Source organism: Chloroflexota bacterium (assembly GCA_026708035.1).
Lineage (GTDB): Bacteria > Chloroflexota > UBA11872 > UBA11872 > UBA11872 > JAJECS01.
This window is the reverse complement of the sequence record JAPOVQ010000003.1, coordinates 1-57,671: the sequence shown is the minus strand read 5'-3', so window position 1 is coordinate 57,671 and position 57,671 is coordinate 1. Positions and strand designations below refer to the sequence as shown.

Genomic DNA, 57,671 nt, shown 5'->3' with positions numbered 1-57,671 from the left:
CGACGTGCTGGTGGTGACCACCTGGCCCGACGCGGCCACCGAAACGACGGACGGCCCGGTGCAGGTGCGGCGATTGCAGTCGAGCTATCCGGAGCGCTTCCGGAACACGGTGGCCATGATGAATCCGGTGGTCCTGGGCGGCGTACGCCGCGCGCTGGCGGACTTCGGGCCCGACGTGGTGCACGCGCACAACGTGCACCAGCACCTGTCGTTCGCGTCGCTGGAGGCGGCGGCCGCCACGGGCGCTCCGGTGGCCTACACCGCGCACGACTTCCTGCTGTTTTGCTGCATCAAGTTCATCTGCAGTGGGGGCGAGGTGGACTTTCGCCAGCGGTGGTTCAACTGCGCCAAGTGCCAGCGCTTCCGCTGGAACCCGGCGCGCAACACGGCCATCCAGCGACAGATGTCGGCGCACGTGTCTCACATCTTCGTCATCAGCCGCGCCTTGCAGACCGCGCTGCGAGCCAACGGCTACGGCGGGGCCGAGGTGATGCACAACGGCGTCGACGCCGAGTGGTGGGCGCAGGGCGACGGCACGCGGTTTCGGGCGAAGCTTGGCCTGGACGACGCGCCCTTCGCGCTGCTGGCCGCTCGCGTGAGCCGCGAAAAAGGCGCCGAAGCCGCGCTGCACGCCCTGGCGAAAACGCGAAATCCCGAGGCGCGGCTGGTCATCGCCGGGGACAACCCGCGCTATGCGCCCAAGCTGCGCCAAATGGCGCAGGAGCTGGGCGTGGGCGACCGGCTGGTATTGCCCGGCTGGCTGCATGCCGACACGCTGCGGGATGCCTACCACGCCGCCGGCGTCACGCTGGCGCCGTCGACCTATCCCGACCCGTTCAACCTGACGCTGATCGAGTCCATGGCCGCCGGCACGCCGGTGATCGCGTCGACGCTCGGCGCCGGACCGGAGATCGTCCCCGACGGCGAGACGGGATTCGCGGTGCACCCCGACGACACCATGGGCCTGGCCGACCGTCTCTCGCTCATCGTCGAGGACCCGGCGTTCGCCCGCAAGCTTGGCGAGGCGGGCCGGCAGCGCGTGGCGCAGTGGTTCACCCTGGACCGCCAGGTGGAGCGGACGCTGGCGCGCTACGAGGCGCTGATCGCCGCCGCATGACGGCCCCGCGCCGGATCGTCCACGTCATCTCGTCGCTCGCCGTTGGCGGAGCGCAGGGCCACTTGCTCCAACTGCTCGCGCAGCCCGAGGACGGCGTGCAGCAAGACGTGATCTACTTCCGCGACCACGACCTTCGCCCGGACGCCCAACGTTTGGCCGGCCGTGTACGCCACGTCCCCATGGCCGGACCTTGGGGCTGGACGCGGCTGCCCCAGCTCACCGCGGCCATCGTGCGCGGCCGCTACGACGTGGTGCATACGCATCTGCTGCGCGCCGATATGTACGGGGCGCTGGCGGCCCGCGTGGCGCGGGTCCGCGGGCTGGTCGCGACCAAGCACAACCTTGAGGCCCGGCTGGAGCACCCGGTCTGGCACTGGCTCCATCGGCGCACCGCGCGGTTGCCGGACCTCACCATCGGCATCTCGGACGCGGTGCGCGAGTGGGCCGTGACCACGGGCGGCGCACCGCCTGAGAAGACCCGGGTGGTGCTCTACGGCATCGACGCGGCGCCGTTTGCGGAGCTGGACCGAGCGGCCGCTCGGTCCGACCTTGGCATCGAAGCGAGCGCCAAAGTCGTGCTGTGCCCGGCGCGTCTCGATCCGCAGAAGAACCATGGCATGCTGCTGCGCGCCCTTGAGCGCGTGCACCGGGAGCTGCCGGACGCCGTGCTGTTGCTGGCGGGCGGACGGCAGCTTGGGTCGGAAGCCTACGAGCGCGACCTCCACGCCCTCGCCGATCTCACTGACGCCCACGGCGCTATTCGCTGGCTGGGAGTCCGGACCGATATGCCCAGATTGCTGGCCGCCTGTGACATCGTCGCGCTGGCGTCGGATTGGGAAGGGTTCGGCCTCGCGCTGCTGGAGGCGATGGCCGCCGGCCGGCCCGTCGTGGCGACGGCCGTGGGCGGCGTGCCCGAGGTGGTGAGCGACGGTGAGACCGGCATCCTGGTCCCGGCGGGCAACATGTTTGGAATCGCCGATGCGCTGGCGCGCCTGCTCAAAGATGACGCCGACCGCGAACGCATGGGCGAGGCCGCGGCGCGGCGGGCTCGCGACACGTTCGACCTGGATCGCATGCGCGCCGCCACCCGGGCCGTCTACGACGAGGCGTTGAGTGCGCGCGTCTGAAATGGCCTTACCCACCGCGCCGATATACTTCCGGGTAGGCGCGCGTGGGGCGCGCCACCTTGACGTGAAGACCCTGAATGTCCAGTAACCGCCCAACCAGCCTCGTGACCGGAGCCTGCGGCTTCATCGGCTCCCACCTCGCCGAGCGCTTGCTCACCGAAGGTCACCGCGTGATCGGGCTGGACGGGTTCACCGACTCCTACGACATCCGGCAGAAGCGAGACAACGAGCGCCGGCTGCTGGCGCACCCGGAATACGAAACGGTCGAGGGTCACCTGATGGACCTGGACCTCCGGCCCCTGACCGATCGGGCGCAATTCATCTTCCATCTCGCGGCGCGCGCCGGCGTGCGCGAGGGGTGGACCGCGTTCAACTACGGCCGCTACATGCGCGACAACTGCCTCTCGACGCAGCGGCTGGCGGAGGCGGCCCTGGCATCCGGCGTCGAGCTGTTCAGCTTTGCGTCCACGTCGTCGATTTACGGCTTCAATCCGAAGCTGCCGACGCCCGAGGATCACGACCTGAACCCCCGCGCGTTCTACGCCATGTCCAAGCTGATGGACGAGCACGTGCTCAATGGGTTCCGCCAGCTCTTCGGCCTTCCGGTCGTGATCCTGCGGTACTACACGCTCTTCGGCCCCCGCCAGCGACCCGACATGCTGGCGCACATCGGCCTCAAGGCCATCGCCGAAGGCCGCCCGATCACGATCTACGGCGACGGCGAGCAGACGCGCGAGCTGACGTACGTGATGGACGCCGTGGAGGCGCAGGCCCGGGTGCTGGACGTGCTGCCGATCGGCGAGATTTACAACATCGGCAGCGGCCCGACGGTGTCCGTGAACGAGTTCGTGCAGGAAATGGAGTACGTCGTCGGCCGACCGGCGGAGCTGATCTACACCGACGCCAATCCGGCGGATCAGCTCCACAGCCAGGCCGATATCGGCAAGGCCCGGCGTGAGTTGGACTTCAATCCCACCACCACCGTGCGCCAGGGACTCGAGGCCGAGTACGCGTGGCTGCGCGAATCGGTGCTGGGGCGACACTGACGCCACCGAACCGCCCGCTGCGCGTCCTCCAGGTGATGGAGGCGACCATCGGCGGCACGAAGCGGCATCTGTTCGACCTGACCACGTCGCTCGATCCGGCCGTCGTGGCGGTAGAAGTGGCGTGCCCCCCAGTGCGATCCGAAGCACACGGCGACACGTCCTTCGCCGGCGACCTGCGCGAGGCGGGCGTCACCGTGCGGGAGATCCCGATGCTGCGCGCGCTCAACCCGTGGGACGACGCCACGACCATCGTTCGTCTGGCGCGGCTGATCCGCAAGGGCGGCTACGACGTCGTCCACACCCATAGCACCAAGGCTGGAATCACCGGACGGCTCGCCGCGCGGTGGCGCCGCGTCCGCACCGTGCATACCCCGCACGGCTTCTACTACCTGAACTTCGCCGGCGGGGTCGGTCGCGCCATGGCGCGCGGGCTCGAGAAGTTCTTGGGTTCGATGACCGATCGCGTGATCGCGCTTTCCGACGGCGAGCAGCGCGAGGCCGCAAGGCTTCTGGGGTCGGCGCGCGTGCGGCTGGTGCCCAACGGGTTCGAACCCTTCGAGGCGCTGTCCAAGCCCGAGGCGCGGCGGCGGCTTGGTCTGTCCCCCGATGTGCCAGTGGTCGGCACGACCTCGCGCTTCACCGCCCAGAAGGCCCCGATGGACATCGTCGAGGCGTTCCGCGTGATTCACGCGGCGCATCCGGAAACGCGCCTGCTGTGGATCAACGGCGGCGAGCTGCAAACGGTGGTCGAGCAGCGCTTGGCGGACCTCGGCCTCTTGCACGCCACCCTTCGTCCCGGCTTCGTGCCCGACGCCCGGACGCTGCTGCCGGCCATGGACGTCTATCTGCACCTGGCCCGCTGGGAGGGCGTGCCCTATTCCGTCATGGAGGCCATGTGGGCCGGCGTGCCCGTCGTGGGCGCGCAAGCCATCGGCACCAGCGATCTGATAACCGACGAGGAAACGGGTTTGTTGGTGGATGCCGGCGACGGAGCCGCGGCTGGCGGCGCGGCCCTGCGCGTGTTGACAGAGCCAGCGTTGGCTCGCACCATCACGCAGGCGGCGGCGCGCGACATGCGCCGGCGGCAGGATCGCCACGGCATGGCCCGCGCCACCGAAGCCGTATACCGCGAACTCGTGCAGACAAACTGACGTGCTAAGTCGAACTCGCGCCGTCGGCGGATTCCTCGCGATCGCCGACGTGCTGTTGACCATGCTGGCGCTGCTGGCGGCCGACGCGCTGCGCCACGCGCTGCCATTCGGCTTTGGCCCCGCCGAGTACCTGGACTGGCTGGGCGCGCGCGAGTACGTCATCGTCGCGGTCACCTGGGCGTTCTTCCTGCGCTTCGCCAGGGTCTATGACCACCGGCGGGTGATGCGCGTGGTGCTGGAAGCGCGCGCGATCACTTTCGCGGTGCTGCTGGCCACGGGCGCGCTCTTCGCGGCCTTCTTCGTGCTCAAGGTCGAGTTCCTGTCGCGGTTGCTCTTCGTCTACTTCGTGGTGCTCAACCTGGCGATCCTGATCAACTTCCGCTGGCTGCTCAACCTGGCGCTGCGCACGCGGCATCTCTCGCCCGCGACGCGGCGGCTGGTGCTGATCGCCGGCGCCGGTCCCGTCGGCGACCGCGTGTCCCGGCTCATCATCGACCGGCCCTGGTCGGGCTACGAGGTGCTGGGATTCGCCGACGACGACGCGCAAAAGCAGGGCACGATCCTGAACGGGCGTCCGGTGCTGGGACTCGTGGAGGAGTTGCCTGCGCTCGTGGAGCGGCATGCGCCCGACGACGTGATCATCGCGCTGCCGTTACACGCCCACAGCCGGCTGCGGGAGTCCGTGCTGGCGCTGGAGCGCGCCGACGTGCGCATCCGCGTTGTGCCCGACGTCTTTGACCTGATGCCGGGTCGCACCATGGCCGAGGACACCTGGGGCATCCCGATGATCAGCGTGCGTGCGCCGGAGATCACCGGCTTCGATCGAGTGGTCAAGCGCGTGTTCGACCTGGTGCTCGGGCTCTTGACCCTGGTGGTGATGGCGCCGGTGATGGCGTTTTCCGCCCTGGCCGTATGGCTCGAAACCGGGCGTCCGGTCATTTTTGCCCAGCGCCGCGTGGGAGAGAACGGCCGGCTCTTCACGATGTTCAAATTCCGCACCATGGTCGCGAACGCCGAGGCCCAGATCGAGGCCGCCCGCCAGAGCGGCCAGCGGCTCGAAGACATCTACAAGCCGGCCAACGACATGCGGGTCACCAGAGTCGGTCGCGTGCTGCGCCGCGCCAGCCTGGATGAGCTGCCCCAGCTCTGGAACGTGCTGCGCGGCGAGATGAGCCTGGTGGGCCCGCGGCCCGAGCTGCCCTGGGTGGTGGACCAATACGAATCCTGGCAGCGGCAGCGACTCTCGGTGCTCCCGGGAATCACCGGCTGGTGGCAGGTCAACGGCCGCGGCGATTTGCCGCTGGTCGAAAACGTGGAATACGACCTGTTCTACATCCAGAACTACTCGCCGCTGCTGGACATCTCCATCCTCGCCCGCACCGTCTGGGTGGTGGCGCGCGGGCGGGGGGCCTACTAGGTCGAGCTAGGGCCGGAGCGGTCGGCGGGCCGCGATCACGCGCACGGGCCAGGCGAAGCGGCGCACGCCATCGTCCAAATAAGCGTCGAAGGCCGCGGCGACCCGCTGCTCCGACATCCGGCCCCATAGCTCGTCGGCCATCGTGGGCGTGCCGCCGGACCGGGCCACCCACTGGTCGAAGTCCATGGGCGAACGGCACTCACGGTCGGCGGCTACGACCAGCCCGGCGGCGCGGAGGTAGCGCGGGAATTCCTCAGCCGACAGATTGCGCACGTGCGAGGGGTCGCGGATCGTCTCGATGTCGTGCATCTCGGCAGCCACCCACGGATCGTCGGGGCTCTGCGTGTCGGCGATGACCACGCGCCCGCCCGGGCGCAGCACGCGGGCCATCTCGCCGATGGCGTCGGCGGGATCCCCGAAGTGATGCAGCGCGTGCCGGCACGTGACCACGTCGTAGCTGCGACCGCGCGTCGGAATGCGGCCGGCGGCGGCGCGCACCGCGCGCAATGGCCCCGGGGCGGTCGCTCGCGTATGTCGCAGCATCGGTCGCGATACGTCCAGGGCGTCCACGTATGCGCCGCGCTGCACCAACGCATGCGCCGTGAAGCCGGTGCCGGTTCCCACGTCCAGCACGAAGTATTCGGGCGAGATGTTGGCGAACTCGAGCACCAGCGGCAGGCTCGGACCGGAACGGTGGCAGGGCGAGTCGGCGTAACCGGCCACCCGGTCGTCGAAGGCCTGTTGCGTCAGGCCGGCCACTCGTAGGTCTCGAGCGTCTCGGCGATCGAGGCGTCGAGAATGGCCGCCATCTCGTCGATCTCGTCGTCGGTGGACGTGAGCGGCGGGGCGAATACCCACACGTGGTCCCCGGCCCGGCCGATCAGGCCGCGGCGGCGCGCCTCGGCCCCGACCGCGCGTCCGAACGGTCGTTCGCTGGGAAAGCTGGCATGGGTGGAACGGTCGGCCACGAACTCTGCGCCGAGGAGCAGCCCGTGTCCGTCGACGCGTCCGACGACCTCGTAGCGCTCGGCCATGTCCTCCAGTTGGCGGCGCAGGCGCTGGCTCTGGCGCCGGCAGTTGTCCAGCACTTTGCCGCCGGTGATCTGCTGCAGCGCGGCGAGTCCCGCGGCGCACGCGACGGGGTTGCCGGAGTATGTGTGTCCGGCGTTGAAGTGCACGCCGGCGTCCCGCTCGCCGAGGAACGTCTCGGAAATGCTGCCGCGAATGATGGCCGCCGCCAACGGCGCGTAGCCGCCGCTGATGCCCTTGCCCACCGTCATGATGTCGGGATACGCCCCGTAGACATCCGCGCCAAACAGCTCGCCCAGCCGGCCGAAGCCGGTGATGATTTCGTCGTAGATCAGCACCACGTTGTGCCGGTCGCAGATCTCCCGCAGGATCTTGAAATACTCGGGCGGCGGCACCACAAAGGCTTCCGCGGACATGATGACCGGCTCCGCGATGAAGGCTGCGACGGTCTCGGGGCCTTCGCCGCGAATCACGTCGTCGACGATCTCCGCGCACAGCACGCCGCACTCGGGATAGGTGAGTTTGAAGGGGCAGTGGTAGCAGTCGGGCGGGTGGACCTTGAGGAATCCGGTCGGAAGCGGCTCGTACTTCGTCTTGCGCGCCGCTCCGCCGGTCGCGGATAGCGCGCCCAGGGTCGCTCCGTGGTAGCTGGAGTAGCGCGAAATCACCTTGTACTTGCCCGGATTGCCGGTCTGCTTGTGGTACTGCCGGGCCATCTTCATCGCGGTCTCGTTGGCCTCGGAGCCGCCGCTGACGAACTTGACGGTGCTGAACTCCGGCGGGAAGACATCGATCAGGCGATCGGCAAGCTCCATCGCGGGCTGGTTCGTGGCGTAGATGGGCAGGGTCAGCGCGACGCGCTCGAGTTGCGCCTGCATGGCCTCGATGATGGGCCGGTTGCCGTGGCCGAACTGCATCGCGGCAATGCCCGCGATCCCGTCGATGTAGGACCGGCCTTCCACATCCGTCAGCCGCACCCCGGAGCCTTCAACGATGACCAGCGGGTTCTCCATAAAGGCCTGCATCTGATTGAAGTCGACCATCAGATTCGCCAGGCCGGGATGCTGGGAGCCGTTTGACCGGGAGCCGGGCTCAGACATGGGGCGTGTTTCGTGTCAGGTGTGACGCTGGCAGCGTACGCGCCGCCCGCGGGGTTTGTCGCGTGCGCCGAGTAGGCTTGGCGGTAATCACGGCGAGCCCAGGGGAGCCGACATGCCGGACACCGAGCGGTTCTTGGACCTGGCGATCGACGTTGGGCGGCTCATCTCCGCGGCGGCCGAGCCGGACGTCGCCGGGTCGCGCTGGCGCACGCGCACATACTTTGGCGAGGACGCCTACGGCACCGACGTCTTCGCAGGCTCCGCCGGACCGGTGATCCTGCTGGCGAGCCTCTTCGCCGCCACGCAAGAGACCCGCTTCCGCGACGTGGCCGAGAGCGGAGCGCTGTGGATCGAGCCGCAGACGCGCCGCGCGCTCACGGCGCCGGACCGCGATCCGGGCCTGTATTTCGGCGTGGCGGGCGACGGCATGACCTTTCTGCACCTCTACGAATGCACCGGCCGTGAGCGCTGGCTCAACCTGGCCCGAACGCGAGTCAAGGCGCTTCGCGGCATCGCGTATCAGGAAGAGGATCCGCTGGAGGGGGCGTCGGGCACGGGGACTTTCCTGTTGCGCATGCACCAGGTGGCGGGCGACGCCGGCGCGCTGGATCTGGCCGTCGCGGCGGGCGAGTACCTGCTGCAGCGCGCGCGCATGGATGACCGTGGTAGGTACTGGCCCTGGAATCGCCGCTCGGGGAGCTTCGACGGCATTGGCTTTGCGCATGGGACGGCGGGCATCGCCTGTTTCCTGGCGGAGCTTTCGCGCTATTCCAGCGACCCGCGACTGCCGGAGGCGGTGCTGGGCGCGGCGCGCTGGATCGATGCGCATGCGGAACCCGGGCCGGCGTGGCGACGCTGGCCGGGCGACGAGCGTGCGGCGAGTGTGCAGTGGTGCCACGGAGCGCCGGGCATTGGACTGTTTGCCGTGCGCGCCTTTGCGGCGCTGGGTAACGCCGAGCTCAAGGACCTGGCGCTGCGCGCCGCCGAGTCGACCTACGCCGCCGGAGACATCCGAGCGAACCCCAGCCAGTGCCACGGGCTGGCCGGAAACGCCGAGCCGTTCCTGGAGTTGTGGCGAGTTCTCGGAGATGACCTGTGGCTTGAGCGAGCGGTGGAATTCGGCGACGCGGCCGCGGCCTACCGCGAGGAAGGGCCGGACGGCGCCCGGTGGCGCGGGGACGAGCCGGGCAACTACAGCCCCGACTTCATGATGGGTTCGGCCGGCCTTGGGCATTTCTTCCTGCGACTCGCCCGACCGGACGCGGTCGACATGCCCCTCATGGCCGCCCCGGTGGAGACTCTTGCGTAGCACCTCCAGCGGAGCTTGGAGAGCAGGTCCGGTCCCCTCTCGAATGATGAGGCCTTTGCGTCACCCCTCCGTCATTCCGGCGAAGGCCGGAATCCAGTCTGGACTACTCGCAGTCGGTGGGAGCAGGTCCGGTCCCCTCGCACTTGATGGGAGAGGGATAGGGTGAGGGTGATTCGAGGCTTGGGCGGGGGATGTCAAGCGATCATCCAAGGGTCTCCGGCGCGGGCCGATTCGTAGTAACCCGCCGACCGTGCGCTAGGCTGCGGCGCCGGTTTCCGCGAGCCAGACCCATGCGAATCACCGACATTCAGACCATGCACAGCGGCGCGCCGGCCGCTCCCGGAGCACGCCTCAACCGGGTGTGGACCTTCGTGCGGATCGAGACCGACAGCGGCATCCACGGCATCGGCGAGTGCAGCCTGTTCAAGGTTAACCAGGCCGTCGCGGAGGTGGTGGAGCGGTTCGGCACGTTTCTTGTCGGGCAAGATCCCACTCGTGTCGAGTACCTGTGGCAGCAGATGTATCGCCACCCGTTCTTCCGCGGCGGGCCGATCCTCAATGCCGCGATTAGCGGCATCGACATGGCGCTGTGGGATATCGCGGGCAAGGCCGCCGGGCTGCCCGTGTACCGCATGCTCGGCGGCCCGGTGCGCGATCGCGTCCGCGCCTACGCCCGGGCCGACCTGGGAGGCTCGGAAATCGACCAGGTGCTGGACGCCCAGCGACAGGGCTTCACGGCGTTCAAGATCGCGCCGCCGCACCTCGACGGCGGATTCAACGAGTTCGCCCTGGCCAAGGCCGCCGTGGAGTTGGTGGCGGCCGTTCGAGCCGCGGCGGGTCCCGAGCTCGATCTGATGATCGACTTTCACGGGCGACTCTCGCCGGCGGCGGCCGCCCGCTTCCTTCACGGAGTCCGCGACCAGGACCTGCTGTTCGCGGAGGAGCTGATCCCGCCGGACAACGTCCCGGCCTACGCGCAGGTGACGGCCGCGGTGCCCGAAGTGCCCTGCGCGACCGGCGAGCGGCTGTATACGCGCTGGGGGTTCCGCGAGCTGATCGAATCACGCGCCGTGCACGTGGTCCAGCCCGACATCTGCTACGCGGGCGGCATCTCCGAGCTGCGCCGCATCGCCGCGCACGCCGAAACGCACTACATCGCCATGGCGCCGCACAATCCCAACGGCCCCGTGGCCACGGCGGCGAATATCCAACTGGCGGCGGCGACGCCGAACTTCCTGATCCTCGAGTATGCGCGTAAGCCGCCCTACTTCGAGAGCGTCTTGCAGGAACCGCTGGCCTTCGCCGACGGGCACTTCGCGTTGCCGGAGGCTCCCGGGCTTGGCGTTGAGTTGGATGAAGCCTTCATCGCGGCGAACCCGCCGCACGAGCTGGAGTTCGGCTCCGACGTGTACGCCGACGGCGCGGTGGCGGATATCTAGCAGGGACCTGATTCAATCCCTTCCCCCTGGAAGGGGGAAGGCTAGGATGGGGGTCAGTCCGAGGGCGATCCAACCCTCTTCGCCTTTCCCGCCGCCCCCTCCGTCATTCCCGCGAAGGCGGGAATCCACCGATCGCTGAACCTCTAAACCGTCATGTAGGGCGGTTCGCGAACCGCCCTCGCCCGGTTATTCGATGGACTCTTTCGTTGGAGAGGGGACCGGACCGTAGCCGTAGGCGGCCAGGCACCGGTGGGCGACGGCGCTCCAGGTGAAGTCGCGCAGCGCCCGCTCGCGGGCGCGCGCGCCGCAGGCCGCCGCGTGGTCGGGATTTGACGTGAACGGCAGCAGGGCCGCGCGAAGCGCCGCCGCATCGCCCGGCGGCGCCACGGCCCCGTAGGACGGATCGACGACCTCGGGCAGCCCGCCCGCCTGTGAGACCACCACGGCCGTGCCGCACGCCATGGCCTCCAGCGCGGCCAGCCCGAGCAGCTCCGGATGCTCCTGGTGGCGGCCGCGAAAGTCCTCGAACACCGAGGGCATCACCGCCACGCAGGCGCGGCTGAGCGCCTGTACGAGCTCTCGGTCGTCGGCGTCTTCATGAAAGGTAACCGCGCGGCCCTCGGCCTCGCGCCGCAGGAACGCGGCGTAATCGGGATCGGCCGGCCGACCGTACACGCCGAGATGGGCATCGTCGGGCAGCGCGCGAATTGCGTGCTCGATCCCCTTGTGCGGCAGCAGGCGGCCCACAAACACCACCTCGCCGCGAGCCTTGGCCGCCGATGGCGCGAATACCTGCGGGTCGACCCCACCGTGGACGATCGCCGTGCGACGGCCCGTGTACGGCAGTGTGTCCACCACGAACCGGCTCTGCGCCAGGTGGGCGTGGACCCAGCGCCCCAGGCGAGCGCGACGTAGCCACCCGACGCCGCCGCCTCCGTGATCCGTGACGAACACGCGCTTCCCGAGCGGGCGCGCCAGCAGTGTCGCCAGCGCCGTCAGCCCGGTACGTGCCTGGTGGCAGTGAACGACATCGGCCCACAAGAGGGCGGGAATGAAGCCCGGACCGATGGCGTCGTACGGGCGGCCCCGCAAGTGGCGCCAGGTGCGGGCCACCTCGATGGGAAATCCGCCGGCATCGGCCGTTGTGGGCGGCCCACCGAAGGCGACGAGGCGGGTCGGCACTCGTCCCCGCATGGCGCGCGCGAGTTCGAGGGGAAAGCGCTCGCCTCCGCCGATGACCGAGATCTCCCCGAACCACGTCGGCGACAGGTGGAGGACTCGCGGACGATCGCGTGCCGGCATGCTAGGGCCCGGCGGCGCCGTCGGGCGCTTGGGCCACGATCAGGTAGCCGCCGGGATCGTCCACCGGCCGACGGAAGGGGCGCCAGAGCATGGCGGTCCATGCGGCAATCCACGCGCCGCGGTGCACGAGCCGGCGGCGGTGCAGCGCCCGAAAGATATCCAGGATGCGGCGCCGGCCCAGCCGATGCGTCATCAGCGCGTCCAGGCGCTGCCAGGCGCGTTGCGTGCGAGCGGGCAGGTGTCCGCCGGTGCCGACGATGTCGAGGCCGCATTCGGCCAGCAGCCCGGCCCACTCGTCGAGCGAGCGGTAGTGGAAGTGGCCCAGCCGGTCGTTCGTCGCTTGAAGGGCGGCCTCACCGCCGGGTCCATGGCGAATCCGCTCGGCGAAGGCCGGCGACGGCACGGTGAACACCAGCCGCCCGCGCGGCGCCAGCGCGCGCGCCGCCTCGCGCACGGCGGCCCGGTCGTCCGGAATGTGCTCCAGCACGCTTTGGCTGAAGACCGTGGCGTAGGCGCCTGCAACCAGCGGCGCCCGTGTCGCGTCCGACCGAATCACGCCGCGGTAGACGCCCAGGGCGCGGGCGGCGCGGGCCTCGCTGGTGAGCAATTCGAGGCCGTCGCGTGGCCAGTGGTCGTGAAGCACCACTCCGGCGACCGTGCCCCCGCCGCAGCCCAGGTCGAGAACCGGCGCGCCGAACTCCACCTCGCGCAACATGGCGAACTCGGTGGCGCGCCAGAGCGCGATCGCCGGCTGATGCAGGTGCGCCTCGATCGCCAGCCGCAAGAGCTCGCGGTCGGAGCGTTCCGCAAGGGCCGTGGGTAGCGGCGACGGTGAGCCGGCGGGCACGCTAGGCGGCCGGTTCGCCATGCGATCGCGCGACGAGTTGGGCCATGCGCACGGTGTAGGTGTGGTCGCGCAGAACGCGCCGGCGGCCGGCCTCGGCGATACGCGCCCGGGCCGCGTCGTCGCCCGCGTAGCGGTGCAGCTGGTCGACCATGTCGTCGACGCCGTCGTAGACGGCAACTTCGTGTCCGATCTCGAGCAGCTCGCCGAGCCGCGTCTTGGCGTCGCAGAGCTGAAAGGCGCCCGCGGCCGGAATCTCGAACGTGCGCATGTTCAGGCCTTCGCGCATCTGGGCATGGTGCGCGTTGAGCGCAATCTTGGCGCGGCGATAGGTTTGCGCCACGGCCGCGGCGGGCAACAGCGTCAGCGCTTCGTGCCGCTGCCGCGCGGGCGAGTCGGCGTCGAGCTTCTCCCACCCCCGACCCCAAACCGCCACGCGCAGGCCGCTGCGGGCCGCGGCCTCGACCAGGTCCACGCGCAGGCGCGTGGACGGTAAATGCCCCATGTTGTGCCGCGAGTCGCCCACGAAGACCACGTCCCACTCCGGCGGATCTTGGGCTTCGTCGGGCGCTGGTCCCCAGGTGTCGGGATCGGCGGCATGGGTCATGAACTCGGCCCCCACCCTGTGCCGCGCGAGGTCGGCGGAATAGGACGGCTCGGCGAGGAAGAAGCGGTCGTAGAGATGGGCTGCGGCCATGATGTGGGGAAACCACGAAGGATCGTCCCCACACCACTGCACGACGGGTCCCGACGTAAGGTCCCGCAGACGCTCGACGGTTTCCGGCAGCAGCACCTCGCCCTTCAGGACGACGGTGAGATCGGGGCGGTGACGCACGGCGGCATCCAGCACGCGCAGGTTGTCCCGGCGCATGGCCTCGAGCACCCGACCGATGTGAAATCGATGCGGCCCGGCGAGCCGGCGCCGCACGCGGCCCCAGAGGCCCACCGGACGCGCCAGGTCGCGGCCATAGAGCAGCGACGCCACCTCATGGCCTCCGGCCTCCAGCCCCGCGCCGCAGTATTCGGCCCATAGGCCCGTGTCCCACTCGGGCCCGATCAGGAGGACGCGCATGCTTGCTCCAGCGATTTCCACGCCCGCCGCGCCGTGCGGGTCCAGGTGAACTCCGCCGCCCGCGCCAGGCCGCGCGACCGAAGGTCCTCGCGCAGCCGGTCGTCGCCCGTGACTTGCAGCAGCGCCTCGGCGATGGCGTCGGGCTGGTGCGGGTCGACGGTCATCCCGGCATCGCCGGCGGCGTTGGCCAGCCCGCCCTGATTTGTCGCGACCACCGGCACGCCCGAGGCCATGGCCTCCAGCACCGGCATGCCGAAGCCCTCGTCAATGGCGACGCTGACGAACGCCGAGGCCCCGGCCACCAACGCCGGCAGGTCGGGGGCATCGACCGCGCCCGTGATTTGGATTCCCTCGCCGCTTAGGCGTTCGAGGTCCGCGGCGACATCCGCGTAGCGCCAGCCGGGGACGCCCGCCAACACGAGCGAGTGTTCGAGGCCGCGCCGCCGGGCCTCAACATAGGCCCGGGCCAGCGTGCCGAGATTCTTGCGCGGCTGCAGCGTGCCCAGGAACAGCACGTAGGGCGTCTGGATGCCGAGACGGCTCAACGAGTCACTCACGGATTGTGGGTCGATGTCTGCCCGGAATCGATCGCCGTCGACGCCATGGGGCGCCACGTCCACCCGTTCGGCCGGAAAGCCGTAGATCCGCACGACCTCGTCCCGCACCCAATCGGAAACCGCCAGGATGCGGTCGGCGCGATGAATGCTGCTCGCCGTCCACCGATCGAGGTAGTCGCGTGTCGGCGCGTCGAAGTACGCCTCGGCCCCGGGCCGCATGAACGCCACGTCGTGGACCATCGCGACGTGGGGCGGACCACTGACGAAGGGCGGAGGTTCGTGAGCGCTCTGGAAGTACACGTCGGCGGCGCGCCAGGCTCGGGCGAGCGGCACCCGGGCACGGTACCAGGGGTCGCCGCTGAACGCCTGGGTCAGGAGGCGGTTGCCGAACCTGAAGGGCCGCAGCACGCGAATCCTGGCATTCGGACCGTCGAATCCGGGATAGCGTGACGGAGCATCCATGAGCAGGTCGAGCCGGTGAGATTCCGCGGTTTCCACTAGGGCGCGCGCGAGGCTGCGCATGCTCTCGCCATGCCCGTCGGTGACCATGAGATTGGCGTTGCGGAGGTTGACGGCGGCGCGCATCAGGAGCCTTTGCCTGGGTCGGGCTCACGACGTCGGAAGAGCAGGCCGACCTCGTACCGAATGGTCTCGCGATCCATCAGGTAGATGAGTCCGGCGTAAAGCAGCACGACCACGATGCCGCCCTGGATCAGCAGCACCCAGTCGGTCAGCAGCGGCAGCATGACCAGGCGACCGAAGGCGCCCGCCAGCACAGCCGCGGCCAGCGGTCGCACGAGGTGCCGCAGCAGGCGGAAGTCGAAAACGTCCCGTGCCAGCGGTAGTAGCACCAGCGCCGCGGCGAATTGGGTGGCCGCCAGGGCAATCGGGATAGCGAGTAGCTCCAGTCCGGCCGTGCTGAGGCCAATAGCCAGCGCCCACGCCGCCACCGCCCAGACGATCGCGATCACGAGAATGACGCGCGTCCGGCCGAGCGCCGCGAGGATCGGCGTGAGCAGGCCGTTGATCGGTACGAGGACGGCGCTGGCCGCCAGCGCGTAGAGTGCCGGGATCGCCGGTAGCCACTGCTCGCTGTAGATGTAGATCGCAATCTCCGGCGCGAAAGCGATCACCGCCGCGAAGGCCGGCAGCGTCACGATGGCGTTCCACTTGAGCGTAAGCTCCGCGCCGCGCCGCACCCGCTCCATATCGTCCTGCATGCGGGCAAACGTGGGCAGCGTGACCCTGGACACCAACTGCGTCAGCGTGAGCGGCTGAGACGCGATCTTGTCCGCCCAGCTCAATAGGCCGGTGCCGTCAACGCCGACCGTGCGCGGCGACAGGAGCGGAATCAGCGAATCTTTCGCCATCAAGGCGAGCCGAGCGCCCTGAAACTGGGCGCCGAATCGAAGGTAGCTCCGCAGCCCCGCGGGCCGCCAGGTTGGAATTGGCGCCCACGGCCGCGCGACGACCACCGCCAGCGTCGAGACGATGCTTGCCCCGACGTGGGCGATGATCAGGCTCCAGGCCTCGAACGCGCCGATGGCGAACCCGATCCCGGCGCTGAAATACCACACCGTGCCGGCGATGTCCGCGGCAGCCAGGCGACCAAAGCGCAGGTGACGCTCGAGCAGCGCCGCCGGCACGAGCCGAAACGCCGAAAGCCAGATGGAGATTCCGAAGATGCGGATCATCCACGGATCGGCGTCTACGCCGATCCATTCCGTGAGCATCGGCGGGCCGGCGAATACAACGATGGCCGCGGCAAGAGTCACCAGCCCTAGATGCAAGGTGAACACGGCGCGCAAATCGGACCGGCTGGGATCGTCCCGGCGCTGGATCACGCTCGGATGCAGCCCAACATCCGTGAACTGCTTGATGATGCCGGCGAGGAAGGCGATCGGCACGACGACGCCGAAGTCGGCCGTCGTGAGCAGGCGATACAGCGCAATGTCGCCCGTAAACGACACGAGCTTCATGCCGCCCTCACGCACGCCCAGCGCGACTACCCCGCGCACGGCTCGCTCGCCCAGGGTCGAGGACGACTCGCGTTGGGGTGCTTCAGCCGTCATGTCACGACCCTTGCCGGATGGACCGGCTGATCGTCTGCTCGTAGACGTCGATGAGTTGGGCCGTCGATCGCTCCCAGGTCATGGTCGTCGCGTGGGCTCTGCCGCCCTCCCCGAGGCGCCGGCGCTCGTCCGCGGAGGTCAGCACCTCGAGCATTGCCGCCTCCAGCGCTGTCACATCGCCCGGTGCGACCAACAGCCCGGTCTCGCCGTGCGCCACGATCTCCTCCGCCGGGGAGTCCAGTGAGCTGATCACGGGCGCGCCGCAGGCGCCGGCCTCGAGCAGCACCAGGCCGAACCCCTCGAAGTCGCGTCCAACCGAGCGGTAGGGCATGACGACCACGGAGGCGCGGGCATACCAGCGCACCAGCTCATCGTGGCTCACGGCTCCGGTGAGGACTACGTCGTCTTCCAGGCCCAGGCCGCGGATGCGTTCACGGAGCCGTGCCACGAACGACGAGCGTGGCGCATACGGCCCCACGATGACGAATCGCGACTGGGGCAGCCGCGCGCGCACGCCGGCGAAGGCCTCCAACGCCACGTCGAAGCCTTTGCGCGGCTTCGGTTCACCGACCGCGAGCACCAGCCCGGCCTCGCGCGCGGGCGGCGGGTCGGGGACGGCGAATTCATCCGCCCGCACGGCCAGCGGCACGACGGTGGAGTGGCTGAATCCCGTGTCCCGCCGCACCCGCTGCTCGGTATAGCGGCTGATGGCGATCAGTCTCCGCGCGCGGCGCATGGCTAGGCGCAGCATGTGCGACTCCAGCCAAACTCGGCTGGACGGCACCGAATAGGTGCCGACGAGCGACACGAACAGAGGGCGGAGGCCGGCGGCGAGGGCAACGGCCGGGGCGTAGGGCTCGACCATGCAGTGGACGGCGTCCACACCGCGCAGCGCGCTCCACAAGGGACGGATGGTCCTTGCCAGCAAGCGCGCGAAGTGGGGCGTGCCGGCGCGAAACGACGGGATCGGCGCATGGTCCGGATGCGCGCGCAGGTCGTCGGGCATCGCGCCGCCGGGCGTGACCAATCGCACGTCGACGCCCGCCGCAATCAGCCCGCGCGCCAGCTCGCCGGCGTAGCGCCCCCACCCATTGCTGGGATCCAGCTCATCGGCCACGATCGCCAGCTTCACCGCCGCTGCCTCCAAACGCTCAACGCCAGCAGCGGCGCCAACAGACCCGTGGCAACCAGCGACGCGACCACGCCCGCCGCAAACCCCGGCGGCTCGAACCGCATGCTGATCTCGTGCGCGCCCGCCGGGAGCGCGAGACCGCGCGCCACAAGGTTGACGGTCAAGATTTCCGCCGGACGGCCGTTCACCTCGGCGCTCCAGCCGGGATTCGGTGCGTGGTTGAGCACCAGCAGGCCCGGCGCGGCCAGATCGACGCTGAGGTCGATGCGCTCCGGGCCGCGGGCGATGGGGCCGATGACGTCGGACCGGCTCGAGTCTTGCCCCGGATCGATGCCGGGGTCACGCGACACAAACGCGTGCTCGGGTCGCTCCGCGAGCTGTTCCAGCATGGACTCGGGATCGTCGACGACGGACCAGCGTCGCGCGATCCAGGCCTCGGGGCGCCAGTTGTCGATCTCATAGACGTACAGCGGCTGCTCCACGCCGGCCCAATCGGGCAGCGGGACCGTGCCCGCATGCACTTCGCGCAGTCCCTCAATCGGCAGCGGCACCCCCGACGTGATGTACCGGACGTTAGCCGCGGCGAGAGCGCCCAGACGGGACTCCAGGATGTCGAGGCGTGCGGCGGCGTCGAGCGAGGCGTCGCTGGCGAAGCCGGGCACGATGGCGCGTTCGCTGCCGACAAACGCCAGAAACTCCGCCGTGCTGCGTGGCATCAGGTTTTCGTAGCCGTCAATCGTCCTTGGCCCGCCGTCCAGCGCCAGATTCGGGGCGCGAGTGGCGGTGAGAAACACCCACTCCAGCAGGTCGCGCTGATCGCGCAACAGGCGATCGCCGGTCGCCGTCGACAGCTCGAACTTCTGGGCCTGGGCGCGATAGGAAAAGAACCGTCCGTCGCGATCGTCGGCGGAAACGGCTAGCAGCGGCGAGGGACGGTCGTACCACTCGGCCGGCACCGTGGGAATGACGTGGCCGGGCGCCAGCAGCAGGTCGACCGCGAGCACGGCGCCAACGCCGATTTGCGCGTGCACGCCCCGCAGCGCGCCGCGTCGATACGCCCAGATCAGCAACGCGCCGAGCACCGCGGTCACCAGCACCAGTCGAGGCGTGGACCCCGCCAGGCTGAACGCCGATTCGAGCCGCGCGTACAGCTGGTCGAAGGTGCGGTAGTAGCGCTCGGCGGTCAGAAAGCGGCCCTCGGACCCGACGATCACGCGGTCGATGTAGTCGTAGCCATAGGGCACGATCAAGAAGGCGAAGCCGGTGAGCGTAATCGTGGCGGCCAGGGTGCCTCCGGCGATGAGGCCGGCCAGCCAGGTCCAGGCGCGCACCAGCCAGCCAACCGCCCGCGCGGCCGCCAGGTCGGGCCGGGGCAGCAGCTCGAAGCCGAAGGCCGCGAGGAAGGCCAGGCCGAACGTCGCCGGAATCCCGAACCGCGAGGGGTCGCGGAAGAAGCTGAACAACGGCAGCTTGTGCAGCAGCGGAAACCCAAGGCTGTAGGCGCCCATGGCCAGCACCCAGGCGACGACGACGAGCACGGCGAGGAATCGCACGACGCGGTGCCGGCGCGCGGCCACCAGCGCGAGCAGAGTGAGCACGGGCGTGAGAATCCCGAGATAGAGCAGCTCTTCGGCGTTGAGCGTCTCGTCGAGCACGCGCGGAAACTCGAACGACGGGTAGAGGTAGCCGAGCACCAGGTTCCAGGGCGGGATCGAGCCGGCGGCCGCTGCGGTGTATTCCAGCCCCCCCGCGCGCCCGGAAAGCGCGGTGGTTTCAATGGTCGGCAGAAATCGCACGGCGCCCAGGGCCAGGCCCAGGACGACGGACGCGAGCAGCCAAGCGCCAACTTCGAACGCGGGCGCCCGCCCGGCCTCGCACCACGTCCAGGTGAGACGAAACAGGGCATACACCAGCCAAACCGAGACGAAGAGCAGGGCAATCTGCGGCGATCCCCCGAGGCCCGCGATGCCGGTGATGACCGCGAGCCCGACGGCCCACGCCCGGCGTCCCTGCGCAATGCGTTCGATGGCCAGCAGACCGGCGGGCAGTACAAAAAAGATGTCGGCCCAGTTGAGGAGGCGGGCCGTCGCAAACACGAATGGGCTATAGGCGTAGAGGAAAGCAGCGAGAAACGCCCCGCGCCGCGACAGGCCCCACACGCGACCCAGGCCATAGGCCGAGGCCGCCGCCAGCATCAGGCCAAGCGATGTCTCGATGAAATAGGCCCTTAGCGGTTCGAAGACGCGCAGCAGGCCCCAGGTCAGTGGATAGAACCAGCCAAACTCGGAAAACGCCACGGGGAATCCGCCGAGGACGCCGTCCATCCACAACGGAATCCGGCCCTCCGCGAGGCCAGCCGCCAGCAGGCGGTATCGCGGCTGGAAGGTCAAGAGCAGGTCAAAATCGAGCCAGGCCTCGCCCGCAAACAGCACGCCGCGGTACAGGATGAGAAGCGGCGCGAGCAGTCCGATAGCCACCAGCAGCCGGTGCCGGCCGGCGCCGGCGTGCTCCAGGCGCTCGGCCGCTCGCCCCAGCCGGGCGGCGGCGCGCGTCAGGCCGGCTGCGGCAGGTCGAGGAACTCCACGATCCTGGCCGCGCGTCGATTCCACGTGCAGTCCGCTACCTCATTCCGAGCCGTGCGCGCCAGGCGGGCGGCGAGCTCATGGTCGCTCAACAGGCGCTCGATGGCGGCGGCGAGCGCCGCATTATCGTCGGCAGGCACGAGCAGCGCGTTGTGCTCGTGGCGCAGCACCTCGCGCAGCGACGGCAGATCGCTGGCCACGATGGGAACGCCGGCCGCCATGTACTCGAACATCTTCAGCGGCGAGGTGTGCTCGCGCGCGATGAGCGTTCGGCCGCTGAAGGGGATCACCGCCACGTCGGCCGCGGCAAGGTAGCGCCTCGCCTCGGCCGGCGGGCGATGGCCCGTGGTCCGCACGTTGCGCCTGGTGCCGGCAAGCCGGCGCACCCGGTCGAGGTCCGGCGGCACGCCCCCGACGATGGCAACCTGCACGGACTCGGGCAGCTTCGCCGTGGCCGCAATGAGCGTGTCGACGCCCTTCCAGGCGTAGAGGTGGCCCACGTAGCAGACGAGCGGCGCGTCCGGTGCGAGATTGAGCGCCTGGCGCGCCGTGGCCCGCGGCTCGAGGTCGAATGCGGCGGCGGGGGCCGCGTCGTGCGCCACGAGCACGCGCTCGGGCGGCAGACCGCGTTCCAGGTACCACCGTCGCAGCGCGGACGAAATGACCACGATCCGGTCTACCCGGCGCGCGGCCCACAGGTGCAAACGCTGCGACGGCGCCGACCGCGGCAGCGTGTGGCATTCGAAGCAAGTGCGCACGCCGGCGCCGCGGCGCAGCGTCGTCAGCGTCAGCGGAAACAGGTCGCGGCTGTAGACCACGTCGCCGCGAAGTCGCCGCATGAGCACCAGCGCGCTGAGCGTGAACGTCGCGAGCTGGATCAGGTGAGCCAGAAGCGGGATGGGTCGGCGGCTGAGTGCGGGCCAATCGACCGTAACGCGCTTGATCAGATCGATGCAGGGCAGGCCGATGAGCCCGAACGCGCGCTCGACGCCGAAGTAGGCAAAGGGGTCTTTGACGCGCTGCATGGCGTCCATGTTGGCGCGGCGCGCATGCAGCAACAGGACTTCCAGGCCCTGCGCCGCGAACGCCTCGGCCATGTGCATGATCTGCAGCGGGTGGGCCTTTTCGCTGGGAATTCGCGCATTGGCGAGGAAGATCAGACGCACGGTGATCGGCCTCAGATCTCGTAGCGAATCGACGCCGCGACGCCGGCGCCGAGTGGTCCAAATCGCACCTGGGCGTCCTCGACGCGCCAGCTGGTCGGGGCATCGACCTCAAACCATTCAATGGCCTTGGGGTAGCGATAGGCAAGTCCCGTAATTGGCTGCCCGATGCTCACGGCGTCGGCCACCAGCAGGCGGTCACCGTTCCAGCGATAGCGGCGCACGGTGCGCAGGGCGGGATGCGGCTGGCCGTCGGCGCGCGCCAGGCATGAAGCGATCAGCACGCCGTCGTCGTCGAGCGTGACCTCGCCGTCGAGCGCGTGGATCGAGGCGAATTGGCCGGCGGCCGCCCACGCGGGCGGACCGAGGAAGCGGTAGAGCATCCGCAGGGCATGCCGGCGGCGGCCGCCGCGCCAGTGCATGCGCGCGAGGCGCAGCCGAAACCACGCGTCGGCGTCGAGGGAGGCTGGCGCCGCCCTGGCCGCGGAGGACAGGAACCACGTGCCCTCGGGCATCCAGGGCTCACAGACGGTCGCGAGGGCATTGGCCCAGCCGCGCTCGGCGTCGCCGACGTATACCAGGCCCCCACCGCCGATTCGAGCCCCGACGAGGCCGTTCGCCCGCTCCTTGCGGACGCGCAGGATGGCGCACGCGCGGCGGGTCTGGAGGCGCACCACGCCGGCGTCGGCTCGGTGGATCGGCGGCGCCGGCGTGGGAGGCGGGGGATTCGTCGGGAGGTCGTCGAGCTCCGCGGCCCCGTGCGCGCGCGCGAGCCAGGCGAGGTCGGCGGTATGCGCGACGCGGGAAATGGCCGTCGCGCCGGTTGGGCAGGCGTCGACCAGCCCGTCGGGGCCCACGGCTTGGGCCGAGCGCGCCGCGACGATTCCCGCCAGCCGGAGCGCCGCCGGACGCCCGTCCGTCGCGAGGGCGTAGGCGTCATAGGGCGCCGAGCCGGCCTCGGCGTCCGCGTCCCAGCACCAGCGCTTCCCGTCGAGGGCCAGCGGTTTCACGCCGTCGGGCCGCAGGATGTCGATCAGAAAGTCCACGCCCCGTTGCAGCGCATCGGCGTGGGACTCCCGGTCGCCGATGCGTGTCAGGGCGCAGCGAGCGAAGGCGAGGATCCGTCCGTGGTCGGCGACCGCGGTGTCGCTTGCGGCGGGAAATGACCCGTCGGGCCGCATCTCGCCAAGGGCGCCGGCCACCGTCTCGCGCACGGTGTCCATCCAGCGTTGTTCGTCAAGCACCGCGGCGGCGCTTGCCAGGCCCAGCGCTCCGCAAAGTCGCTCGCTGATGGCCGGGGCGTTTTGGACGGTCGGCGCCAGATAGGTCTCGGCGCAAAGGCGGACTGCCTCCTCGATGCGTGCGCGGTCGATGTCGGGCAGCCGGTCGCCGGCCACGTCGAGCAGCGTCGCCAGCGCGTCCACGCATTCGCCGCAATCGATGAGTTGCGTCGTCACATGGTGTGGCTGCTGCCGGGTGGGAAAGAACACCCAGGCCCCACCCGCCGCGTCATCCTGGGCGAGTCGACCGGTGACGGCGCGGGCCACGCGCACCGCGCGGTCGATGTAGCGGTCGTCGGCGTCCTGAGAGGCCAGGGCGCAACTGAGCACGATGGCGCGCGCCGTCTTGCCCGTGTGGTCCACGCCGTACTCAGGGCAGCGGGCGTAGCCGTCGCGACCCAGGAGGCGTTCAAAGGCGTCCGAGGCCTGCTCCAACGCCCAGCGGGCGCGAGCCGTGAGTCGCGCCGGCTCGCTAGACACCCTCGCCCACCTTCGCGGCGGTCGCGGTGCGCGTAAACGGCGGCTCCCGGCCCTCGCGCAAGGCCGTGAACACCTTCACGAGTCGACCCGCCAGGCCGCTCGCGGCGTGGTTCTCGATCACCGTTTGCCTGAGTTGCTCGATCGTGGCCGTGCGCTGGCTTGGTTGAAGCGCCAGCGCCCGTCGCAGGCCATCCGCCAGGTCTTCCGGCGATGACTCGAGGAGAAAGTCGCCCGCGAATTCGCCAAGCGCCGCGCGATAGACGACGTTGTTCGTGACGAGCAACGTGCCGGCGGCGAGCGCTTCCAATCCCGTCTTGTCGAGGGAAGTTCCGCTGCGCCAGGCGACGAAGGCATCGAGGCCGGCGTAAAACTCCGGCATGGCCGTGCTGGGCAGCCCGCCCAAGAACGTGACGTGCTCCGTGAGCTCCGCCTGACGCACGCGCTCGTGAACCTCGGCCAGGTAGGCGTGATCCGAGGGATAGAACGGCTCGCCGGCGACGCGCAGCTCGACCGGCAGGCCGTCGTCGCGGAGTCGTGCGACGGCCTCGATCACCGTGGTCAGCCCCTTGAGCGGCGTGATCCGCCCGGCGACGCCGATGACGGGCCGCGCCGGCGGCGCCGGCCGGATCGGCATTGCCGCGAGCCGGGCCGTATCGATGCCCTGTCCCACGATGAATGCGCTCGGCGATGGCAGCGGGTAGCTCTCCGGAGCCGAGGTGATGGTCGCGCTGGACAGTTTCACGCCGGCGCGCAGCGTTCGCGTGAGGCCGTGGCTGGCGTACCAAAGCACGAGGGGGGTCCGACGCGCGATGCACCAGGGGGCGGCGGCGACGGCGTAGGCCGGGACCATGTGCGCCAGCACACCGTCCACGCGACCTCCGCCGATCAACTGCAGGCACCGGCCAAGCAGCAGCGGCCAGCGGGACGCGCGCCCACGCCCTCGCTCCTTGCCCAGCCCATGCACGGTGACGTTGGGCGGCAAATCCACCGCGCCCGTCGAGGCGGCAATGACGTGCACCTGGTCGACGAGCCCGGCGAGCTCGCCCGCCCAGAGATGGGCGAAACCCAGGATGGAGCTGTCGGTCGAAAGTTCCTGCGTGATCATCAGCAGCCGCAGCCCGCGCCCGGTCTCGCTCACGGCAGCGACTCCGCCGCCAGGTCGCGATAGGCCCGGGCGTAGGCGCCGAGGATCCGCTCCCGAGTGAAGGGCGCGGTTGCCCGCCGCGCTGCGGTACCGGCGCCGGCCAGGGCTTCGGGTGAGCCACGCACTTGCGTGACCAGATCGCCGCCGGCCTTCGCCTCCCACGGCAAGAGCCAGCCGTTCACGCCGTGGTCGATGATCTCGGGCATCAGGCCCACCGGCGTGCTGAACACCGGCGTGCCGCAGGCCATGGCCTCCAGGCACACGCGCGGTCCGCCCTCGCTGCGCGAGGTGCATGCCAGGGCTTCCATCTGCCGGTAGAGCGCCGCCAGATCGTCCGGACCGTCAACCCAGGCAATGCGGTCGACCTGACCTTCGATTCCCGCCGCCGAAAGGCGGCGCTGCAAGGCGTTGGCTCCAGGACCGTCGCCCACGACAACGAAGCGCGATTCGGGCGCGTCAGCCGCCACGGTGGCGAAGATCTCGACCAGATAGTCCAGGCCCTTGTTGGCGACCAGACGCCCCACGAAGCCCAGCGCATAGGGCCGTGGCTCGTCGCCTGGACGAAACACCTCGCGGTCAACGTGCGCCGATGGCAGCACCAGGATCTTCGCTGACGGCACGCCCCACCGTCGCAGCAACTCGGGCACCTGTTGGCGGTTGACCACGCGGATAGCGCGCGCGCGTGAGGCCGCGAATCCGACGTACGCTCGATATCCGAGCTTGGCCGCCGACTCCCACCACTGCGCACGCCGCGGGTGCGCCGGGACGTGGTGAATTTCGCTGACGTAGGGCACGCCAATCCGCCCGCTCAGACGCGCGGCGGCGATGCCGTTTGAAAATATGCCGTAGTCGTGGCTCACGATCAGTTGGTAGCGCCGCTCGGCGGCCAGGGCTCGCGCCCGGCGGATCAGCCAACGCGCGTGCCAGAGCCGCCCGCCCGGCGACGGATGGACGTGCACGCCGCGATGGACCGTGCGCGGTTGGGCCAGGCGAACGTTCGGCGTCAGCACGTCGATTCGATCGAACTCCCGCGACAGTCCTTCGAGCGTGTAGTAGAACGGACCTCGCCGCCCCGCCGCTACGTCGCGATCGCCGCTGAGCATCAGCAGGCTGGGTTTCATGCGACGGCGCGGGCGGCTCCCGGCCGGCGGTCGATGGCGTCGTGCAGCACCTCAAGCGTCTGGTCCACCAGCCGGTCCCAGCGAAAGTGCTCCAGCCCGGTCTGCGCGGCGCGGGCCAACCGCGCGCCGTGGGCCGGGTCGGCGAGCAGGTCGTTCACGGCGTGCACGAAGGCGTCCTCATCGCCGAACGGCACCAGCACCGCGGAGTGCTCGTGGCGCAGAATCTCGCGGTTGCCCCCAATGTCGGTCGTCACGATCGGCGTTCCCACGTGGCGGGCCTCCACCAACGTGTGCGAGAGACCCTCATACTGCGTGTTGAGGACGCATATCTGGGATGCCCGCAGGTAGGTCGCCACTTGGTCGTGGGGCACGTCGCCGGTGAAGACCACCCGCTCGGCGACCCCAACCTCCCGCGTCAATTGCTCCAGCCGGGACTGCTCCGGACCGCCGCCGACGATGAGCAAGGCGGCGCCGTGATCGAACCGCGCCACCATGCGAATCAGCGCGTCCACGTGCTTCCAGGCGTAGAGCCGCGAAACGTTGCAGACCACGGGGGTTTGTAGGCCCAGGGCCTGGCGCACCGCCTCCGGCTCCTCGCTGGGACGCGGCGTGCTGGTGAGCGCGTTCTGGATAACCTGCGTCTTGCGCGCATCGACGCCCCACCCCGCGACCAGGGAACCCACGTAGGCGCTGGGGACGACGACCACGCTGGCGAGGCGGCAGTAGAACCGTTGGATGGCTCGGAATACGCGAGTCTTCAGGCCGTGCGCGCCGGTCTGGAACGGCTCGATGCCCAGCGTCGTCAGCCCCCGGCGGATCGCCGACTCCCACGCCCAGTCGCCCACCACCTTGAGCACGCGCGGGCGGCCGGCCAGCAGCGCCCCGAGGCTGGCGGGGAGCTCGATGCCGTTGATGTACACCACGTCGGACTGCAACGCCGCGCGCCAGGTGTGCCACATGACTCGGAGATAGCGGATCGGCACCGGCATGCTCCACGACACCCGCACGAGGGGATAGGGAACCTTGACCGCGCCCTCGGGATCGTCGGTACCGGCGATCACGCGCACCGTGTGGCCGCGCTGATGCAGCGACTCGGCCAGGTGATACACGTGCGTGGCGGGGCCGCCGACGGCGGGCGGAAATATGTTCGACACCAGCGTTAGGCGCATGCTCGCGACGCTAGCACCGACCGTTCGGCGTCACAACCGGACGGGCCCGGGTCACATTGACTAGCACCAGTCGGTTTCCCTCTCCGCGTCTCCGGTCTGGTCCCCTCTCCCCTCCGTGGGAGAGGGTTAGGGTGAGGGGGTCCCCCGCCGACCGCTCGCAGTCTCGAACAGAGTGACCCGCGATCAACCGGGCGAGCCAAACGTCACCCGCCCTCGCGAAAGCCTATCCGGCGTGGCCGTTCGCGCGACCGTTCTGCAATACGGGCAGCGGCTCGGTGGTGGCGACCGATCGGGCGCCGGCAAATGCCCGCCAGAGCGGGGTGTCTTCCTGCCACTTGGCGTCGCAGCCGGCGCACAGCGGATAGTCGGCCAACTGTCCCCCGGTGTGCGCCTCGCGGATGGCCCGATAGGCGTCGCTGTTCCAGACCTCCTGGATCGACTGCGTGCTGAGGTCGCCCATGATTTGCTCTTCGGCGAAGTCGGCGCAGCACGACGGCACTCGGCCGTCCCAGTAGACCGCCATGGACTTCCACAGCCAGTTGCAGGGGTAGTAGACGGGACCGTGGGGGCGCGCCGTGTAGAAGTCGGAGTCGGTCAGCGTGCCCGCCCATCCGTGAGCCCAGAAGGTGTCCCACTCGTCGACCGGCAAGCCGGCGAAGCGATCCGTGAAATGAGCCGGGATCACCGGGCGGGCGCCGATGCCCATCGACTTCTCCCAAAGCTGGATCACTTGCATGACGACGTAAGGCTTCGGGCCGGGGAGTCGCTTGCGGGCCTCGAGAAACCGCAGGACGCGCTCCAGCACGCGATCGAAGGTGGCGCCCTTGCGCATCGCCTCGTAGGTCTCGGGTTCGCCGGAATCGAAGCTGATGGTCACCTTCGAGGGCCGGGCTTCGAGCAGATTGGCGATGGCGTCGTCGCGCCACAGCGTGGCGTTGGTGTTGATGTGGGCCGCGATTCCGGCGCGCTCGCAGGTCTCGATCATCTCGTAGATGCCCTTGTGCATCAGGGATTCGCCGCGGAAGAACAGATTGATCTCGCGGGTGAAGTGGCGGGCCTCGTCGATGATCTTGTTGAACAGGTCCATCTCCATGAACCCGTTGGTCGAGTTGGCCCCGACGCTCTGCGGGCACATGGGACAGCGCAGGTTGCAGAAGCTGGTGGGCTCCACGTGCATCTTCAGCGGGCCGTAGGGCAACTCGCTGGTGCCGCGCATCCAGTGGTAGGCGAAGCGTGCCAGGCCCGGGTGCGCCACCGCCTTGTGGCGGCGAAATTTGAGGACGAGATCCTTGGCCTGCGTAACCGAGTTCACGGGCTCGCCGGAGCTGATTCGGACGGCGGAATCGCTTCGTCCCAAAGCATGTTGGGGATGCCGTCCTCAACGGTGTAGGCGTAGCCGCACACCGTGCACACCAGCGTCTTGCCGACAATGCGCAACACCCCGTCATCGCGCGGGTGCGCGTCGTTCACGCAGCGCAGAATAGCGAGGAAGTCCGCGGGGATCAGGTCGGCGTTTGAGGAGTCGGACATCACGTTGCCTCGATTCGACGCTAGAGCATGAAGTGGAGCGTGTCAAAAGCGAGTAGGAGGGCTCCATAGACGCCAACGACGGCGAGCCGCCAGCGCGCGGCATGGGGCCCGTTCGGCCAGAGCTGGTGGGTCGCCGCGGCGAGCGCGCCAATAGAGATCAATTGCAGCGCCACAAGAACCAGGGCGGCCAGCGCCAGGACCACCGGATAGGCCAGGTAGTACTCGGTCAGCGTGGTCGACCAGAAATCGAGGCCCAACCCGTTCTCGGGATGCGGCGGACGCACGTCGATCCCGAAGCGGGACCAGGGCGAGCGCTCCAGCGCGTCTTCAAGCATATCGGTCCGATCCGGCGCAAAAAGGTTCGTCGCGTCGGCGCGCAGCAGCCAGGCATGCGCCAGGATTGGGGAAAACTGGTGGGCGTAGAGCACGGCCACGAAATCGCCCTCCGGCTGCTTGGCCGACCAGGGCTGATACGCCGCCCCGCCGTACACGGCGCCGCTCTCCGGAAGCTCCCCAACCACCTGCTGTTGATAAAGGTCGAGGTAGGAGCCAAAGTCCTTGCTCACACCCATCATCTGCACGCCCAGGCTGGCCAGGAGCACGACGGCGAAGGCCGCCCGCGGCAGCGCGCGGCGTCCCTTGCGGGCCAGCCACTCGATCGCCGGCGCGGCCATGATGACGAGGAGCGGCACGATGGGCACGAGGTAGCGCGGGCCCCAGGCGTTGCCGCCGTACCAGACTTCCTTCTTGCTGTAGAGCAGCAGGTAGCCGATCGGGATGGCCACGAAAATGAACGCCTGCCATCCGTGGCGCCGGATGAACCAGGGAATCGCGGGAATTGCCACCAGCAGCACCGGGTTGTACCAGAGCAGACCCTTGCCCCAACTGGAGATCAGCCCGTGCATTCCGAGCTCGATCGGGAGGCCCAGCCACCCGCGGCTGATGCCGCCCCACAGCTCGTGGACGTACAGCAGCCGCACGTCGAACAGGAAGGCGGCTGCCACCAGGCCCACGGGCACGACGGCGATGATGGGCGCGGCGAACGCCAGCGTCGGCATGAAGCCTTCGCGCCCGGCCTGGCGCCAGGTGCGTCCGGGCTTGTGGCTCAGGAAGATCGCCGCCACGAGCAGCGGCATGACGATCACGGTGACGTACTTGGTCACGGCCGCGGCCAGCGCCACCGTCCCGGCGAGCAGCAGGTATCGCCGCAGCTGCGTCTGGTTGTAAATCAAGAGCAGCCAGACGCACACGAGCACCAGCAGGGTCACCAACGGTTCCGCGAAGTCGACGACCGCGTAGGGCCAGGCCATCGTGCCGAGCGCATAGACGAGTCCAATGGCCAGGGCGATGACCGCGCCGTAGTCCAGGCGCCGCACGATGCGGAACACGACGACCGCACCGAAGGCGGTGATCAGCGAATTGACCAGCGGCACCCAAATGCGTCGGAAGAAGTCGACCGTCTGCCGCTCGGACCACAGCCGGCCGATGCCCGGGCCGTCAACCCACGTGCCGTCAACCAGCCGTGCGGCCACCCCGTCCACGTAGAGGTTGCCGTCCGGCTGAAGGTACTCCAGTCGGGCGGACGCCAGGTCCATGGGCTCCGCAAGGTCCCAGGTCGCGAGGTAGTAATACGCCCGCGCGTTGCCGATCTGGCGTCCGGCGGGCGGGGGACGCTCATGCTGAATCCGGGCGCGGACATCGCCGCGGTCGTAGGCCCACTCCGCGGTCTCGATGCCCACGCGAATCGGCCGCACGATCTCGGTCCCGTCGGTCGCGGTGAGGACGAGGCTGGCCACTTGAAGGCCCTGGGCAAAGTCGGCGCTCAAGCCCGCGTGGGTGAGCAGCGACAACCGGTCATAGCGTCCGGGTTTCAGGCCAAGCTCGAGGACTCTGGTGCTGTTGGGCTGCGGCATTCCGCCGAGCGGCGCGTAGTTGACCAACAGCATTTCGTGCTCGCCGCCATGGATGGGGAGCCGATCGCGCTGCGGCGCGATTTGCGCGAACGGCTCGGCGGCGGCAACCACCGGTATCAGGGCCAGCGGCAAGCCCACGCCCCAGCGTGAGAAATTGCCGCCGTGCTCCCGCAGATATTTCTGATCGGGGTCGACCACCACGCTCTTGGCCATCTCAAAGGCAAACGTCCCGTCGGCGCTGTAGCCGACGCCGTTGCGACTCACGCCGGCGGTGAGCAGATAGACACTGGCGGCGAGCACAAACAGCACAAGCGCCGGACGCCGCACGATCCAACCCGGCACGTGCAGTCGCATCAGCCGCGCGCCGAACCGAGACGTGGCGCGCATCGCTCGCTACGCGGCGGGAAATCCAAGCTCATCAACCAGTGCATGTAGACGCTGAGCGAAGGCGGCGACATTGAATCGCTGGCTCGCGGCCTGGGCGGCCTCGGACATACGGCGGCGCAGTTCCGCGTCATGCACGAGCCGCCACGTGTGGTCGCGCAGCTCGCGAGTCGTCGACCAGCGAAATCCGTCCAGGCCGTGGCTGATGATTTCAGGCAGTCCCCCTCGGTCGAGCACCACCGGAACCGCGCCGCTCGCCATGGCCTCCACCACCGTGATGCCGAAGTGCTCGAATCTCACCGGATGGCGCGACTCGCGCTCCCCGTGGCCGGCGGCATGCCAATAGACCTGCGCTTCACCGTACAACCGTTGCAGGTCGGCGAACGGCGCGTCGACGTGGAACTCGATGGGATGCCCCGCGGCGCGGCGCTTGAGGTCACGGGTGTAGTCAAGGTCGATATCGCGCTCACTCTGCTGCCCGGCCAGGTGCAGCGTCCAGCCGTCAAGGCCCTCGCGCCGCATGCGAATGAACTGGTCGATCATCACCCGGTGCTTCTTCTCGTGCGTGCCGCGAAAGAACCGGCCCACCCCCAGAATAGAGTGACGACGGCGCCTGGGCGTCGCCCACGACGTGTCAACCGGTGGGAAGAGCAATGGACCGTCGCGGTCCCAGTAGTGGCGCATCCAACGGCGGCTGAACTCGGAAATGGGCGCGATGAGATCGTAAGCGTCCAGGAAGTCGAGCGACCCATAGGTCGACAGTCCCTCCAGCCGGATGCCCGCTTCCGGCAGGAGGCGGCGGAACAGCAGCTCGTAGAGCAGCCGGCGCGGGCTCCGCACGCGCACGTCGGTGACCGCCAGGCCCACCTCGCGGTTGTCCGCCTCGTCCAGGGTATCGGCGGGGTTGAACACCGGCGATTCGAGCGTGAGCTCGAGTGGGTCCTTCGCCCCACGTGATCTATCGATGCGCAGCGGCCAGCGCTCGAACTCGCCCGGGCGCGGCTCGAACGTGCGCTCGGCGAGCACGTGGCCGTCGACCAGGCACCGGACCGGCAGCGGCTCGTCGCGGCGAAAGTTGCCGGCGATGACTTCGACGTTCGCCGCCGTGCGGCCCGGCGGCCAGGGGAGGCGCACCACCGCACGATCCGTGGTGTACCTGAACCAACCGCGGCCCAGCGGATGCACGTCGTAGAAGCCGTCCAGCCACTCCGGCAGGAGCAGCTGCCGAATCAGCATCTCCCCGACCTTTCGCCGCAGGCGCGCGGTCCAACCGCGCTCGATCGGCGACGGGAAGAGCACCAGCATCAGGCTGCGGCGCGCCGCGGACGGCTGCGAGGTCATGAACGAGGCGTTCACGAAGAGGTCGAACTGCGAGGTGTACTCGGCGAATCGGTTTGGCGGCAGCGCCGGGATGACCTCGATCTGCACGTTCGACAGATCGAGGTTGAGCGAGGATTCCAGGTCTTCGCGAGCAATGCCGCGATGCGTCACCAGGCGCGTGTCGTCGAAGCGCTGGGCCAATACGGCGGCCGCCATGGCGGCGTGGCGCTCGCCGCCGCCGCGCTGATGCAGCCAGCGGTTGTAGACGGCGGCTTTCACTCGGGCTCGAAGAAGGGGGGCAGCTCGCGCGCGTCCAACGGCCCCAGCCGCGCTTCGGTGCGCCGCAGCCGCAGCGTAGACGGCATGGCCCGCAGCGCCGCGTTCAGCGCCGAAGCCCGGGCGCGTCCCCGCGCCAGCGCCTCCGCGTCGCCCGCGGCCAGCCCGCGGCGAATCTCACGCCTGCCCTGGACCGCCGCCAGCGCCGCGTGGTGGCCGGCGCAGCCCCAGGACGCGTTCTTCGCCAACATGCGCAGCTTGCCGAACTCGACATTGCGGATGAACGAGGGGGACCATTCGCGGCTGGACGCCGCGTGGGCATGGCGGACCACCGACGCCGGCTCGTACCAGAAGCGCCAGCCGCGGCGGCGCGCGCGCCAGGCAAGGTCCGCGTCTTCGTAGTACATGAAGATGCCGGGATCGAAGAAGTCCAGCGCTTCGAGCATCGAACGCCGATAGAGCGCCGCCCCGCCCTTGACGGCGAACACCTCGCGGGGCGCGGCGAAGTCCGGTCCGTCCCACGCTTGCCACACGTTGCCGTGGGTCACGAAGGTGCCGCGATCGCGCATGGAGCCGTCGGGTAGCGGCTTGATGCCGGCGTTCTCAATCACCGGGCGTGCGAATTCACGGACCGCATCCTCGGGGATGCCACGTTCGAAGCGGGTGCGCTCAGGCGCAACGCGCAGTGCGGCAAGCTCGCCGCCGCCGACCGATACCGCGAGCTCCAGGTTGTCGCGTCCGGGGCCGGCGGCGACGTCGAGCGCGATCCGGGCCTTGCCGTCGACCACGGGAACGGCCAGCGTCGCCGAGGCGCCGATCCAGCGAAACGTGGCCCCCTCGTGGTCGGTCTCGGGTCCATAGGCCCCCTGGTTGACGACGGCCGGGGCGGCTTCGCCCGCACTCTCATACAGGCGCACGCCGAGCTCCCGCGTGTCGCCGCCGCCGGGCACGAAGGTCGGCGCGCGCAGGTCCACGGGAACGCGGTCGTGCAGGTACAGAATCTTCGGCGCGGCGCCTCCCGCCACCGGGTCCGAGCACAGCCGCTCGACCAAGGGCCGCAGCCAGTCCGGATCGACCTCCGTATCGGGATTGAGCAGGGCGATAAACGGGGCGGTCGCCTCGCGCATGGCCAGGTTGTTGCCGCGCGAAAAGCCGAGGTTCGCCCCGGCCTCCACCAGCGCGACCCCCGGAAAGTCCCGGCGCAGATTGCGCACGGACCCATCGGTGGAGTCGTTGTCGACGACGGTGACGTCGAAGGCCGGATAGTCCGTGTCCAGCACGGAACTCAGGCATCGGTCGATGAACGCGCCGGGGTTGTAGGTGAGCACGACCACGTGGACATGGGGTAGGCCGGTGCCGATTCCACCAACCGGTCGCGGCGTCTCGGCGGCAATGGCGCCGGTCATTCCACGCTGATCGTGCGCACGGCCAGCCCCAGGACGCGGGTGTCGTCCTCAACGCCCACCGCCGCGGGCACGAGCGGCTCCTCGACGACGATTTCGAGCTGCAACGTCGTGGGCTCGGTCACCGGATCCAGCGGCACGATCACGTCCTCGAAGTCCATGTGCCGCACCGTGAACGTCGCCACGTGCCGTCCATTGAGACGAATCTGGACGCCTGCGCCGTCGATGTCGTGAAACGGCCGGCACACCGACATCCGCAACGTGCCCTGGCCCACGGATTGGGTGATATAGGCCACCGCGCGATCCGTGGTCCAGCGGAGGCGAGGCGGCCACTCCTCGGCCGGGTGCCAGCCCTCGCCGAGCCAGTCGTCATCGCCGTCGCCAAGGCGGAGCTCGGCGGGCGGATGACGCCAGATCTGGCGCGGCGACTCGCTGATCATGTCCGGCTGGGCAACCGGGGCGTCGCCGCGCTCCAGCGGCGGATGATCGCGCGAGACGCGGGCGCGCCATTGGGCGGGAACGACGACCGCGCCCCGCTGATAGCCGGCGAACTTGCCCACGAAGAACGTCAGGGCGTTGTCCCACCGATGGTATGGCTGGTGGCGTTTGAGCTCTGGCCAGGCGCGAAGCGAAATGTTGTAGGCGCCGACGCCGACCGGCACCGGCCCGAGACGGCAGGTGACGATGGTGCGGCCCGGCGGCACCTCCAGCGGGCCGATGGTGGTCTCCGTGCTTGACTCGGCGACCAGCAACCCGTCGCTGCGGTGCAGCGCGCAGCCGACAATCACGTCGGTCAGGTGCGTCTCGGCCTCCAGCTCGGCGGCCACGGTGACCGTGTCGCCCGGGAGCACGGTGTATTGCTCGGGTCCGGTCGCGCTCTCCCGCAGCACCGCCGCCCGAATTCTGAGGTCGGTGGGACCGTCCGCGTCGCGCTGCACCGCTGCCGCATCGCCTGGGGGTGCGTCGCCCTGCATGTGCTGGACGTAGTCCTGAATGACCTGGTGGGGATCGCCGGCCTGGCGCACCTTGCCCCGATCCAGCCAGACCACGCGGTCGCAGAACCGGCGCACCTGGATGGGATCGTGCGAGACCAGCACCATCGTGCGGCCGCGGCGCTTCACGCGGGCCAAGGCCGCGTAGCACTTGGCCGCGAAGTGCGCGTCGCCCACGGCCAGGACCTCGTCGATCAGCAGGATCTCCGGATCCACGTGGATGGCGATGGCGAAGCCCAGCCGCATGAACATGCCGGACGAGTAGTGCTTGACCGGCGTATCGATGAATTGCTCGAGCTCCGCAAACGCCACGATGTCGTCATACATCCCCTGAATCGCGCGTCGGTTGAGGCCCAGAAACGATCCGTTGAGAAATACGTTCTCGCGCCCGGTGAGGTCCGGATGCATGCCGGCTCCCAGCTCGAGCAGTCCGAACACCCGACCGCGCGCGGTGACCTGACCCTCCGTGGGCTGGATCGTTCCGGCGAGCAGCTTCAGGATGGTGCTCTTGCCCGACCCGTTCGGCCCGATGATCCCCAACGTCTCGCCGGGCGCCACGGCAAGGTTCACGCCGTCGAGCGCCCAGAACTCCTCATGCTCCATGGGGCGCCGTCCAAGCAGAGCCAGCGCCATTCCCTGAAAGGTGCGGGCCGCCTCGTGGCGAATGACAAACCGCTTGCGGATGTCGCGCAGCTCGATGGCGGGCGGTGAGTGGTCCGGCACGACGCGCTACAGCTCCTCGGCGAAGCGGTGGCCGTAGCGTCGAAACACCCACCAGCCGAAGCCGAGCGCCACTGCTGCGACGACAACGGTGGCGATCGTGTGGCGGATGGGGAAGGACCCAAACATGATGGCGAAGCGGTAGTCGGTCGTCAGCGTGGCCATGGGATTGAGCATGAAGACCCACCGGTGCACGTCGAGCCCGAGAAAGGTGACGTTGGGAACAAACGAAATGGGATAGAAAATAGGCGTGAGAAAGAACCACGCCAGCAATCCAACTTCGACCAGGTGCTCCGTATCCCGGAAGAACACGTTGGCCATCGCCAGAATCAAACTGAGACCCATGACCAGCGCAAGCTGCAACAGCATGATCAACGGAATCATGAGCATGGCGCGAGTCGTACCGACGCCGAAAAACAGACCAATGATCCAGAATATGAAGAACGCCAACACAAAGTTGACAAAGCTGGCAAGCACGGCACTCATTGGCAGCAATTCACGCGGAAAGTAGACCTTCTTGATGAGCTGCGCGTTGCTCGTAATGCTGCGCATGGCGGAGGTGAGCGCCTGCGCCGTGAACAGCCAGGGCACGAGCGCCGCCATGAGGAAGAATGGGTAGAGATGGATTTCGTCGTATTGCGCCAACACCTGGAACACGAGGGTGAACACGGCCATCATCAGAAGCGGATTGAGCAGTGACCAGCCGAAGCCGAAAATCGAACCGCGATAGCGCACTTTGAGGTCGCGAACCACGAGGTTGCGCAACAGGTCCGTATAGTCCGCGAGCTCTCGAACGGCGCTCCAAACGCGCCGCGCCCAGGAAGGGCTGAGCAGGGCGGCGGCGCGTGCCATGCAGTGCTCCATGCGCGTGCTAGGCGGATCGCGGGCGCATTTCACGCCCGGTTTGGATCGTGCCCCATGCTACAATCCGCCGATTCTGGGGTTGCCCAACACACAGGCACCATTGGAGGGGGATGGACGTCACCTGGGTGGGAGGCGGCTGTTTTCGCCTCCGCGGCCGTGACGCTACCGTTCTCACCGACCCACACACCAGCGGCATCAGGCAGCGGTCGGCTTTGCCCAAGGCCGACGTGGTGACGCTGAGCGACCTGGACGCCGACCGTGGAACCAGCGTGCCGCAGCGGCGCACCGATCGCACGCTCCCGGCATACGTCGCCGACGGCCCTGGCGAATACGAGGTTGCCGGCGTGTATGTGCACGGCGTTCCCGCGCCCGGCCGGGCCGATCGACGGACCACCCTGTTCACGTTCGACGTCGACGGCGTATCGGTGGGACATGTCCCCGAGCTCTCGAGCGTCCCGGTCGACGCGCTATTGGATGAATTGGGCACGATTCACGTGCTGCTGATCGGCGTGCGCGGCGGCGACGGATTTCTCTCGCCCGACCAGATCATCAAGACCGTTTCTCGCATCGAGCCGAACATCGTGATTCCCTATGGCGACGATGACGCCGCGAGTCCCGAGGCGGCCTGGCGCGCGGTGGCGCGGGAGCTTCACGGCGCGGACCCCGTGGCCGACGGCAACCTGAGCGCCAACCGCCGACAGCTTCCCGATCCCGTTGACGTGCGAATGCTCGAACGAAGGAACTAGAAAATCGTGACGCGCGACGGAACGGCGGGCAGCGGGCGGGCCGCGGCGATGTATCCGTCCCAGCGGCGGTACATCTTCGTAACGGGCGGCGTGGTCTCCGCCATCGGCAAGGGGGTCACGGCCGCCAGCATCGGTCGCATGGTCAAGAGCCGCGGCCTGCGCGTGTCGATCATGAAACTCGATCCCTATATCAACGTCGACCCCGGCACCATGAGTCCCCTCGAGCACGGGGAGGTGTTCGTCACCGTCGACGGCGCCGAAACCGACCAGGATCTGGGCCACTACGAGCGGTTCGTGGACGAGAGCCTCACCGGGGCCAGCAACCTGACGACCGGCGGGGTCTACGACCGCGTGATCACGCGCGAGCGGCGCGGCGACTTCCTGGGCGGCACGATTCAGGTAATCCCGCACGTGACCGACGAGATCAAGGCGCGCATTCGAGACGTGGGCGACGGAGACGATCCCGATATCGTGATCGTCGAGGTCGGTGGCACGGTGGGCGACATCGAGAACATTCCGTTTCTCGAGGCGCTGCGGCAGCTCCGCCGCGAGGTCGGCATGCGCAACGTGCTGTTTGTGCATGTGACGCTGGTGCCGAGGCTCGGATCGACGCTCGAACTCAAAACCAAACCCACCCAGCACAGCGTGCGGGAGCTGCGAAGCATCGGTATTCAGCCGGATGTGGTGGTCTGTCGCTCGGACGACCGCTTGACGCCAGAGCTCGTCGATAAGATCGCGCTGTTTGCCGACGTTGAGTCGCGGGCCGTGATCTCAAACCATGACGTGGAGTCCATCTACGAGGTCCCGCTGGTGCTCGAGGAGGCGGGGTTGGGGGCCTTCATCACCGAGCACTTCGGCCTCGGCGACGTGACGCCGGAGTTCGACGAGTGGCGCACCACGGTGGACGCGCTGCTCGATCCCACCGTGCCCGAGCTCGAGATCGCCATCGTGGGCAAGTACATCTCGCTGCCCGACGCCTACCTGAGCGTCGTGGAGGCGGTGCGGCATGCCGGCATTGCTTGGAAGGTGCGGCCGGTCATTCGCTGGGTCGACTCGGAGGAGCTCGAGGACCGCGATCCCCACGACCTGCTGGCCGGAGTCGCGGGCATCATCGTGCCGGGCGGGTTCGGGCCGCGGGGCATCGAAGGCAAGATCATGGCGGCCCACTATGCGCGCACCCAGAAGGTGCCCTATTTGGGGCTTTGCCTCGGGATGCAGGTGGCCGTGATCGAATTTGTCCGCCAGGTGCTGGGCACCGACGACTGCACCAGCATCGAGTTCAACCCGGACACGCCGCATCCGGCGATCCACCCCATGCCGGAGTACTATCACGTGGCCAACAAGGGCGGCTCGATGCGCTTGGGCGCGTGGCGCTGCGACTTGGTGGCCGGCACACAGGCCCGGCGCGTATACGGCGCCGCCAGCATCGAAGAGCGACACCGCCACCGCATGGAAGTCAACAACAACTACCGCGATATCCTGCGCTCGCAGGGCATGACCCTCAGCGGCCTGTCGCCGGACGGCGCACTGGTGGAAATCGTGGAGTTGGAGCACCATCCGTGGTTTGTTGGGTGCCAGTTTCATCCGGAGTTCGCCTCGCGGCCGACGCGCCCGCACCCGTTGTTCTGGGGGTTCCTGGAAGCGGCGGTGCGGCACGTCGAGGGGCGGAGTCCCGTGCCCGAATCGGTGCCCGAGGTGGCTGGCTGAGGGTCGCCGCCGCCCGACCCCGCTAAGAGGACCATGAACTGCAGGACCCGGCGCGCGCGGCTTCACGCGCACCGCCCGCGAGAGGACACCCGATGAGCACCATCGCCGTGATCGGCACGCAATGGGGCGACGAAGGCAAGGGCAAGATCGTCGACCGTCTGTCGGAGCACGCCGACTTGGTCATCCGCTTCCAGGGCGGCAACAACGCCGGCCACACCATCGTCAACGACTACGGCACCTATGCGCTGCACCTGCTGCCGGCCGGCGTCTTTCACGCGGGCACGGTGAACCTGCTCGGGCCGGGAACGATCGTGAATCCGCAGGCGCTGGTCGACGAGATGGCGGAGATTGGAGAAGCCACCGGCATTTCGTTCGACACGTTCAAGATCGCCGAGCGCGCGCACGTAGTGATGCCCTATCACATCGCGCTCGATGCCGCCGAGGAGCAGCAGCGCGGCGAGCTGGTGCAGGGCACGACACTGCGCGGCGTCGGGCCAACCTACGCCGATAAAGCGGCTCGATCAGGCGTGCGCGTCGGCGACCTGCTCGACGCCAACTACTTGTCCACGTGGCTTCCGAGCATCCTGGAACCTAAGAACCGGCTACTGACCGAGGCCTACGGCCTGGAGCCCCTGGACCCGAGCGCGCTCGTTGATGAGGCCCTCGCCTGGGGCGAGGCGCTGCGCCCCCACGTGGTCGACTCGCTGCCGCTGGTAGCCGAGGCGCTGAACCAGAATCGCAACATCGTGCTCGAAGGCCAGCTGGGTGTGATGCGCGACCTGGATTGGGGTCACTATCCCTACGTCACGTCGTCGAGCCCATCGGCGGCGGGCGCCTGCATCGGCGCCGGGATTCCGCCCAAGGCGCTGGACAAAGTGCTCGGGATTGCGAAGGCGTTCACCTCCTCGGTCGGCGAGGGGCCGTTCCCCACGGAGCTCATCGACAGCACCGGCGACCGCTTGCGCAACGTGGGCGCCGGGGAATACGGCGCCTCGACCGGGCGTCCGCGGCGCTGCGGCTGGTTCGACGCGGTGCCCATCCGCACCGTGGGCGCGCTGAGCGGGGTCGACGCCCTGGCGCTGACCAAGATCGACGCGCTGGACGGATTCGAGCAGCTGCGCGTCTGCGAGGGCTACATGGTCGATGGCCGGCGCGTGGACCTGGCGCCCGATACGCACGCCCTGGGCCGTGCTCGCCCCATCTACCGGGACGTGCCCGGCTGGATGTCCTCCACCGAGGGCGTGCAGGACTACGACGCGCTGCCGCCAAACGCCCAGCAGTACGTCCGCACCATCGAGGAGATCACGGGCATTCCCGTGGCGATGGTCGGCACGGGCCAGCATCGGACGGCCGTGGCGACGCGGGACCCAGCGTTCAGCCTGGCAGGCTAAACGAACACCACCCAGTCGCGGGCGCCCGCCAGCGCCGAGTCTCGGTAGCGCTTAGAAATGTGGATAAGTCGCCCACTTCCTAACCGCAATCCGCGTAGGGTCTCCGGGCCGGAGCGGCTATACTTCAGAGCCCTTTAATCCGTTCCAGCGAGACGGAAAGCGGCAGACCGTCGGCGCCGTAGGTGTCGGACGCGGACAGAGGGCCCTCGCGGCCCTTTTTTTGTGCCGCGGACGCCCCGGGCCGGAGGGCAAAGGCATAGGGAGGTGTAGGTGGCAGCGGCGCAGCGCCGCGTGGTGATGTCCGCGGCCGACATTGGCCGCGCGATGTCCCGCATTGCCCACGAAATCATCGAGCGCAACCGCGGCGCGGCATCGCTCGTCCTCGTCGGCATTCCACGGCCCGGACCTGTGCTTGCCGAGCGACTGGCCGGCCTGATCGAGACGATCGAGGGCCGGCAGGTGCCGACCGGCGCCGTGGACACCGCGATGCACCGCGACGACCTGGACCGCCGGTCCATCGGCCCGCCGGTGCGTCCCAGCAATATCCCGGTCGACGTGACCGATCGCACCGTGGTCCTGGTGGACGACGTGCTGTACACCGGCCGCACGTTGCGCGCCGCGCTGGACGCGCTGAACGACTTTGGCCGGCCGCGCGCGATTCAGTTCGCCGTCATCGTCGACCGCGGCCATCGCGAGTTGCCGGTCCGCGCCGATTTCGTCGGCAAGAACCTCCCCACCGCGGACGACGAGCGGGTGACCGTGCGACTGGAGGAACTCGACGGTGAAGACGCCGTGCACATCGAGCGCGTGACGCAGGAGGCCACTCCTGCAACGTAAGCATCTATTGGACGTGAGCGACTTCACCCGCGACGAGTTCGTGGAAGTCCTGGATACCGCCGAGCGAATGCACGCGGTGCTGGAGCGCCCCATCCGGCGCGTGCCGACGCTGCGCGGCACCACGATCGCCAACGTCTTTTACGAGCCCAGCACGCGCACCCGCGTCTCGTTTGAGCTGGCGGGCAAGAACCTGAGTGCGGACGTCGTCAACATCGCCGCCTCGGGCAGCAGCGTCGAGAAGGGCGAGTCGTTGATCGACACGTTCCAGACCATTCAGGCGCTTGGCGCGGACATCGTGGTCGTGCGCCACTCACGCGCGGGTGCACCCGAGTTGGCCTCACGCCACCTTGACTGCGGCGTGATCAACGCCGGCGACGGCACCCGCGGTCACCCCACCCAAGCGCTGCTGGACCTCTACACCGTGCGGCGTCGGCTGGGCGACGTGGAGGGCCGCAAGATCGTCATCGTGGGCGACATCCTGCACAGCCGCGTGGCGCGATCCGGAATCTGGGCCTTCGCGCGCATGGGAGCGCAGGTGGTCCTGAGTGGGCCGCCATCCCTGCTGCCCGACACCATGGCGGCCCTCACCAACGGCGCCGGCGAAGTGCGCATCGAGCACGACCTGGACGCTGCCATCGAGGGCGCCGACGTGGTCATGGCCCTGCGCGTGCAGCGCGAGCGCATGCAGGCGGGCCTGCTGCCGGACCTGCGCGAATACGCTCGCCGCTGGTCGGTCAATCCCGCGCGACTCGAGCGCGCCCAGCGCCACGCGCTGGTGATGCATCCCGGACCAATGAACCAGGGCATAGAAATCTCGCCGGCCGTGGCCTACAGCGAGCAGTCCGTCATCGAAGAGCAGGTGGCCAACGGCGTGGCGGTGCGCATGGCGGTGCTCTATCTCTTGCTCACCGGAGACGGGCGACGATGAGCGGCTATGCGGGATCCGGGCCGCGGGAGATCCTGCCCGGCCTGATCCATTGGTCGGTCGGTTGGCAGCGGTATTCGCTGGAGTCCTACGCCATCGTGCAGCCGGACGGCTGCGTGCTGATCGACCCCAGCGACTACCCGCCGCGCGCGATCGGCGCCATCGAGCGCCACGGCGTCAGCCACATCCTCATCACCAACCACTTTCACGAGCGGGCGGCGGCCATGCTGCGCGGTCGCTTTGGCGCCGAGGTCTGGGCGCCCGAGGGAGACATCGGCGAGCTTGAATCGATAGCGCCCGATCACGTCTACGGCGCGGACACAGAGCTTCCCGCCGGGCTGCAGGCGATCGCGCTCGGCACGATCACCGAGGGCGAGCACGCGCTGCTGTGGCCCGAGAATCGCGGCGTGCTTCTTGTCGGCGACGCGCTGGGGACCACGAGCTATTGGACGCATAACGAAGGCCAGGTTGGCGCACACCCGCGGGCTCGGCCGCCCCATGCCTTGACGGGCCTGCTGGAGCTGCCCTTCACCTCGCTGACGGTGGGACACGGCGAGCCGATTCTCGACGTGGCCAAGGAGGCCCTGCGCCGCTATCTGAACGAGGCCCTGGATGGCTGAGAACACGCCGCTGGTCATTCGCGGTGGACGGATCATCGATCCCGCGAATGGGGTCGATCGGATTGGCGACTTGCTCATCGACGATGGCCGGCTGGTGAGCGTCGGTGAGGTGGGCGCCCAGCTGCCGCTCGGCGCGCCCCGCGTGATCGATGCCACCGGCCGGGTGGTCGCGCCCGGATTCGTGGACGTGCATGCGCACCTGCGGACGCCGGGGTTCGAGTACAAGGAGGACATCGCCAGCGGTACCGCCGCCGCGGCGGCCGGCGGCTTCACCACGGTGTGCGCCATGCCCAATACCGATCCCGTGCTCGATTCGCGGAGCGTAATCGAAGGCTTGCAGGAGCAGATCGAGCGACACGCCATCGTGCGCGTGCTGCCGCTGGCGGCGATCACCTGCGGCCAAAACGGTCGCCAGCTGGTCGAGATGGTGGACCTGGCCGAGGCCGGCGTGGTCGGGTTCACCGACGACGGCCGCCCGCTGGCCGACACCGCGCTGATGCGGCACGCCATGGAATACGCGCGTCCGCTGGGTCTCCCTGTCTCCAACCACTGCGAGGACCCGGCCCTGACCGCCGGCACCACGATGCACGAGGGCGTGGTGAGCGCGCGGCTCGGGCTGCCGGGCACCCCGCGGCAGGCCGAGGAGATCATGCTCGGACGCGATCTGTTGCTCGCGGAGTTGACCGGCGGGCGCTACCACTGCCTGCACGTGACCTCCGGCGGTTCAGTCGACCTGATTCGTCAGGCCAAGGCGCGTGGGGCCAACGTGACCGCGGAAGTGACGCCGCATCACCTGACGTTGACCTGCGACCTGGTGGCCGGACGTGACGATCCGGTGAGCGCGATCCTGCCGCCCTACGACGGCAACACCAAGGTCGCGCCGCCGCTCCGCGAGCAGGCCGACACCGAGCGCCTGCTCGAAGCGCTGCGCGACGGCACCATCGACTGCATCGCCACCGATCATGCACCGCACGCGGTGCACGAAAAAGACATTGAATATGCCGACGCCACCGTCGGCTTCAGCGCTTTCGAGACGGCGCTGCAGAGCGTGCTGAGCCTCGTGCACGCCGACCAGCTGGACCTGGTCGTCGCCATTCGCATGCTCACCAGCGCGCCCGCCCGGGTCTACGGACTGCCCTCGGGAACGCTCACGCCCGGCGCCCCCGCCGACGTGGTGATCTTCGATCCCGACGAGGAGACCGTCATCGATCTGAGCGCCTTCCGCTCGAAGGGGCGCAACACGCCGCTCGCCGGCTTGCCCATGCAGGGCGTGGTGCAGCAGACGATCGTGAGCGGATCGGTGGTCTACGACCGTGCGGCCTCCGCTCCTGAGCTGATCCATGCAGGCTGAGCCCGCCGCCCTCGCGCTCGCCACGGGCGACGTGTTCTTCGGCTACGGCTTCGGCAGCCGCGAGCCGGCCGAGGGCGAAGTGGTGTTCAACACCAGCATGACGGGCTATCAGGAAATCACGACCGACGCGTCGTACCGCGGGCAGATCGTGACCCTGACCTACCCGCTGATCAACAACTATGGCGTGAACGCCGACGACGTCGAGTCGCGCCGCCCGTGGATCGCCGGGCTCGTCGTGCGTGAGCTTGCGCCGACATCCAGCAACTGGCGCGCGGCCGGCGGATTGGGCGCGTTTCTGGACGAGCACGGAATCGCCGGGATCATGGGCATCGACACGCGAGCGTTGGTGCGTGTGATCCGCCGCACGGGACCGGCGCCGAGCCGGCTGGTTCGCGCTCCGCGCGATGTGGCCCGCGGCGCCACGACCCTCCACTGGCTGCGGGGAGCGCATCCGGGCGCCGCGGCCTGGGCCGAGAGCGAGGTCGAGCGGGCGCAGGACTTGCCGCCCTACGACGACCAGCCGTTTGTCGCCGAAGTCACCGTCCCCGAGCCGTTCACGGCCACCAGCGCGCCGTGGGCGCCCTGGCCGGAGCCCCGACGGCGCGACCGAGAACCGCGCATCGCCCTCCTGGACATTGGCGTCAAGACCAACATCGTGCGCTCGCTCGCCCGTCGGGGCGCGCGGGTGCACGTGCTGCCCTACGGCTCAACGCCGAGCGACATCGATGCCCTGCAGCCGGACGGAGTCGTGGTGGGCAACGGACCGGGCGATCCCGTTCAGGCCGACCGGGCCGTAGAAACCGTCCGCGCCATGATCGGTCGCTATCCCCTGATGGGCATTTGCCTGGGGCACCAGGTCCTGGGGCTGGCGATCGGGGCCACCACCAGCCGCCTGCCCTTCGGCCATCGCGGCGCCAACCACCCGGTGCAGGACCTCACGGATGGGCGGGTGCACATTACCTCGCAGAACCACGGCTTTCAGGTGGATGCGGACTCGATTCCCGCCGACAGCGGATTCACCGTGAGCCACGTCAACTTGAACGACGGCTCAGTCGAGGGTCTGAGCCACGAGCGCCTGCCCGTCTTTTCCATTCAATACCACCCCGAGGCCAGTCCAGGCCCCCAGGACAACCAATACCTCTTCGACCGGTTTCTCGACGCGATCGAGGGCGTGGACGGGCACGCGGCTTGACGACGTTGCCGGCCCGAGGACGCATGCGTGGCTGATCTCGACAGCGTGCTGGTGATCGGCTCGGGGCCGATCGTGATTGGCCAGGCGGCGGAGTTCGACTACGCCGGGACGCAGGCCTGCAAGGCGCTGCGCGAAGAAGGCGTGCGCTCGATCCTGGTCAACTCCAACCCCGCCACGATCATGACGGACGAAGGCATCGCCGACCGCGTCTACATCGAGCCCATCACGCGCGAAGTGCTCGCGCGAGTCATCGAGCAGGAACGCCCGCAGGGGCTGCTGGCGTCCATGGGCGGACAAACCGGCCTCAACATGGCGGTGGAGCTTGGCGAGGCGGGCATTTTGGACGCCTCGGACGTGCGGGTGCTGGGCACGCCGCTGGAAGGCATCCAGGACGCGGAGGACCGGGAGCGATTTCGAGCGTTGATGGAGCGCATCGGCGAGCCCGTGCCCGAGAGTCGCACCGTGACCTCGCTGCCCGAAGCCTGGGACTTCGCGCGCTCGTGCGGCTTCCCGCTGGTGGTGCGCCCGGCCTACACCCTGGGCGGAACCGGCGGGGGATTCGCGCGGCATGAGGACGAGTTTGAGGCGGTGGTCAATGGCGGGCTCCAGGCGAGCCCGATCGGGCAAGTCCTCGTGGAGCGCTCGCTGGCCGGGTGGAAAGAGATCGAGTACGAGGTGATGCGCGACGGCGCCGACAACTGCATCACCGTCTGCAACATGGAGAACTTCGACCCGATGGGCGTGCACACGGGCGACTCCATCGTGTTCGCCCCCAGTCAAACCCTCAGCGACAAGGAGTACCAGATGCTCCGGTCCGCGGCGCTGCGCATCATTCGCGCGCTGCGCGTGGAGGGCGGGTGCAACGTCCAGTTCGCCCTCGATCCCAAGTCCTTCAACTACGCCGTGATCGAAGTGAATCCACGCGTGAGCCGGTCATCCGCGCTGGCCTCCAAGGCCACCGGCTATCCCATCGCGCGCATTGCCGCCAAGATCGCCCTGGGCCGGCGGCTCGACGAGTTGCCCAACCCCATCACCCAGCGGACCTGCGCCGCGTTCGAGCCCGCGCTCGACTATGTCGTGACCAAGATCCCGCGCTGGCCGTTCGACAAGTTTGAGCACGCCGACCGGCGCCTGGGCACCCAGATGAAGGCGACCGGCGAGGTGATGGCGATCGAGCGGACCATCGAGGCCTGCCTCAACAAGGCCGTTCGCGGGTTGGAGATCGGCGGCCGCACGCTGCTCTGGGAGGACCCGGCGTGGGCCGACGACGATGAGGCCATCTGGTGGCGCATCGACCATGGGCACGACGAGCGGCTGTGGGCCATCATGGCGGCCCTGCGGCGCGGGGCGGAGCCGGCGGAGGTCGCCCGGCGGTCGCGCATCGACATCTTCTTCGTTGACAAGATGGCCGCCATCCACGCCATGGAGCGCCGCCTGCTCAACGAACCGCTGACGGCCGACCTGCTGTGGGATGCCAAGCGGATGGGCTTTTCCGACGAGATGATCGCCGCGTTGGCCGACGAGCTGCCCCAGCGCGTGCGCGAACGGCGCGAGTCATACGGGATCACTCCGGTCTACAAGATGGTCGATACGTGCGCGGCGGAATTCGACGCCGTCACGCCCTACTACTGGAGCACCTACGAGCACGAAAACGAGGCCCGGCCCGAAGCCGACTCGCCGGCGGTGGTGATCGGCAGCGGACCGATTCGCATCGGGCAGGGCATCGAGTTCGACTACTGCTCCGTCCACGCGGCGTGGGCCCTGCAAGCGGCGGGGCGCGCCAGCGTGATGATCAACTCGAACCCGGAGACCGTGAGCACCGACTTCGACTCGTCCACGCGGCTGTATTTCGAGGCGCTGGACGTGGAGAGCGTGGCCGACGTGCTGGCGAACGAGGGCCGGCGCAACGGGATGCCTCCCGCCATCGCGCAGTTTGGCGGCCAGACGGCGATCAACCTCGCCGAGCCGCTCTACACGCTGGGCCATGAGATCGCGGGCGGCGGTCCGGGCAGCATCGACGAGGCCGAGGATCGGGCCAAGTTCGACCGGTTCCTCGAACGGCTTGGGCTGTTGCGTCCGCCGGGGGCCACGGTGACCCGCATGCAGGACGCGGTGACCGTGGCGGAGCAGCTGGGGTATCCGGTGCTCGTGCGGCCGTCCTACGTCTTGGGCGGGCGCGCCATGGAGATCGTCGACGACCGGCAGGAGCTCGAACGCTATATCCGTGAGGTCACTCAGCCCTCGCCCGAACGCCCGGTGCTGGTCGACAAATACCTCGAAGGCCGGGAGCTCGAAGTCGACGCGATCTGCGACGGCGTCCACACGCTGATTCCCGGCATCATGGAGCACATCGAGCGGGCCGGCGTTCATTCCGGCGACAGCTTTGCCGTGTACCCGCCGGTCACGGCGTCGGCGGCGACGCAGGCGGCCATTCTGGAAGCCACGCAGCGCATCTGCGCCGGCCTCGGCGCGCGCGGGCTCGTCAACGTGCAGTACGTGGAGTACGACGGCGACGTCTACGTGCTGGAGGTGAACCCGCGGTCCAGCCGCACGGTGCCGTTCTTGAGCAAGGCCACCGGAATTCCGATGGTGCGCCTGGCCATGCAGACGCTGTTCGGCGCCTCGCTGGCCGAGCTTGGCTGGGCGCCGGGTCTGGCGCCGGTGCCCCCGTTGGTCGCCGTCAAGGCTCCCGTGTTCTCGATGGCCAAGCTCTCGGGCGTGGATACCTATTTGGGCCCGGAGATGAAGAGCACGGGCGAAGTGATGGGCGTGGATCGCGCGTTTCCGCCCGCTCTGCTCAAGGCCATGATCGCGGCGGGCAACGCGCTGCCGCCCGAGGGCGACGTGCTGCTCTCGATCGCCGACCGCGACAAGCCCGGGGCCGTCGACATCATCCGACGCCTGGATCAGCTGGGATACGGGCTCGTCGCCACGGAAGGCACAGCGCGCTTCATTCGCGACCTTGGGCTCCGCGCTCGCACGGTGGCCAAAATGCGGGCCGGCACCCCAAACGTGGAGCAGTTCATCCGCTCGGGCAGCAGCGTGCTGGTGGTCAACACGCTGACGGGCCGCCGCCAGGCGCTGCAGGACGGTCACTACATGCGTCGGGCCGCCGCGGAGACGCGCACTCCCTGCTTGACCACGCTGGAGACGGTCCGCTCGCTGCTGGACGCGCTCGGCACCACGCGCGGATCGTATGACGTGCGCACAATCGACGAATACCGCGGCGCGGCGCCGGCCTCGGCGTGAAGGCGCAGCAGGAGACGGCGCGGGTCGTCCGCAACGTGCGCATCACCGAGCGCCTGTGGTGGTGCACCTACGAGTCGCCGGGCATTGCGGCGACCGCCCGCGCCGGACAGTTTGCCCACGCCCTGTGCGGCGATCCCGGCAGCTACGACCCCATGCTGCGGCGACCGTTGAGCTTCAGCCGCGTGGAGTCCGAGCAGGGCCGAATCGCCTTTCTGATCGATGTCGTGGGTCGCGGCACCGACTGGCTCGTGCGGCAAGATCCGGGAACGGAAATCGACTTGCTCGGCCCGCTCGGAACGTGGTTCGAGTGGCAGCCGAACGCCGAGCGGGCGCTCTTCGTCGGCGGGGGGATCGGACTGGCGCCGCTGCTGGTAATGGCAGACCGCGCGGCGGCAAACGGCGTCGAATCCACCATGTTGTGCGGCGCGCGGGATGCCGCGGGTATCACTCCCGCGGACTGGATTCCGGAGTCGACGACCTATCTCACTGCGACGGACGACGGCTCGCAGGGCCATGCGGGCGTCATCACGGACCTAGTTCCCGATTGGTGGGACTGGTCCCAGCAAGTGTTCGTGTGCGGTCCCACGCCGATGCTCGAGGCAATGTCGCGGCTCGGCGCCAGATTCGGATTAGAGCGCGGTCAACGCCCGGTCTTCGCGTCGCTTGAGGCGCGCATGGGCTGCGCCGTTGGGGTGTGTTACTCCTGCGTGGTCCGCACCACGCATGGCGTCAAGCGCGTATGTAGGGACGGACCAGTCTTTCGGCAAGACACGCTCTCGTGGGAATGGACCCACGATTAGATCACCCGGCAGCGCACCAATTGCCGCAATACAAGGTCGCAAAAAGATAGCGTGCAAGGCACCGGCAGCCGCCCGCCCAGTATTGCCACGATTACATCCCGGATAGCTTCAACACTGGTCCGACATTTGCATCAGACGATTGGCGTGTGTCATGATGACCCGATCCAATGTGGATTGTTCGACAGGAGTGAGGAATCGGATGAAGGTCAAAGAGGTAGTTTCAACCGGCGACTGGAAGCAGCGACCACAGCGTTCTCGTCGCATCAGCCCTGAGATTCGCGAGATTGTCGACCGTCTGGATAAAACGTCGCGTGGCGAGTGGGTAGTCATCAGCCTCTCGGATCAAGAGAAGAAGCGACAGCCCACGATTCGCGGCCGCATCCAGTCGGCAGCCGCGCAGTCCGGCTTCAAGGTTCAGTTCGAAATGCGGGCCGGCGACCTGGGCGTGCAGAAGGCGTAAGCCAATCTCGGCGGCCACCGGCCGTCGCAACTAAACGCGGCGCCAGGTCCGATTGCGCGTGCGCACACCTTCGAGCAGGGTGGGGTCGAAGGGTCGGGCTTGCGTGTATCCCTCGGGCTGCGGATTCTCGGGTGTGAAGCCTAATTCACGGCGAACCTTGGGGCACGTGTAGTAGGCGTTGTATGTCTGCGTGACCAGGGCGGTGAAGGCCTCGGGTTGCGCCATCTCAACCGTTCGCAAGACATCGGGCCGGGTCGCGGAATCACGTGCCAGAAAACCGCGTGGGCCGGCGGCGATGTCAATCGCCCGCAGCGCTTCGAGCACCGGGCGCCTGACGTCGGGTCGCTCGGCCAGGATGGCGTCCAAGCGCTCGGCGCCTCCGGCCCCGCCGGCGCCTGGCCTTTCGCCATCGGGCGGGACGATCACGTCCAGCACGGCCGTTGCCAGGCGCAACTGCTCGTCGGTCAGGAAGCGCAACTCGGCGTTCACGCGGCGATCTCGCGGTGATGGGCGCCGATCCAGCTTGCCGTGCGCAGGGCCAGCGCCTGAATCGTACTGGTGGGGTTGACCGGCGCCCCGGTCACGAAGAGGCTGGCGTCGACCACGAATAGATTTGGCACGTCGTGGGCGCGGCCCCAGCGGTCCACCACCGAGGTTTCCGGGTCGTTCCCCATCCGCGCCGTTCCCATCAGGTGCCAGCCCGACTCGGGAACGCAGGGCAGCTCCCGCACCTCGTGCGCACCGCACGTTTCGAGGAGCTCGCGCGCCCGCGCGACCACGAAGTCGATCGCGCGCTGCGTGTTGTCGCTCAGCGTGTAGCTGATCTTTGGCGCCGGGATTCCGTGGCTGTCGGTGAGGGTCTCGTCGAGCGTGACCCGATTGTGAAGCTCCGGCAGATCCTCGGTCATCGCGGTGATCGACAGCGTGCGGCCGAGCCGCTTTCGCATCACCCGATGGTGATCGGCGCCCCAGGGTACGCGGTGTGCCGTAAACCCCCCGAGCGCCGTGCTCAGCGGGCCGAAATCGTGATGCAGTTGCATCTGGCATCCACGCACGAAGCCTCGCGACAAGTCGGTTTCGTAGAACTCCTGGCAGTGGAGCAGCACGCCGAGCGGACCCTGGTAACCAACCAGATCTTCCTCGAACTCTCCGCTCACGAAGCCGATGGGATGGAACATCAGGTTCCGGCCGACATACCCGCTCGAGTTGGCGAGCCCGTCGGGAAACAGCGCCGAGGCGGAGTTGAGCAGCAGACGCGGTGTGCCCACGCCGTTGCACGCCATCACGACCGCGCGTGCGGCTTGGTGTCGCGCCACGCCGTCCCGGTCGTAGTAGACGGCGCCGGACGCCCGGCCGCGGGCATCGACCGTGATCTCGCGCACGCGGGCGTGGGTCACGAGGCGCGCGCCGTGGTCCAGGGCCTTGGGCCAATAGGTGACGTGGGCGCTCGACATGGCGCCGTTCGGGCACCCCAAGTCGCACGGACCGCAACGGTTGCACACGTGGCGGCCGTCGCCGTAGGGCGCGGTAAGCAAGGCGCCGTCGGCCGGCCACCAATGCCAGCCGAGCTTTTCGAGTCCGTCGATGAAGACGTACGCGGCGGGATCGAGCGCGACCGGCGGCAGCGGCCGCGGGCCGCGCGGCGGATTGGCCGGATCGCCGCTGAGCCCGGCCACGCCAACGTTGAGGTCGTTTTCTTCGTAGAAGGGCTCCAGGTCCTCATAGACGATGGGCCAGTCGTCGGCCACCCCGTCCAGCGCGCGCACGCGGAAGTCGGATGGCCGAAATCGCGGGAAGTGGCCCGCCCAGTGGATGGTGCTGCCGCCCACGGCGTTGAACATGAGCGGCGCGATGGGCGTGTCGGCATTGTTGAGCGGGTAGTCCTCGGGCCGCCCGCGCACGTTTGGATCGTTGGAAAAGTCGGTCTGCCGGTGCATCTCCCAGTCCGGCAACTCGTGCGGATAGTCGGTGCGATCCAGCCATCCGCCCTGCTCCAGGCAGGTGACCCCGATGCCGGCCCGAGCCAGAGACCAGGCCACGGCGGCGCCCGAAGCGCCGGCGCCGATGATCAATACGTCGGTGGCGTCAGGGTCCTGTGGCACTTCGCTGGACTCGGGGACGAGACGGCTCATGCTAGCGCGTCGCGGGCGGCGACCGGTCGGGTGGGCGCACGACTATCCCAGGCTGCACGCAGCCCGGGCCACCGGATCTGCCCTTCCGTCATTCCGGCGAAAGCCGGAATCCAGGTTCCGGGGTGCGGGAATCTCACTTTCTGCTTCCGAGAACGTACGTCTGAGATTCCTCGCCTGCGGCTCGGAGTGACAATCAAAGCGATCAGACGTGGTTTGCGGGGAGTGTTCCCAGGCTGCACGCAGCCTAGGCCACCGGAAGGGGAGCGCGGCCCCGCTCAGGTCGTGTCGTCGGGCTGGCGGACAACCGTGCCGCGCCGCCCTTCGAGGACCTCCATCGCCAGCAGCACCGTCTCATAGGCCTCACTGGCCCGACGGCCGCGGTCATCGCTGAACTGCGGCGGCAGGCGTTCGAAATCGCCTTCCGCCATCTGGGCAATCTTGCGCTGGAGCCAGCCCCGTAGGCGCTCCCACTGGTCGGCGCTGGACTCCACCGAGCTAGGCCTTGGCCGGTGCGGCCGCTATGCCCGACTCACGCTCGACCAGCTCGCGCGCGATCTCGGTCGCTCCTTCGGTGTCGTCCGGGGCCAGCTCACCGTCGAGCACGAGATTGAGCAAGTGCTGTTTGACGGGCTTGATCCATGGGCCGGGCGGGCGCTGGAACAGCTCCATGAGGGCATGGCCGTCCAGGGGGCTGTCCAGGGCGGTGACGTCCTGCTCGGCCATCAGGCTGTCGCAGCGCGCCCGCAACTCGGCGACGCGGGCGAGTCCCGTCTCGACGCGCCGCGGCCGATAGCTGGTGATGTCGGCGCGGGACAGGGCGAGCAGGTTGTCGAGCTCCGCGCCGGCTTCGCGGATGAAGCGCCGCACCGCGCCGTCCGTCCACGACGGCTCGTAGCCGTTGGCGCGCATGTGCAGCACCACGATGTGGCAGACGCGGTCGGTCAGCCGGTTGTCGGCGCGCAGCCGCTCCAGGATGGTGCGCGTCATGCGGGCGCCGACCTCGGCATGGCCGTAGAAGTGCACCCGCCCGCGACGCACGGTCTTGGTGGCGGGCTTGCCCACGTCGTGCAGCAGGGCGCCCCAGCGCAACTCCAGGCGGTTCGGCGTCCCGGCGAGCACGCGCATGGTGTGGGCGAACACGTCCTTGTGCTCGTGCCGCTCGTCCTGAACCGTGGACTGCATGGCGATCAGCTCGGGAATCACGAAGCCCAGCAGCCCGAGCTCCAGCAGCGTCACGATGGCGCGGTTGGGGCGGTCCGAGGCCATGATGAGGTGCATTTCCGCGCCGATCCGCTCGGCGCTGATCGTCCCCAAGCCCGTGGCCTGGCGGCGCATGGCGGCGGCCGTGTCGCGGTCGATCGTGAAATCCAGTTGGGCGGCGAAGCGCACGGCCCGCAGCACGCGCAGGGGGTCTTCGCGGAACCGGTCGTCGGGGGTGCCCACGGCCCGAATCACGCGCCGCGCGATGTCGCCGAGTCCGCCCAGCGGGTCGAAGATGCGGCCCGTCGCGATGTCCTGCGTGATGGCGTTCACCGTGAAGTCGCGGCGGGAGAGATCGCCCTCCAGCGAGTGGCCGAACGTCACGCTTGGCTTGCGTGAGCCGGGTTCGTAGGTTTCCGACCGATAGGTGGTGATCTCGACCGGCATGTCGCCGAAGATCGCGCCGATGGTGCCGAACCGCTCGCCCACGGCGTAGATATGGTCGGCGCCGGCGCGGCGCAGCAACACTTTGATCTCGGGCGGGCGCGCGTCGGTGGTGAAGTCCAAGTCCGCAGACTCGCGCCCGAGGATGCGGTCGCGCACGGGGCCACCGACCAGATACAGGGCAAACCCCGCCCGCTGAAATGATTGCGCGAGGCGCCCGATGGGGTTATTCACAGGCTAGAAACGATGTCAGGGGCGCTGTCGGAAGCGCCGCAGGCGGCGCAGCGAACGAAGCGCCGTACGCAGCGATTCTACACGCTCCCGAAGCTGTTCCCAGACCTCGCGCGGGGTACCGCGAACCCGGCGAACGCCGATGTCGGCCACGGCGCACAGCAGCCCGATGGTGAGAAACAGCGGCCATCCCAGGTGCTGACCCCCGGGCGTGGCGCGGAGCGCGGTGCGGGCAAGATCCGTCGGCGTCTCGACCATCGCGCCGCCCGTCGCCGCCGCGATGCGGCGCAGCGTGGCCAGGTCGGGCTCGATGCTGCGGAATTCCGCGCGCGCGGGCACCACGAGCGACGTCTGGCTGCTCGCCACCAGCGCCCCGGCGGTGCGTTGCTCGATCTGGACCTCGTAGACGCCCGGCGGAGGGCTGGCCGTGTCGAGCGTGTAGCGGCCGGGCGCTGACTGGTGGGCGGTGTGGGCCAGCGTTTCACCCCCGGGTGAGATCAGTCGCACGCTCGTGTCCAGCCCGTTTCGGAAGCTCCCGTCGGACTCCAGCGAGTCGATCGTGATCGTGGTGCGCTCGGCGGTGGCCTCCACGACCGGGTACAGGCCTTCCGCGAGCGTCCCGTCGGGCGGCGGCATCACCCAGTCCACCGCCTGGCGCAGGTAGGCGGCGAACATGGGCCATTGGGACCAGTCCTCGGCCCAGTCGCCCCCGAGATCCGATGTCCAGGCCACTGCGCGACCACGGCCGAACTGCCACTGCGCCAGGATGGGATCGTTGCTATCGGAGGCCAGCACGACCTCGGCCGTGGGCTTGGCCCGCGTGCGGACGTAGCCCGTCAGGTTGGGCAGCGCCTGCCCCTGCAGCTCGCCGGCAAAGACCGGGCTGGGCGTCTGGAGCCGCGGCTGAAACTCCCGCTCGACGATGGCGAACTCGCCGGCCAACCGCGTCTCTTGCGTCAGGACCCGCGGCAGGTCGCTGGCCGTGGGTGCGAAGTAGTAGCGGCCGTTGCCCAGTCGCGCCACCTCGGTCAGCAGGTCCTTGTCCGCGTCTTCCCCGATGGCGATGGACGAGATGGTGATATCGCGCCGCCGCATCGAGCGGGTCATCGCCTCGAAGTCGCCGCGGTGGGCCTTGCCGTCCGTCAGCAGGATCACGTGCTTCACGGAGGCGTCGACCCGTTGCAGTCGCTCCCTGGCCGTATACATGGCGAGGAACATGTCGGTCAGATTGCCGATCTGAATCCGCTGGATGGCGTCGACCACGCTTGAGAGGTCGGTGACGCTTTCCATGGCGCGCGGCGGGACGACCCACTGCGTGTTTTCGTCGAAGGCGATCACGCCGATGATGTCGCCTTCGTCGAGCACCTCCACCGCCTCCACGGCCCCCTGGATCGCCAGGTCGATCTTGACTTTGTCGTCGGGCGTCTCCCGCGACATGCTCGACGATCGATCGATCAGCAGCACGATGGCCAGGCGTGGGTCGGGCCGCGCCTCGGTTGGGTTCGACCACACGGGAAGCACCTCGTCCAGCGGCGTGCCTTCATACCCGCCCGCGGCGTAGCTTTGGGCGCCGCCGGCCACCACGAGGCCGTAGCCGTCGCGCACGTACTCCCGCAGCGATTCCATCTGGATGCGACTCAGCGAATCGGCGGCGGTATCGGTCATCACCACGGCGTCGAATTCTCTGAGCGCTGTGGACTCGAGGTCCGCCGGTCGGACCGCGGTGATGTCGAGGCCGGACGCCGCGAGCGCCCCCTGGACTGCCGGCGCCACGGCGTCGCCGACGAGCAGAATCGATCCCGCCGGCTGCACCCAGGTGGCGGCCTCGGCCACGTTGTTGGCCCGCCGCACGTCGGCGTCCTCCAGCAGCTCCGCTCGCAGGCGGTGAAAGCCGTCGGGCAGGCCGGTCAAGTCCGCGATGAAGGTCTGGCGACCCGGGCGAAGCTCGACCTGGGCGTCGCTGAGCAGCGTGCCCGCGCTCCACAGCCGGAGTCGTGCGCTGGTGAGACGGCCGGACACGACCGTGATCTGCGCCTGGGCCGCCGCGCCCCGGCGCACCGCCGGGGGCACGTCGAGACCGTCGATGGCCAGGTCGGTGCCGGCCTCGCTCGCCACCGGCATCGGGGAGACCGTGACGCCGCGGACGACCGCCGCGTTGATCGCCGCGTCAAGATTGCCCGCCGTCGGGTTGCCGTCGCTGACGAGCACGATCCGGCCCTCACGATCGGGCGGCACGAGCGCCAGGGCCGCCGAGAGGCCCTGCGCCAGATCCGTCGCGTCGGTCGGCACCGCTGCCGTGAGCGGCGGGGCCTCCTCCAGACGATCAGGTGAGGCGAGCACCGCGGCGCGGCCAGCGAACTGAACCACGCCGACCGGTGTGTCGGAGCTGAAGGCCCGCGCGAAGTCTTCGACCTGCCCCATGGCCAGGGCCTGATCGGCCAGCGGCACGCTGGCCGAGGTGTCAACGGCGAAGATCGTGACGGGTGGGCCGCTGCCGCCTCCGGGTCCGGCCAGCGCCACCACCATGGCGGCGATGGCCACCGAGCGCAGGATCGCGGCAACGGCTGTGCGTCGCCGCGAGAGTCGGGCGCGGCTCGCGTGCGTCATCCAAATGGCGAGCGGGATGAGCGCCAGGAAGGCGAGCAGCCAGATGCGATCCAGCGTCACGGCGCTACCGCAACCCGCGAACGCGGTGGAACCACCACCACTCGGCGATCAGGAAGAACAACGCCAGCGCGGCGAAGACCGGCCACAGCCGGACGGTCTCCGGCACCCCCGCGGTCGCGCCGGCCGTGGGCGCCGCGGCGCCCGTCATCGTCTGGGCGAAACCGGTGCCAACTTCTCCCTCGGGCGGCTCGACCACCAGGCGTGTCTGCGACAGCACCTGGCCATCGCGGTATTGCCGCACGACGTAGGTCCCGATCTCGCCGGCGTCGAGCACCGCGGGGGCGGTGACCGGGAATTCCGTCCGAGTCCCGCTCGGGTGCACCACTTCGAACGCGTCGGCGAGCGGGTGCGGAATCAGCCGCGCCGGCCGGTCGGGGGTGAGCGGCGCATCGCCCCCGCGCGGGTTGAACGGATCGGCCCACTGCAGGACGTTGCTCCACAGCACGGGGTACCAGGGGGCGATGGTGGCGATCGGGGACAGCAGGTCGAGCCCGATGAGCACCAGCCGCCGCCGGTCCATGATCCCGTGGGCCAGCACGGCGCCGCCGTCGACGTCCAGGTCGACTGCAAGCTCGGCCGGTGCACCATAGCGCCGCGCCTGCGGCAGGGTGATCGCGATCGGGTCCACGTGCCTCAGGAGCACGCTGTCCCGGGCGGCGCGGGGCGCGGACTCCAGCGCGGGGAGCTCCTGAATCCCAAGCGCCTCGACATCCGGCGGACCCACCAACACCACCGAGGCGTTGGGCAGCGACTCGGGCAGCCAGCCTTGGAACACGTAGACGTCGTGCGGGCGCTCGGTGTCGAACTCGCCCGGCGTTCCGCCGGCCGCCGTGACCCTGGCCGACGCTTGCAGCGCCCGCACGATCGGCTCGGTTTCCTCACCGACAACGAGGACCCGCAGGTTCCGCGGATCGCTCAGCTCCGCATACGCGGTGTTGTCCAGCGCCAGGCCGTCGTCGCCGCGCACCACGGTGGCGGAGTAGCCCGGCGCCGCGCCGAGATCGTCGATGAGCAAGGTTTCGCGGGCGCGCGGCTCGATGGTCAGTTGGCGTTCGGCAACGTCGATGCCGGCCGCCTCGATACGGATTGTGACGTCGGCCGCCCGCGTGCCGTCATTGCGGACCACGATCAGGCCTTGGACGCCGCGCGCCTCTCCAAACTCCCGGCGCACGGCGAATTGCTCCAGCGCCACGTTGGCCGCGTCCCCCGCCACGATGAACGCCGTCACGTCGTCATAGGCGCGGCCCGGCGGCAGCTCGAACGCGCCGTCGCTGAACAGCGCCACCATGCCGCCGGCGGCGAGCGGCGCCAGGGACAGCGCAATGTCCAGCGTTCCCGGAATCGCACCCTCGGCGGCGGTTGGCCGGATGCCGTCGATCGCGGCCTCGATCTCAAATCGGTTGGCGCTGTGCGTTACCAGCGGCCGCGGCGCGCCCTCGGCGCTGAGCACCGACACGCGCACGTCGGCGGGCAACGTGCGGACGAACGCGATCGCCTGGTCCTTGGCGGCTTCGATCCGGGGACGGCCCACGTCGGCAATCTGCATGGACATGGACGCGTCCAGCACCACCGCCACCGGCGGTCCGACGGTGCGCGTGCCGGTGCATTCGGGCCGTGCCAGCGCCAGGGCCAGGGCCGCGACGAGGAGCAGCTGGAGGATCAGC

At 69.0% G+C, this 57,671-nt stretch carries 45 protein-coding genes (1 of these 45 running past the window's edge); 18 read left to right on the top strand and 27 right to left on the bottom strand.

Features of this window, described 5'->3' with window-relative positions:
• The 5 genes from OXG33_01415 to OXG33_01395 form a co-directional block, all read left to right on the top strand.
• Window positions 1–1,117, top strand: the 3' portion of a protein-coding gene (locus tag OXG33_01415; GenBank protein ID MCY4112583.1) for a glycosyltransferase family 4 protein. The gene continues 101 nt to the left of window position 1, outside the view; the window shows 1,117 of its 1,218 coding nt (coding positions 102–1,218); its start codon lies beyond the left edge, outside the window; it ends in the stop codon at window positions 1,115–1,117.
• Window positions 1,114–2,244 carry a glycosyltransferase gene (locus OXG33_01410; GenBank protein ID MCY4112582.1) on the top strand — a complete coding sequence of 377 codons (1,131 nt, stop codon included), beginning with the start codon at window positions 1,114–1,116 and terminating at the stop codon, window positions 2,242–2,244. Before OXG33_01415 ends, OXG33_01410 begins: the two co-directional genes overlap by 4 nt.
• A gap of 77 nt (window positions 2,245–2,321) precedes the next feature.
• Window positions 2,322–3,290: an NAD-dependent epimerase/dehydratase family protein gene (locus OXG33_01405; protein ID MCY4112581.1), complete on the top strand. Its 969-nt coding sequence runs from the start codon at window positions 2,322–2,324 to the stop codon at window positions 3,288–3,290.
• The gene (locus OXG33_01400; GenBank protein MCY4112580.1) at window positions 3,257–4,441 is read left to right on the top strand and encodes a glycosyltransferase; all 1,185 of its coding nucleotides are present in this window, start codon (window positions 3,257–3,259) and stop codon (window positions 4,439–4,441) included. The genes OXG33_01405 and OXG33_01400 overlap by 34 nt, the downstream gene beginning before the upstream one ends.
• A gap of 1 nt (window position 4,442) precedes the next feature.
• Window positions 4,443–5,858 carry a sugar transferase gene (locus tag OXG33_01395; protein ID MCY4112579.1) on the top strand — a complete coding sequence of 472 codons (1,416 nt, stop codon included), beginning with the start codon at window positions 4,443–4,445 and terminating at the stop codon, window positions 5,856–5,858.
• A gap of 6 nt (window positions 5,859–5,864) precedes the next feature.
• Here OXG33_01395 and OXG33_01390 read toward each other — a convergent pair whose 3' ends face one another.
• Window positions 5,865–6,617: a class I SAM-dependent methyltransferase gene (locus OXG33_01390; GenBank protein MCY4112578.1), complete on the bottom strand. Its 753-nt coding sequence runs from the start codon at window positions 6,615–6,617 to the stop codon at window positions 5,865–5,867.
• Window positions 6,605–7,987, bottom strand: coding sequence for an aspartate aminotransferase family protein (locus tag OXG33_01385; protein ID MCY4112577.1), 1,383 nt, complete (start codon window positions 7,985–7,987; stop codon window positions 6,605–6,607). Before OXG33_01385 ends, OXG33_01390 begins: the two co-directional genes overlap by 13 nt.
• A 112-nt stretch (window positions 7,988–8,099) precedes the next feature.
• Here OXG33_01385 and OXG33_01380 point away from each other — a divergent pair, with 112 nt between their 5' ends.
• Together OXG33_01380 and dgoD are read left to right on the top strand one after the other, a co-directional pair.
• Window positions 8,100–9,296, top strand: a complete 1,197-nt coding sequence (locus OXG33_01380; protein ID MCY4112576.1) for a hypothetical protein — start codon at window positions 8,100–8,102, stop codon at window positions 9,294–9,296.
• Window positions 9,297–9,586: 290 nt separating this feature from the next.
• A complete protein-coding gene (gene dgoD, locus OXG33_01375; protein MCY4112575.1) occupies window positions 9,587–10,735 on the top strand; it encodes a galactonate dehydratase in 1,149 nt (382 codons plus the stop codon).
• Window positions 10,736–10,921: 186 nt separating this feature from the next.
• Here dgoD and OXG33_01370 read toward each other — a convergent pair whose 3' ends face one another.
• The 19 genes from OXG33_01370 to OXG33_01280 all read right to left on the bottom strand — a co-directional run bounded on the left by OXG33_01370 (window position 10,922) and on the right by OXG33_01280 (window position 36,043).
• A complete protein-coding gene (locus OXG33_01370; GenBank protein MCY4112574.1) occupies window positions 10,922–12,037 on the bottom strand; it encodes a glycosyltransferase family 4 protein in 1,116 nt (371 codons plus the stop codon).
• Window position 12,038: 1 nt separating this feature from the next.
• Window positions 12,039–12,884 carry a methyltransferase domain-containing protein gene (locus OXG33_01365; protein ID MCY4112573.1) on the bottom strand — a complete coding sequence of 282 codons (846 nt, stop codon included), beginning with the start codon at window positions 12,882–12,884 and terminating at the stop codon, window positions 12,039–12,041.
• A gap of 1 nt (window position 12,885) precedes the next feature.
• Window positions 12,886–13,953 carry a glycosyltransferase gene (locus OXG33_01360; GenBank protein ID MCY4112572.1) on the bottom strand — a complete coding sequence of 356 codons (1,068 nt, stop codon included), beginning with the start codon at window positions 13,951–13,953 and terminating at the stop codon, window positions 12,886–12,888.
• On the bottom strand, window positions 13,938–15,095 hold the full coding sequence (locus OXG33_01355) for a glycosyltransferase family 1 protein (protein ID MCY4112571.1): 1,158 nt from the start codon (window positions 15,093–15,095) through the stop codon (window positions 13,938–13,940). Before OXG33_01355 ends, OXG33_01360 begins: the two co-directional genes overlap by 16 nt.
• Entirely contained in the window at window positions 15,095–16,582 is a 1,488-nt protein-coding gene (locus tag OXG33_01350; GenBank protein ID MCY4112570.1) for an oligosaccharide flippase family protein, read from the bottom strand. Before OXG33_01350 ends, OXG33_01355 begins: the two co-directional genes overlap by 1 nt.
• A 1-nt stretch (window position 16,583) precedes the next feature.
• On the bottom strand, window positions 16,584–17,714 hold the full coding sequence (locus OXG33_01345; GenBank protein MCY4112569.1) for a glycosyltransferase family 4 protein: 1,131 nt from the start codon (window positions 17,712–17,714) through the stop codon (window positions 16,584–16,586).
• The gene (locus tag OXG33_01340) at window positions 17,711–20,323 is read right to left on the bottom strand and encodes a hypothetical protein (protein ID MCY4112568.1); all 2,613 of its coding nucleotides are present in this window, start codon (window positions 20,321–20,323) and stop codon (window positions 17,711–17,713) included. The genes OXG33_01345 and OXG33_01340 overlap by 4 nt, the downstream gene beginning before the upstream one ends.
• A complete protein-coding gene (locus tag OXG33_01335; GenBank protein MCY4112567.1) occupies window positions 20,266–21,462 on the bottom strand; it encodes a glycosyltransferase in 1,197 nt (398 codons plus the stop codon). Before OXG33_01335 ends, OXG33_01340 begins: the two co-directional genes overlap by 58 nt.
• An 11-nt stretch (window positions 21,463–21,473) precedes the next feature.
• The gene (locus tag OXG33_01330) at window positions 21,474–23,219 is read right to left on the bottom strand and encodes a hypothetical protein (GenBank protein ID MCY4112566.1); all 1,746 of its coding nucleotides are present in this window, start codon (window positions 23,217–23,219) and stop codon (window positions 21,474–21,476) included.
• Complete coding sequence (locus OXG33_01325; GenBank protein ID MCY4112565.1) at window positions 23,212–24,357, bottom strand: glycosyltransferase family 4 protein; 1,146 nt, start codon at window positions 24,355–24,357, stop codon at window positions 23,212–23,214. Before OXG33_01325 ends, OXG33_01330 begins: the two co-directional genes overlap by 8 nt.
• Complete coding sequence (locus OXG33_01320; protein ID MCY4112564.1) at window positions 24,354–25,484, bottom strand: glycosyltransferase family 4 protein; 1,131 nt, start codon at window positions 25,482–25,484, stop codon at window positions 24,354–24,356. Before OXG33_01320 ends, OXG33_01325 begins: the two co-directional genes overlap by 4 nt.
• Entirely contained in the window at window positions 25,481–26,653 is a 1,173-nt protein-coding gene (locus tag OXG33_01315; GenBank protein ID MCY4112563.1) for a glycosyltransferase family 4 protein, read from the bottom strand. Before OXG33_01315 ends, OXG33_01320 begins: the two co-directional genes overlap by 4 nt.
• A gap of 223 nt (window positions 26,654–26,876) precedes the next feature.
• Window positions 26,877–27,965, bottom strand: coding sequence for a radical SAM/SPASM domain-containing protein (locus OXG33_01310; GenBank protein MCY4112562.1), 1,089 nt, complete (start codon window positions 27,963–27,965; stop codon window positions 26,877–26,879).
• Entirely contained in the window at window positions 27,962–28,183 is a 222-nt protein-coding gene (locus tag OXG33_01305; GenBank protein ID MCY4112561.1) for a Trm112 family protein, read from the bottom strand. Before OXG33_01305 ends, OXG33_01310 begins: the two co-directional genes overlap by 4 nt.
• Window positions 28,184–28,203: 20 nt before the next feature.
• Entirely contained in the window at window positions 28,204–30,483 is a 2,280-nt protein-coding gene (locus OXG33_01300; protein MCY4112560.1) for a hypothetical protein, read from the bottom strand.
• Window positions 30,484–30,489: 6 nt separating this feature from the next.
• Window positions 30,490–32,079, bottom strand: a complete 1,590-nt coding sequence (locus OXG33_01295; GenBank protein MCY4112559.1) for a glycosyltransferase — start codon at window positions 32,077–32,079, stop codon at window positions 30,490–30,492.
• Complete coding sequence (locus tag OXG33_01290; GenBank protein MCY4112558.1) at window positions 32,076–33,482, bottom strand: glycosyltransferase family 2 protein; 1,407 nt, start codon at window positions 33,480–33,482, stop codon at window positions 32,076–32,078. The genes OXG33_01295 and OXG33_01290 overlap by 4 nt, the downstream gene beginning before the upstream one ends.
• The gene (locus OXG33_01285; GenBank protein MCY4112557.1) at window positions 33,479–35,194 is read right to left on the bottom strand and encodes an ABC transporter ATP-binding protein; all 1,716 of its coding nucleotides are present in this window, start codon (window positions 35,192–35,194) and stop codon (window positions 33,479–33,481) included. Before OXG33_01285 ends, OXG33_01290 begins: the two co-directional genes overlap by 4 nt.
• A gap of 6 nt (window positions 35,195–35,200) precedes the next feature.
• A complete protein-coding gene (locus OXG33_01280; GenBank protein MCY4112556.1) occupies window positions 35,201–36,043 on the bottom strand; it encodes an ABC transporter permease in 843 nt (280 codons plus the stop codon).
• Between the two features lie 122 nt (window positions 36,044–36,165).
• Between OXG33_01280 and OXG33_01275 the strand changes: the two genes are divergently transcribed.
• The 11 genes from OXG33_01275 to OXG33_01225 all read left to right on the top strand — a co-directional run bounded on the left by OXG33_01275 (window position 36,166) and on the right by OXG33_01225 (window position 49,333).
• Window positions 36,166–36,801 (top strand): MBL fold metallo-hydrolase, encoded by a 636-nt coding sequence (locus OXG33_01275; GenBank protein MCY4112555.1) that lies wholly within the window; start codon window positions 36,166–36,168, stop codon window positions 36,799–36,801.
• A 48-nt stretch (window positions 36,802–36,849) separates the two neighbouring features.
• Window positions 36,850–38,508 (top strand): CTP synthase, encoded by a 1,659-nt coding sequence (locus tag OXG33_01270; GenBank protein MCY4112554.1) that lies wholly within the window; start codon window positions 36,850–36,852, stop codon window positions 38,506–38,508.
• 92 nt (window positions 38,509–38,600) lie between these two features.
• Window positions 38,601–39,899: an adenylosuccinate synthase gene (locus OXG33_01265; GenBank protein ID MCY4112553.1), complete on the top strand. Its 1,299-nt coding sequence runs from the start codon at window positions 38,601–38,603 to the stop codon at window positions 39,897–39,899.
• A 297-nt stretch (window positions 39,900–40,196) separates the two neighbouring features.
• On the top strand, window positions 40,197–40,736 hold the full coding sequence (gene pyrR, locus OXG33_01260; GenBank protein MCY4112552.1) for a bifunctional pyr operon transcriptional regulator/uracil phosphoribosyltransferase PyrR: 540 nt from the start codon (window positions 40,197–40,199) through the stop codon (window positions 40,734–40,736).
• A complete protein-coding gene (locus OXG33_01255; protein MCY4112551.1) occupies window positions 40,726–41,664 on the top strand; it encodes an aspartate carbamoyltransferase catalytic subunit in 939 nt (312 codons plus the stop codon). The genes pyrR and OXG33_01255 overlap by 11 nt, the downstream gene beginning before the upstream one ends.
• Window positions 41,661–42,281, top strand: coding sequence for a hypothetical protein (locus OXG33_01250; protein MCY4112550.1), 621 nt, complete (start codon window positions 41,661–41,663; stop codon window positions 42,279–42,281). Before OXG33_01255 ends, OXG33_01250 begins: the two co-directional genes overlap by 4 nt.
• Window positions 42,274–43,632, top strand: a complete 1,359-nt coding sequence (locus OXG33_01245; protein MCY4112549.1) for a dihydroorotase — start codon at window positions 42,274–42,276, stop codon at window positions 43,630–43,632. The genes OXG33_01250 and OXG33_01245 overlap by 8 nt, the downstream gene beginning before the upstream one ends.
• A complete protein-coding gene (carA, locus tag OXG33_01240; protein MCY4112548.1) occupies window positions 43,622–44,824 on the top strand; it encodes a glutamine-hydrolyzing carbamoyl-phosphate synthase small subunit in 1,203 nt (400 codons plus the stop codon). The genes OXG33_01245 and carA overlap by 11 nt, the downstream gene beginning before the upstream one ends.
• 27 nt (window positions 44,825–44,851) lie before the next feature.
• Complete coding sequence (gene carB / locus OXG33_01235) at window positions 44,852–48,073, top strand: carbamoyl-phosphate synthase large subunit (protein ID MCY4112547.1); 3,222 nt, start codon at window positions 44,852–44,854, stop codon at window positions 48,071–48,073.
• On the top strand, window positions 48,070–48,873 hold the full coding sequence (locus tag OXG33_01230; protein MCY4112546.1) for a dihydroorotate dehydrogenase electron transfer subunit: 804 nt from the start codon (window positions 48,070–48,072) through the stop codon (window positions 48,871–48,873). Before carB ends, OXG33_01230 begins: the two co-directional genes overlap by 4 nt.
• Before the next feature lie 199 nt (window positions 48,874–49,072).
• Window positions 49,073–49,333 carry a hypothetical protein gene (locus tag OXG33_01225; GenBank protein ID MCY4112545.1) on the top strand — a complete coding sequence of 87 codons (261 nt, stop codon included), beginning with the start codon at window positions 49,073–49,075 and terminating at the stop codon, window positions 49,331–49,333.
• A gap of 30 nt (window positions 49,334–49,363) precedes the next feature.
• On the opposite strand, the gene OXG33_01220 is transcribed toward OXG33_01225, so the two are convergent.
• The 6 genes from OXG33_01220 to OXG33_01195 form a co-directional block, all read right to left on the bottom strand.
• Window positions 49,364–49,822, bottom strand: a complete 459-nt coding sequence (locus OXG33_01220; GenBank protein MCY4112544.1) for a gluconate 2-dehydrogenase subunit 3 family protein — start codon at window positions 49,820–49,822, stop codon at window positions 49,364–49,366.
• Window positions 49,819–51,465, bottom strand: a complete 1,647-nt coding sequence (locus OXG33_01215) for a GMC family oxidoreductase (GenBank protein MCY4112543.1) — start codon at window positions 51,463–51,465, stop codon at window positions 49,819–49,821. Before OXG33_01215 ends, OXG33_01220 begins: the two co-directional genes overlap by 4 nt.
• Before the next feature lie 275 nt (window positions 51,466–51,740).
• Window positions 51,741–51,956, bottom strand: coding sequence for a hypothetical protein (locus tag OXG33_01210; GenBank protein MCY4112542.1), 216 nt, complete (start codon window positions 51,954–51,956; stop codon window positions 51,741–51,743).
• Between the two features lie 4 nt (window positions 51,957–51,960).
• The gene (locus tag OXG33_01205; GenBank protein ID MCY4112541.1) at window positions 51,961–53,343 is read right to left on the bottom strand and encodes an HD domain-containing protein; all 1,383 of its coding nucleotides are present in this window, start codon (window positions 53,341–53,343) and stop codon (window positions 51,961–51,963) included.
• A gap of 15 nt (window positions 53,344–53,358) precedes the next feature.
• Window positions 53,359–56,007: a VWA domain-containing protein gene (locus OXG33_01200; protein ID MCY4112540.1), complete on the bottom strand. Its 2,649-nt coding sequence runs from the start codon at window positions 56,005–56,007 to the stop codon at window positions 53,359–53,361.
• Between the two features lie 4 nt (window positions 56,008–56,011).
• On the bottom strand, window positions 56,012–57,671 hold a 1,660-nt coding region (locus tag OXG33_01195), incomplete at its 5' end, for a VWA domain-containing protein (protein MCY4112539.1).

Bases quoted from the DNA above. Each gene is read 5' to 3' on its own strand.
- OXG33_01410 (MCY4112582.1), top strand. From the start codon at position 1,114: ATGACGGCCCCGCGCCGGATCGTCCACGTCATCTCGTCGCTCGCCGTT.
- OXG33_01405 (MCY4112581.1), top strand. From the start codon at position 2,322: ATGTCCAGTAACCGCCCAACCAGCCTCGTGACCGGAGCCTGCGGCTTC.
- OXG33_01385 (MCY4112577.1), bottom strand. From the start codon at position 7,987: ATGTCTGAGCCCGGCTCCCGGTCAAACGGCTCCCAGCATCCCGGCCTG.
- OXG33_01380 (MCY4112576.1), top strand. From the start codon at position 8,100: ATGCCGGACACCGAGCGGTTCTTGGACCTGGCGATCGACGTTGGGCGG.
- dgoD (MCY4112575.1), top strand. From the start codon at position 9,587: ATGCGAATCACCGACATTCAGACCATGCACAGCGGCGCGCCGGCCGCT.
- OXG33_01370 (MCY4112574.1), bottom strand. From the start codon at position 12,037: ATGCCGGCACGCGATCGTCCGCGAGTCCTCCACCTGTCGCCGACGTGG.
- OXG33_01360 (MCY4112572.1), bottom strand. From the start codon at position 13,953: ATGCGCGTCCTCCTGATCGGGCCCGAGTGGGACACGGGCCTATGGGCC.
- OXG33_01355 (MCY4112571.1), bottom strand. From the start codon at position 15,095: ATGCGCGCCGCCGTCAACCTCCGCAACGCCAATCTCATGGTCACCGAC.
- OXG33_01350 (MCY4112570.1), bottom strand. From the start codon at position 16,582: ATGACGGCTGAAGCACCCCAACGCGAGTCGTCCTCGACCCTGGGCGAG.
- OXG33_01320 (MCY4112564.1), bottom strand. From the start codon at position 25,484: ATGAAACCCAGCCTGCTGATGCTCAGCGGCGATCGCGACGTAGCGGCG.
- OXG33_01315 (MCY4112563.1), bottom strand. From the start codon at position 26,653: ATGCGCCTAACGCTGGTGTCGAACATATTTCCGCCCGCCGTCGGCGGC.
- OXG33_01305 (MCY4112561.1), bottom strand. From the start codon at position 28,183: ATGTCCGACTCCTCAAACGCCGACCTGATCCCCGCGGACTTCCTCGCT.
- OXG33_01300 (MCY4112560.1), bottom strand. From the start codon at position 30,483: ATGCGCGCCACGTCTCGGTTCGGCGCGCGGCTGATGCGACTGCACGTG.
- OXG33_01290 (MCY4112558.1), bottom strand. From the start codon at position 33,482: ATGACCGGCGCCATTGCCGCCGAGACGCCGCGACCGGTTGGTGGAATC.
- OXG33_01280 (MCY4112556.1), bottom strand. From the start codon at position 36,043: ATGGCACGCGCCGCCGCCCTGCTCAGCCCTTCCTGGGCGCGGCGCGTT.
- OXG33_01275 (MCY4112555.1), top strand. From the start codon at position 36,166: ATGGACGTCACCTGGGTGGGAGGCGGCTGTTTTCGCCTCCGCGGCCGT.
- OXG33_01270 (MCY4112554.1), top strand. From the start codon at position 36,850: ATGTATCCGTCCCAGCGGCGGTACATCTTCGTAACGGGCGGCGTGGTC.
- OXG33_01265 (MCY4112553.1), top strand. From the start codon at position 38,601: ATGAGCACCATCGCCGTGATCGGCACGCAATGGGGCGACGAAGGCAAG.
- pyrR (MCY4112552.1), top strand. From the start codon at position 40,197: ATGTCCGCGGCCGACATTGGCCGCGCGATGTCCCGCATTGCCCACGAA.
- OXG33_01250 (MCY4112550.1), top strand. From the start codon at position 41,661: ATGAGCGGCTATGCGGGATCCGGGCCGCGGGAGATCCTGCCCGGCCTG.
- OXG33_01245 (MCY4112549.1), top strand. From the start codon at position 42,274: ATGGCTGAGAACACGCCGCTGGTCATTCGCGGTGGACGGATCATCGAT.
- carA (MCY4112548.1), top strand. From the start codon at position 43,622: ATGCAGGCTGAGCCCGCCGCCCTCGCGCTCGCCACGGGCGACGTGTTC.
- OXG33_01225 (MCY4112545.1), top strand. From the start codon at position 49,073: ATGAAGGTCAAAGAGGTAGTTTCAACCGGCGACTGGAAGCAGCGACCA.
- OXG33_01215 (MCY4112543.1), bottom strand. From the start codon at position 51,465: ATGAGCCGTCTCGTCCCCGAGTCCAGCGAAGTGCCACAGGACCCTGAC.